Origin of the sequence: Pseudomonas plecoglossicida NBRC 103162 = DSM 15088, from assembly GCF_000730665.1 — a bacterium.
Taxonomy (GTDB): domain Bacteria; phylum Pseudomonadota; class Gammaproteobacteria; order Pseudomonadales; family Pseudomonadaceae; genus Aquipseudomonas; species Aquipseudomonas plecoglossicida.
The window spans coordinates 1-57,671 of the sequence record NZ_BBIV01000024.1 but is presented as its reverse complement, the minus strand read 5'-3'; the positions used below and the strand labels follow the sequence as shown (position 1 = coordinate 57,671).

Sequence of the window (57,671 nt, the reverse complement as noted above, 5' to 3'; positions counted from 1 at the left end):
TGTGTCCAACCTGAAGCTACAGAAGCTCGTGTATTACGCCCAAGGGTTTCACCTTGCGGTATACGGCACACCGTTGTTCGGGGAAGAAATCGAAGCGTGGACGCACGGCCCTGTTGTGCCTGATGTCTACCACCACTTCAAGCACCACGGTAGCGGCAGCATCCCCGTGCCTACGGACTTCGATCAGTCGGTGTTCTCGTTCGAGCAGCTCACTTTGCTGAATGAAGTGCAACAGATTTATGGCCAGTATTCTGCGTGGCGGCTGCGTGAAATGACTCACGAAGAGGCGCCGTGGAAGAACAACTACAAGCCGGGGGAGCATAACCTCCGCATTCCGAAAGACGAGATGGCGGCGTTCTTCAAGGACTATATCAAGTAGGGGTGTTCGAATGAGCCACCTCAAAGGTCGCGCCCCAAAGCAGAGTCAGTTACTCAAGCCGCGTGCAGAACCGACAGAGAACCCCGACCTCAAGCCGCCTATTTTCTCGTTCGAGTTTCTCCAGAATGGCTACTGTGTCAGCGACTGCACCAATGACGAGCGCGGGACAATGCTAGGCAAGCTGCGCACCATAAGCCAGTTGAGTTGGCAGGAGCTGAGACAAGCCCCTAGGCACGGGTTGGGTTATGAGACCATCGCCAGAAACGCCCTCAAAGCTCCGCTACCGCCAGTCGTGACCGAGGACGTGAACCTGATAGCGTTTCGGGCTATCGGAAAAGCGCCGATGGTCGGCTTCCGCTCTGGAAGGACGTTCCATGTCCTATGGGTGGATAGAGGCTTCACCGTCTACGATCACGGCTAGAAACAGCCTGTGTCACCATCGGTGCCCTTCAATCGACGCCGCTGGTGGTGACTGATGCCACCGGGGAGCACACTGCTGTCAATGTGCTAACCGCTGATTACAGCCCTTGCCACGCCCGGCCCCGGCATGCCCCTCCCGGCCTTGCCATGCCATACCTCGTCGAAAGCTAAACCCACGCCTACCTGACCCGTCGCAGTCGGTGCCACATATCTTTGAAGCCCACACGACCGTGCGGTGTGAACGCCCGCAGGAACAGCCACAGACTGACCAGCAGCCAGCCCGCTATGCTCGGCACCGCGTACAGCCCGAACTCTAGCCCAACCACGCGCAGCAGCATGTACAGGTGGCCCCACACCAGCGCCCCCAGCGCCAGCGACACGACTACTTCGACGAAATGCCGAACGTTGTACAGCACCCAGTTCCAGGCGAACGAAAGCGGCATCAGGATGCAGCAGGCCGCGAAGCCCCCCGCTGCCGCCAAAAGAAGGTTCGTCAGTGTAGCTTCGCATATCCAGGCGAACAGCGCCGCGAAGGCTGCCCAAAACACGGCGCCTGCCAGGGTGAATGCCGCCATCTGAACGACAGTGAAATCTTCTTGGCCGTTGTTCATGACTTTCTCCTCCACGCATCGAGCACGCCGATGCGGTCGAGATAGCGCAGGAAGTTGTGCGCCATGCCAAGGACTTGCGCCGGGGTTGGCGTGCCGTACAGCAGGTGAGCTCCCGTGTGCGCCGCGTGGCGCACGGTCTGGATGTGCTCGGGTGAGAGTTGGTCATCGACCTCGGCCAGCCATTTCAGGTCGATGACTTCCATGTCATCGGCCACCCTGGCTGCAATGGCCAGCGGACTGTCATTGGCGACCACTTCGATGGCGCCCTTGTCCTGGCGCTTGCGATAGGCGCGCAGTGCCGCCGCATTGAAGTCATGCACGGCCATGGTCGGCACCTCCCTGGACAAGCGCTACATTGGGGTAGCCTGGGGGCGTGACGCCCTGACCAATGTGCGCGTTGAACACCTTTGGCGACTGGGAATCCCAACAGCCGAAGTTGCGCCAGCACCATGCCTTGTCCGCCGCTCGTGTGGCCTTGGCATTGACCTGGCTGTACTCCAGCGCTCTGAATGCTTTGGCAAGGCTCACCGGGTCAAGTCGGAACCCTTTCGTCGCGGTCGGGTAGAGGGTGCCAAGCTGCTCGATGACCCCGGTGCAGCGACCAAGGTCGCGGTCAAAAGGCGCCTTGCCGTCCTGCACCAGTTCGTCGATGAAGGAGACAAGCGCGCTGCGCGCAGCATGTTGCATTTCGCGGCTGGCCTCAGTCTGTGGCACAGGTGCTTTGAAGTCCCAGTTGGCCGGGAACTGCCAGCGGGACAACACACCGGCCAGCAGCGCGGGACCAGGCCCTGCCATCCAGGCGCCCAGTTCCTTGTAGTAACCAGGTTCTTTCGGCTGGGCGCTGCAACGCAACACCAGCACGCGGCGGTCGCCTTCCATCAGTGGCAGCGCGTCTTCGTTGTTGGTGGTGACCACGTAGTGCGTGATGTTGCGGATATCCCGCGCAGCTTTGCCCTTGCCTTCGAACGATACCTGTTCCTCCGAAATCATGTTCTTGAAGCGTTCGTACCCGTCCGCCCTGTCAGACTTTGCCATTTCGTTCACGAACAGGATGCGCTTGTGCTCGGTCACATCGTCGAAAGACTTGTTGAGGCTGGCGCCGTTGCAACTGCCCACCATGGACCGCCCGAAGACTTCCTTGAGCAAATCCCAGAGCATCGACTTACCCACACCACCGAACTTGGAGTAGAGCACGATGGCACTCGGCAGCTTCACGTCGGGTGTCTGGTACAGCTGTGCCAACCAGTTCAGGAAGAACATGACGCCTTGCTGGTCGTTGTCGCTGATGTACATCAGGTGGCGTATGAAAATCTCGATGTCGTTGGATGTAGCGGTCGGGTGCGGGGTAACCATTTCTTCCTTGAGCACGAACCAGCGGTTGTACACTTCAAGGTCGCAGTCCGACTCCGGGGTACGGGTAGGCTCCATCACGATGCGCCGGACTACACGCCGGCTGTCGATATTGAAGTCCGGGTTGCCCCACAACTCGCCAGAGTTCAGGCGCTTCTCTTTAGGGTTGCCATCCTTGTCTTCAGTGTGCGACGTGACTTGCCCATAGTGCTCGGCACAGTAGTGCTTGAAGCCCTTTTCGCTCAGCTGGTCGCCGGAACGCTTGTGGTAGAACGGCTTGTCGCTGGCCGCGTACACCACGAAATCTTCGGAGATCAGTTCAAGCGTGTTGTGGTCCTCCGGGCACATCTTGGCCCGACCAGACGACCCGGCGTGTGCCTCAGCGATTTGCGGTTGGCTGCCGTGGCTGAAATCGACCTCCCGCTCAGGCACTACGGTTTGGTCGGTGCAATCATTGGTTGACATCTGTTGTACCCCCTAGCCCGGCTGCGTGTGCGCGTTGTCCGGGCTTTTTGTTGCGCGTTGTAGGAAGTCCGTGAGTGGGGGGTAGTTCGGCGCTGCGCTCTGACGGCACAGTCGCTATGGAGCGGATACAGTTCATGCTGGTGCTGTGGTGGCTTGCTTGCGGCGGGCTGCGCGGTCGGCTTTGCGCGACTCGATCCAGGCGTCGATCTCGCTTTTCAGGAAGGCGGTACGGGACACCTTGCCGCTGCCACGCATCTGGCCGATCACGATAGGGGCAGGGAAGTGCCCAGCCGCCACCCAGTGGTCCAGGGTGGCCCGACTGATACCCAGCGCCTCGCACAGTGGGGTAGGGTGCACCAGCGCGTCGGCTATCGGTGCAGGTACGTGGATTCTAGGGTTGCCCATCGTCGTTACTCCCGTAGGTGGTACTTTTGGGGGTTTACAGTTTGATGGTCTTAACTGAGTGCCCCGAGCTAGGCGGGGCGAGGTAGGCGAGGGTGCACTTGCAACGGAAGGAAAGCGGCAAGCCTACGCGAGCCCGGCGCAGCGGTCGAGCCACCGCCACCGTTTGGCCCGCGCACGTTGTAATACCGCGCCCCGACCGTCAGAATCGCGCCGATTGTGAACAAGGGGCTTGAGTTGAACGAACAGACATTGTCGATGCGCCTGGAGCGCGTGGCGGCCCATGTGCCGCAGGGCGCGCGGCTGGCCGATATCGGCTCGGACCACGGCTACCTGCCCGTTGCCCTGACGCTGCGCGGCGTCATCGAAGCGGGCGTGGCCGGCGAAGTGGCGCAGACGCCCTATGACTCGGCCCGGCGCAACGTGCGGCGCAACGGCCTGGAACAACGGGTCTGCGTACGCCTGGCCGACGGCCTGGAGGCGATCGAGTCGCAGGATCGCATCACGGCAGTCAGCCTGTGCGGCATGGGCGGGCTGACCATGTGCGAAATCCTCGAGCGCGGCAAGCAGCGCCTGAGCGGCAACGAGCGCCTGATCCTGCAGCCCAACGGCGACGAGCGCGCGTTGCGCGGCTGGCTGATGGCCAACGGGTATCGAATCGTCTGCGAAGAGCTGCTGCGGGAGAATCGTTTCGATTACGAGATCATCGTGGCCGAACCGGGTGACGGGGCGACCTACAGTGCTGAAGAGCTGTACTTCGGCCCGCTGCTGATGCGCGAGAAGAGCCCGGCATTCATCACCAAATGGCAGCGGATGCTGCGTCAGAAACAACAGACCCTGGCCAACTTCGAACGCGCCCGTGACGCGATCCCGCAGGAAAAGCGCAACGACTTCGCCCGCCAGGTCGGCTGGATCAACCAGCTGCTGGCCTGATCACAGCTGCGAGCAGTTGCCCATTTCCCGGTAATTGACCTCGCGGGTCTGGCCCTGGTGGTCGACATAGACCATGTGCGCGGTGCCCACCTGGCAGTCGGCGACGTTGCTGGCCGGGGTGATGGAAATGACCTTGGCCACATCCAGCGGCATGCCGTATTCGTAGTTTTCTGCGCTGACGGCCACCGGCTGGGTGCTAGCGCTGTCGGCCAGCGCGGCGAATGGGGCGAGCAGAGCGCTCACGGCGATCACGGCAGTCGAGCGTTTGGTGGTCATGACGGGCTCCTTTCAATGTTTTACCAATGATGTATTCATTGGTGATCCTCAATAAATGGGCTAACTCGTGATAGATTCCTGCCTGGAACGCACGAATAAGAACGCACAAGGAGCTCAGCCCCATGGACATGCTGCACGCCATGCGTACCTTCGCCCGGGTGGTGGAGTGCGGCAGTTTTGCCGCGGCCGCCAATGCCCTGGACATCTCGGCAGCGCAGGTATCGCGGATCGTCGCGGAACTCGAGAACCAGCTGCAGACTCGCCTGCTGCACCGCACCACGCGGCGCCTGCGCATGAGCGAGGCGGGCGAACTTTTTCTCGAACGTGCGCGGCAGATCATGCTGCTCACCGACGAGGCCATGGACGAGGCCCGCGGCGCCCACCTCACCCCGCGCGGGCGGCTACGCCTGCATTGCCCGCATGGCCTGGGCATGCTGCTGATGCCGCTGGTGGCCGGCTACAACAGCGTGTGCCCGGATGTGGTGATCGAACTGACCCTGTCCCAGCGCAACCCCGACCCCTTGGCCGAAGGCCACGACGTGGTGATCACCGTGGACGAGACCCTGCCGGACTCGCAGCTGATCGCCGTGCCGCTGGGCACCATCTTCAGCATCCCCTGCGCCGCGCCCAGCTACCTGCAGGCCCACGGCGTGCCCGAGCGCCCGGAAGACCTGCACGAGCATCGCTGCCTGCGCATGGCCTACCCGATGAACGAAGGTGACTGGGTGTTCCCGCAAGGGCTCGATCACTGCGTGATCGCCCCGCACGACAGTTTCCAGACCAATGTCGCCGACGCCATGCTGGTGGCCAGCGAGCTGGGCATGGGCATCGGGCTGTTGCCGTTCTATACGGCCAGCCAGTCCATCGTGCAGGGCCGACTGCGGCGCCTGTTGGCGCCGTACCGGCTAAGGGAAAGTGCCTTGTATGCGATCTATCCGTCGCGCCATTACCTGGATGCCAAGGTCAGGACCTGGATCGACTACCTGAAAGAGCAGCTGCCGGCGTTGTTCGCCGGGCACGAACGTATCGTCGACGATGCCCAGTACTGGCGCTGAGGCTCAGTGCCCGTAGCGCCCGACCAGGCTTTGCGCGCCCAGGGCATGGCCCTGCAACAGCTCCACCAGGCCGTTGCGGTCCAGCCCCTCGGGCAAGGTGCCGAGGGGAATGTCGGTGGCGATCAGGGTCAGTGCATAGTGGTGCGGGTTGTCCCCGGCGGGAGGGCAGGGGCCGCGGTAGGCGAGGGTGCCGCGTGAATTGCGCCCGACCATGAGCGTCTGGCTGGTCAGCCCGGCGGTGCCTTCTTTCAAGCCATCCAGCGCCGGGTCGATGTTGTAGGCGACCCAGTGCACCACCCCGACGCCCTTGCCACCGTCCGGGTCGAACAGGATCAGTGCCAGTGAGCGCGTGCCGGCGGGCAGGTTGTCCCAGCTCAATTGCGGGGTCTGCTCTTCACCCGCGCCGCAGGCCGGGTCGGTCCCGACCTGCTGCAGGGCGATGACGCCGTCATCGGTGAACGACGACGAACTGATCGACAGCGCACCGGCGCTGCCGCCGGCGGCCAGGGCAGTGCAGGGCAACAATGCGGCGAACAGCCAGGGCTTGAGGTTCATGGCGATTTCTCGGCGGGGCGATGCGCCGCAGTGTAGTCCAGTCAGCGGCTGTCCTGGTCTTCTGCGGTGCCGCCGCTGTGCCCGGCGCCGGAACCGGTGGCTTCGCCGGTGCTGTTGGAACCTCCCGCCGCGCCATCGGCGGCGTCGGAATTGCTGCCGGTGTCGCTGCTGTCGTTGGCCTTGCCGCTGCCGGGGCTGTTGACGCTGCTACCTTCACCGGCGGTCTTGCCGCCTTGCTCGTCGGTTTTCGGATAGGCGTCGGTGTTGGTGGTGGAAGTGTCCGAGGCGGCAAAGCTGCTGGCACTGCCAAGGCCCAGGGCCAGGGCGAGCAGAAGGGCAAGTGGGCGAATGCGGATCATGGCGAAGCTCCTGTGCGGATGATCTGTCATTCGTTTGGCTGGCGGGGGATGGCAGGGTGCCCGTCGGGCGACGGGCGGTCAGTCAGGGCCCTATCGCCGGCTTGCCGGCGATAGGGCTGCATAGCAGCCCCACCATCAATGCGCCCGCTGAGCCTCCACAGGCTCCAGCGGCGGATGCTCCTGCGCCGCATGCATCAGATCTTCGGTCACCCGCAACTCCGCCCCCGTCGGCGAGAACGTGGTCGAGGCAGTAAACGGCGCCGGATGCTCGGCCGCTGGCCGCTTGCCCCGGCGCCACAGGAAGAAGCACACCATTGCCAGGTTCACCACCGCAAACGCCCAGAACAACCCCGGCTCGCCAAACTGCGTCATCACCGGCGAAATGGCCAGCGGCGCCATGGCCGAACCCAGCGAGTTGATCAGCAGCAGGCCCTGGATCATCGGCACCAGCGCATCGGACGGCGCCCGGTCGGCAGCATGGCTGACCGCCACCGGATACAGCGCGAACACCCCGCCCCCGAGCAGGAACAGCATCGCCGGCAGCAGCGCCGAGTGCGAGGGCAGGAACACCGTGACCAGCGACAGCACCACGCACAGCGCGGCCAGGGCGATCAGCACGTCCTGGCGGTCTTTGCGGTCGGACCAGCGCCCCACCGGGTATTGCAGCAGCATGGCGCCAAGGATCACCCAGGCCATCATGCTGCCCACTTCACCTACATCCAGGCCGATACGCTGCAGGTACAGCGGCAGCAGGGCGTAGATCCCGGCGATGGCCACCCCCGAACCGAAGCAGCCGACCAGCCCCGAAGGCGCCACGCCAAGCAGCTGGCGCGGCTTGAGCGGTTCGACCTGGTCCAGCAGCGGCGAGACCCGTGGCAGGATCACGATCGGCAGCACCGACAGCGCGGCGAGCATGCCGGCCAGCATGAACGGCGCGCTGTCGCTCAGCTGCGCAGTCACGCCCAGGCCGGCCTGGGCGATCACCCCGGCACCATAGAAGGCGATCATGTACAGCGCCAGCAGCAGCCAGCTCTCGATCACCAGGAACACGCCGACCGCCGCCCAGCCGTTGATCAGGCGCAGGATCGACCACCAGGTGGTGTCGTAGAACAGCCCCTGCAGCAGGATGGTGGCGGCGATCAGCGAGGCGAAGCTGGTGTAGGCGCGGATGTGGCCGATGCGCAGGATCAGCCGGTCGTTGAACACCGCACCCAGGGTCAGGCCGAGGAAGTAGCTCGACGAGACGATACCGATGGTGGTGGCCGATTCGCCGGCAGCGCCCAGGCGCAGGGTGGTCAGGGAAGACATGAAGCCGTTGCCCAGGGCAATGATGAACAGCCCGAGCAGGGGTGCCAGCGCCATGGCCAGCAAACGCGGAGACATAAAAACCTCAAAGGGGGAGAACGCAGTTGCCGGCAGTGGCGGCACAGGGGAGTAGGACGCGCGATTCTAAGGTGTAGGAATGATTTCCCCAAGGGGCCTGGCCCTGCGGCATAATGACGCCTTTGCGCAGCTGATCCAGGGAAGGAAGGTTTATGTTCGCTTCGCTGTTCGCGGTGCTGGCACCGGTCTTCATCGTCGCCGGCATCGGCTATGCCTGGGCCCGATCGGTCCTGGACTACCCCACCCAGTTCGTCGCCCGGATGGTCATGAGCGTCGGCACACCCGCGCTGGTGCTGGCGACCCTGAACCGCACCCAACTCGATCCCACTGCTTTCACCAGCATGGCCCTGGCCTGCCTGCTCTGTACTTTGCTCATGGCCCTGGCGGGGTTGCTGGTGTGTCGCCTCAGCCGCCAGGACTGGCGGGTATTGCTGCCGGCGTTCATGTTCCCCAATACCGGCAACATGGGCCTGCCGATCAGCCTGTACGCCTTTGGCGAACAGGGCCTGGCATTGGCGATGGCGTTCTTCCTGGGACTTTCGATCGTGCAGTTCACGGTCGGCATGGCCATTTCCGGTACCACGGCGTCGTTCAAGGCGCTGGTCAGCAACCCCATCGTCATCAGCCTGGCCCTCGCTTTGCCGATGATCTTCTTCGATATCCACCTCCCACGCTGGGTGGCCAACACGGCAGAACTGCTGGGCGGGATGTGCATTCCCTTGATGCTGCTGACCCTGGGCGTGTCGCTGGCCAGCATCCGCCCACAGCACATCGCCAGTGGCCTGCTGCTGGGCGGTGTGCGGATCGTGCTGGGAGCAGGGGTGGGGTGGGCGGTGGGCGCCGCTCTGGACATGGAGCACTTGCAGCGGGCGGTGCTGATGGTGCAGTCGGCGATGCCGGTGGCGGTGTTCAACTACCTGATGGCGCTCAGGGCCAATCGATCGCCGGAGCAGGTGGCGAACCTGGTGATGTGTTCGACGATACTGTCGTTCGCCTGGTTGCCGCTGGTATTGGCCTGGTGGATGTGAGCCTGTCCGGGCCCTATCGCCTGGCGACCAGCCCTTCGTGCACCCAACCGTGCTGGGTCAGCACCATCACTTGTTTCTCCCTGGCCGGTGTGTCGCGGGTAGCCAGCGCCTTGTCCAGCTCACCGATGGTGGCCTTCACCTCGGCATTGCTCGCCCAGTCCGGCAACCCGGTGATGGTGTAGGCAAAGGTCACGTCGGAAACCGTCTGGCCCATCCGCTTGGCCGGCTCGCTGAACTGCTCGACCGCCGTCACTTCGGCCTTGCCGAAGCACAGGCCTCCGTGGGTCTGGCCATCGGACAGCTTCTGCGCATCGGCCTTGTAGTACTTGCGGCCCTCTTCGGTGAGGTCGTAGGCGTAGTAGATGTCCGTGCGTGCCTCTTGCCACAGCCGCTTCGGCACTTCGACGCGGGCGATTTCCTTTTCTCTGACGATGCCGACCCCGGCCAGGGCATGCAGCGCCTTGTTGTTGCCGGTAACGTCGAAGTCCTGGGTCCGGGTGGGGAAGTCGGTGACCACGAAACAGTGTGGATACTGGGTGTCGAGGTAGGACTGCGCGGCTTTCTGGAAACTGGCCTTGCTGACGTCCTGGGTTTCCGAGCAGCCGACGAGGCTGGCGAACAAAGCCAGCGGTACGATCTTCCTGTGCATGTTGAAGCGTCCTTGGGTTGCGCAGATAAAACAGTCGGCGGCATTAGAACCCACGGTTTAGAGAGGCGCAATCGTGGCAGGACGGCATCTCGACGGTGTTCACGTTTGGCTAGTCTTGGGAGTTGTGGTGCGGTTGAGATCGAGCGCCGCCCGCGCGGCGCATCGCGGGCAAGCCCGCTCCTACATTTGTTGCAACGTACCTATGCCTGATAGGCCATGGTTGTCAGCCATGGGACTGTGCAATTAGCGGGGTTACATGGTGAAAAGCTAATTCCTTGGAGCGAAGTACCCATGTGGCTACTCTGCCAAGGACATGTCAGTTCAAGGATGACCGCATGCCCGATCATAGAGGTTGTCTGCTCCGCCAAGGCAGATGTTCACAACCCGGCAGACTCTACCTGCTTACATCAGTCACCCACTGTCGTAGTCCCCTGTTCCGTGACTTTCACTTTGCCCGGTTGGTGACCAAGTCACTTCGACAAGCTGACCAGGACCGCGACTGTCTATCACTGGCATGGGTGATCATGCCTGACCATGTGCACTGGTTGATCGAATTGCAGGACGTCACCCTGGGCACGCTGATGTGTCGGTTCAAATCCAGATCCAGTCACGCCTTGCGTAAAGCAGGTGCAAGGGCCGTGCCCGTCTGGCAGGCGGGCTACCACGATCATGCGTTGCGCCGTGAGGAGGATGTATCGAGCGCCGCGAGATACATTATTGTCAACCCGGTAAGAGCGGAGCTGGTGAGCAAAGTTGGCGATTATCCGCACTGGGATGCGATCTGGGTGTAGGGGGGCCGGCTATTGGCGCCTGGAAGTCTCCGGCGCCCCCCCCAATTCGCGTCATGCCCACAAGGCTGACAACCATGGCCGACCAGGCATAGGCACGTTGCAACAAATGTAGGAGCGGGCTTGCCCGCGATGCGCCGCGCGGGCGGCGCTCGATCTCAACCGCGCAACCGCCCCACCGTCGAGCCCATCAACCGCCCACCACCATCGATGTGAACGGCGCCACATAAGCCTGCAACGTCACCAGGCACCCGACCAGGATCGCCAGGATGATCGAATGGAAGAACACATAGCGCAGGATCTCGCCCTCATGCCCATACCAGCGGGTAGCGGTGGAGGCCACCACGATCGACTGTGCATCGACCATCTTGCCCATCACCCCGCCGGAGCTGTTGGCCGCTGCCATCAGCACCGGGCTCAGCCCCAGTTGTTCCGCGGTTACCCGCTGCAGCCCGCCGAACAATACGTTGGACGCGGTATCCGAACCGGTCAGCGCCACCCCCAGCCAGCCGAGCAGGGTGCCGAACATCGGGTAGAAGATGCCGGTGGCCGCGAACGCCAGCCCCATGGTGGCGTCCAGCCCGGAATAGCGCGTAAGGAAGCCCAGCGCCAGCATGGCAACGATGGTGATCAGCGAGTAGCGCACCACCCACAGCGTGCGCAGGTACTGGCGCCCCAGCTCCAACGGCGAGTATCCCATCAGCAACCCGCCGAGGATCGCCGCCAGGAAGATGCCGCTGCCGGTGGCGGTGAACCAGGTGAACTTGTACTGAGCGTCTTCCTTCTTCGGCGCTGGCACCACCGGCGGCACTTTCTCGATCTGCTGGTGGATGGTGTCGAAGGTGAAGATCGGGGCGAACACCGGGTTGCCCTCCCGCAGCGGCTTGCCCTGTGGGTCGAGCATGGCCGCGCCGGTGGCCGGGTCGAGCGCCGGGCGGGTGTCGAACAGGTTCTTGAAGCTTGCCGTGCCCCAGGCGAACACGAACACGGTGAGGATGATCCACGGCATCCAGGCCTTGAGCACGCTGCGCTGGTCACGCTGGGCAAAGGCTGCGCTGCCGCCGGGGCTGTCGTCGGCCTCGACCTTGGAGTCGTCGACCCGGCCGGTGAGGGCCGCCGAAGTGTGCACCGTGGCCGGCTTCCAGACCCGCAGGAAACCGGTCAGGCAGGCCATGGAAATCAGCGCGGCGATCACGTCCACCAGCATTGGCCCATGGAAGTTCGACACCAGGTATTGCGGGACGGCGAAGGTGACCCCGGCCACCAGGATCGCCGGCCACACCTCGAGCATCTTGCGCCAGCCGGCGAAGGCCCAGATCAGCCAGAACGGCACGATCACCGAGAAGAACGGCAGCTGCCGGCCGACCATGGCCGACAGCTCCATTTCATCCAGCCCGGTGACCTTGGCCAAGGTAATGATCGGTGTGCCCAGCGCCCCGAAGGCCACCGGTGCGGTGTTGGCGATCAGCGCCAGGCCCGAGGCCGCCAGCGGCGAGAAGCCCAGGCCGATGAGGATAGCCCCGGTCACCGCCACCGGCGTACCGAAGCCCGCCGCACCCTCGAAGAAGGCGCCGAAGCAGAAAGCAATCAGCAGCAGTTGCAGGCGACGGTCATCGGTGATGCGCGCCAGGGAGTCCTGCAGCACCTTGAACGAGCCGTTCTCGGTGGTGAGCCGGTGCAGGAAGATGATGTTCAGCACGATCCAGCCGATCGGCAGCAAGCCGTTGGCCGCGCCGTACAGCGCCGCGGAGCCGGCCATGCCGGCCGGCATGCCGAAGGCGAAGATCGAGATCAGCAGCGCTGCGCCCAGGGCGAGCAGGGCGGCGATGTGGGCTTTTATATGAAAGAACGCCAGGGCTGCGAGCATCACCACCACCGGCACGGCGGCCATGAGGGTGGAGAGCACGGGGCTTGAGAACGGATCGTAGATTTGCTGCCAGACCATTTGCCACCTCGTTTGTTGTTGTGTGAGGTTTCGCGTTTTTTGGGCAGGTTGGCATGCAGGGATGCCAGGGGGAGTATAGGAAAGGTTTTTGCCTGCAGTTGATGTTGTGAGGCCTAAGCAGTCATCAGGAGCGCTGTTCGCGCGTGCCCAGCACATCGCGGATGTTGTCCACTACATTGCTGTCCTTGATCACATCGCTCAGCCAGCCTTCCAGCGGCATGTTGCCCCACTTGATGGCGCGTTCGATCAGGTACGGCACCGGGCTCTGCGGTTCGCTCTGCTTGAAGAATTGGGCAATGCCCGCGAGCATCGTGAAGGCTTCGTCGCGGTTCAGCGGGGTAGTGCGCATCACTGCAGGGGCTGCAGCCTGGGCGGGACTGTTCATCGCTTCTCCTGGCTCGGCGTCAGCGCTGGCGGGCGCTACGGGTACGGGCCGCGCCACGGCGAGCGGGTGCAGTTCGACGCCGCGGTCCTTCAGCAGTTTTTCTGCCAGCTGCCCCGCCCGCGACAGCATGTCGGCAAGGCTGGCAAAGCTTGGCGCCTCGGCGCCGAACAGGCGGTCGGCGGTGGCCTGCAAACGCTCGCAGGCCTGCAGGCTCTGGGCAATCTGCAGGGCCTTGGCGCGCAGGTGCTCGGTGTCGCTGAGCACCACCGAGCGCTGGAAGATCTCGGCGTTGATCTTGCCTTCGGCCAGCGCCGTCTGCATCGCCTTGGGGTTCTGCAAGGCGAGGTTTTCTACATGGCGTGATTCGTCGTAACGCAGCACGCCGAAATGCTGCCCCTGGGTAACGGGCAAGCCACCGGTGATGTCGGTGAGGGTGGTCTTCAGCCAGGCCAGGCGTGCGGCACGTTCGTCCAGGCCGTCTTCGAGCGAGGGGTAGGCGCTGTCCCAGAAACTTTCGAGGATGCGCTCGGCCAGGCTCAGGCCAAAGGTGATGCCCTGGAAGTGATCGCGCTGGGCCAGGCCTTCACTCAGCCAGGCGACCAGCATCAGGTCCTTGCTCTGTTCGGCAAGCCCCTGGGCGGACAGCTGGATGACCTTTTCCCAGTCGGCGGTCTTCAGGTCGGTCTGCCAGTCGCCCTGGGTCAGGTAGTCAGGGTCTGCCCGGCGCGCCTCCTTGATCTGGTCGAACAAGGCGGAGAAGCTCAAGTCTTCGCCGCTGCCACCGTCGATCGGCGCGGCCAGCTCGGCCAGCGAAAGGTCATTGAGGATTTCAGACATAGGACACTCTGATCAGGGAAGAAGAACACCGCGCCGGGTAGCCCGGCACGGTGTGGGATGCGGGCCGCATGCGCGACCCACTGCTGCTTAGGCGAACACTTTGTTCGCGGTGCGGTCCCAGCCGCCGACGATGTTGCCGCCAGCCTGGCCGTCGGTACGGTTCTGCTGGGTGTAGGTGGTCTTGATGCGAGCGAAGTTGAAGCTGATTTCTTCGATCGGCAGGTCGCTGACCGCCTTGTCTTCACCGCCCTGGTTGCCACCGGCGACGAAACGTACCGAGGACACCACCACTTCTTCCATGTCGATGGTCAGGTAGGTGACCTTGTCGCCACCGGCACGGTTGACGTTCAGCTTCAGCTTGGCGATGTGCTTGCCGGTGCAGCAGTGCTCGAACAGTTTGGCCGAAGCCTTGTCGACGGCTTTGCGGATCTTGAAGTCGGTCAGCGCCACGCGCTCGGAAGAAGCACCGCCCGAGGAGCTGGCAGTGGCCGAAGTGGCCTGGGTGGCGCCGTACTCGTAGCCCAGCACTTCGATCCAGTCCTTGTGCTTGTCGTCCAGTACTTCGCCTGGGATGCCGTCGATTTGGATATACGCGTCAAATGCCATTGTGAAACTCTCCATTAACATCAGTAGTAGGGCGCTCATGCGTCCCTTGCTGTTGACCTCGCTGACCAGGTCAGCCGAGGTAGCTTGCCGCCCGCCGAGCTTCCTCCAGTGAGGCTCGGCTGGCCGGTTCTTGCAGGCGCGGCCTCAGTTGAGCCCGCGCACTTCGATTTCTACCCGCCGGTTGGGCTCCAGGCACTTGATCAGCTGCGCTCGTGGTTGCTGCATGTCGCAGTTGACCAGCGGCTTGCGGCTACCTTCGCCCTGGGCGCTGACCAGCTCCGCGGGCACGCCCTTGCCGACCAGGTAGGTGCGGATGGTCTGCGCCCGCTGCCGGGAAACCTGCAGGTTGCCCTGGGCATCGCCCAGCTGGTCGGCGTGGCCGGAAATCACGATCTTGCCGATATTCGGGGTGTTCAACAGTTTGCTGGCGATGGCGCTCAGCTGGTTCTGGCCTTCGCTCTTGAGGCTCTGGAAGTCGGCGCGGGCGAAGGCGAACAGGGTGTCCGACTCCAGCGTGATGGTCTCGATCGAGCGCAGCGACTGGGTCAGCAGGCTGTTGATGTAGTTGCGCGAACTGGACATCAGGAAGGCGTTGTCGAGGATGCGCGGTACATCCGGTTCGCGGATCTGATCGGCGTAGAACACGATCTGCCGGCTGGCATAGGCGTAGTCCTGGTTGGCCGCGCTGTCGGCGGCGGCGGTGGCCATGGTCTTGCCGGTGTGGCGGGCGATGGCCGGGTACCAGTAATCGGGCATGTGCGCCTTGAGGAACGCCGGGTCGGCCTTCTCGCGCTGGGCGGGCGAGAGCATCACGTAGGTGTCCAGGGCCGCCTTGCCGAAGTCGGCGATCGACTGGGCGCGGTTGTCGTGGGGCAGGGCCTCGGCCTCGACGCTGTCCACGCCGCTGACCGGCTGCAGCACCGGGCTGTTGCGCTGGTAGACCTTGAGCGTGGTCAGCAGGTACAGGGTGCGGGTGAGGTTGTCCGCAGTGGGCTTGAGCATCACGTTCTGCAGGGTCGCGAAGTAGCGCGCGCGCAGCACCGGCTCGACCTTGTGGCCCTGGTACAGGCCCAGGCGCATGCCCAGCGGCACGGCCTGGTCGTGGTGTTGCTGGTAGTAGTGCCCGGCCCAGAAACGCAAGCGGTCGAGGCTCTGCCAGGCGGCGTACTGCCCAGGGTTGGCCTGGTCCTCACGCCTGGCCTGGGCCAGTTCGTCGGCGATGCTGCCCAGCGTTGCCCGGTTGTTCAGGTACGACCAGCCCCACAGGCTGCACAGCAGCAGCCCCGCCAGGCTGGCGGCGCCGACCCAGGCGGCCTTGCGCTGGCGCTCGCGGCGGTTGCTGGTGTACAGCGCCACCAGGTGCTGGTCAGGGATGATCACCTTGCGGAACAGGCTGTTGATGAACAGCGGCGCGGGCTGGCTGCCGGCAGCGGCAGCGCCGTGGTCGTGCTGCAGGGCGAAGCGTTCGGCCACCTGCTGGCCGTGGCTGCCCCACGGGGTCTCTTCGGCCTCCAGGGCGGCAGTGAAGTAGAAGCCGCGCAGCAGCTCGGCAGATTGGTACGGGTTGGCCTGCAGCAGGCTGTCGACAAAGGCTTGCAGGCGCGGCTTGAGCGCAGCCAGCTCAAGCGGGAAGCGGTAGGCGGCATCGTTCTGCCGGGTCAGCTGGATGTCCTGCTGCACCAGCTGCTGGCCTGCCACCTGTTGCCAGTAACCGCACAGCTCGTCCATCGCCTTGCCGAAACGCTGGCCCCAGTCGGCCTGCTCATAGTGCTTGTGCGAGAAGGTCTTGCCCATCACCTCGCCACGCGCCGCGTCGTCCAACTGGCGGTAGAACGGGGTGAAGCCGGGGATCAGGTCGCACTTGGTGAACACCAGGTAGATCGGCAGGCGCACTTCCAGCAAGGCGCAGCTTTCCTGGATGCGCTCGCGCAGGCGCTTGGCCACCCGCACCTGGTCCTCGGTTGAACCGTGCAGGATGTCGGCGATGCTGACGCTGACGATCAGGCCATTGAGTGGCCGGCGCTGGCGGTGCTGGCGCAGCAGCTGCAGGAAGCCGCGCCACTTGCCGGCCTCTTCGGGGCTGTTCATGTAGCGCCCGGCGGTGTCCAGCAGAACCGCATCGGCGCTGAAGAACCAGTCGCAGTTGCGCGTGCCGCCCAGCCCCGCGACGCGCATGCCTTCACGCTCGGCGTAGGGGAAGTTGAGCCCCGACTGCAGGATCATGGTGCTCTTGCCCGCCGCCGGCTGGCCGATCACCAGGTACCAGGGCAGGGCGTACAGCGCATCCTTGGCCGCGGTGCCGCGCGGGGCATTGCCGTGCAGGCGCTCGATGCCCTGCAGCAGGCGCTCGCGCAGCAGGCTGACCTCCTCGCGGTCGGCGGGCGTGGCATTGAGGACCGCCTGGTCGGCGTCATCGCGCAGCAGGGCTTCGAGGTTGTGATGCTGGCCGGCGCCGCGGTACAGCAACAGTACGTAGCCTGCCGACAGCAACAGGAACACGCCGATACCCGCCAGCAGGCTGTGCAGCGAGGCGAAGCCCAAAGCACGGCCGATGCCCCAGACCAGGAAGATCGCCAGGAAGAAGGCCACCCCCAGCAGGTAGGGTTGGTAGCGCAGGCAGTAGTACTTGATCTTGTTCATACAGGCGTCGCATCCAACGCATCGACGAAGCGGTCGATGACGTGTTCAAGGGGTCGGTCGAAATCGTGCCCGTGTGCGCCGGGCGCCATCGGGCCGAGCAGGCCCAGGTGCTGGCGCGCATCGGCCGTGGCGCTGAGCAGGCGGTAGGCGGTGTTGCTGTGGCGCGAGGTGAAGCCGTACAGCCGCGGGTGCATGAAGTCGTCCGCCAGCAGGCTCACTGCCGGGCCGCCACGGCGGCCACTCATGCGCGTCAGCCAGGTCTGCCACAGGTCGGCCGTGGGGTTCTTCAGGCCGCGTTCGGCCGGCAGCGGCAGCTCGATGCCGCCTTCGAAGTCGCTGTGCAGCAACGGCCAGGCAGCCTGCAGCCGCGACAACGCGGTGGCGCCGTCGAAGGTCGGCCAGGAGCCCTGCAACGCCCGGGCGACATCGGCAAAACTGAAGTCATGCAGGAACTTGGCATGCACCCGACGGAACAGGTCCAGGTCCTGGCCCTGCAGGGGGCGCAAGGCCTTGATGCGCTCGAACACGGTCGCGCAGTCCGCACCCTGTACCGCCTGGTGCAGCAATGGCTTGATCTGCGCGCTGAACAGCTCGCCGAGGGTGAACGGGTTGGGCAGCGCCTCGCCTTCCTGGCCCTTGAGCAGCTGGAAGATGAAGAACGGGTAGCGCCGGTCGCTGGCATCGCGCGAGCTCAGCAGGCCACCGAGCAGCCAGTTGCCATTGCGCGCCCGGTAGCTGAAGAAGCACATCGGCAGGGCGTCGAACAGCGCCTGCCAGTCTTCGCGGTGGCGCATCGCCGCCAGCGAAGCCTGCAGCCAGGCATCGAACTCGCAGACCTCTTCAGCCGCACCATGCAGGCTGACGAAGTCCGCGCTCGACGGCAGCTTGCCGAAGCAGCCGATCATTGCGCGCCCCTGTCGTTGAGCGCGCTCAGCGCCTTGACGTCACCCAGGTCGGTCAGCTTGACGCCACCGAAGTTGCGCACCACCAGGCTGACCCGGCCGCTGGCGGTGTTCCAACTGAAGCGCTGCTGGATGCCGTCCAGGTCGTCGACCCGGGCGCTTTCGTTCATGCGCAGCAGGCCCCAGCGGCCCGGGAAGTCGAACACCGTGACCCGCGCGCCACTGAGGGTGACCACGTCCAGGCGCGCGCCCGGGGCGTTGCTGCTGCCCGGCCAGGCGAAGCGGCTCCAGCTGCTGCGGCCGTTGCGGTAGTGTTGCTCTTGGCCGTCGAGGGTGAAGACGATGTCGGTGAAGCTGGTCGACGGTTCGAGCATGATCTCGAAACCGTTCTCGCGGTCCGACAGGCTGGCGATCACCTGGCCCACCGAGCTTGCCCTGTCGATGCTGTTGAGCATGCCGGGGTTGACCAGCGCCGGTCCCTTGCTGTTGCCAAGGCCCAGGCCTTCGCCACCGGACAGGTTGCCGATCTCGTTGCGCTTGAAGGTCGGCAGCAGGCCGCTGTCGGGGTCGACGAAGCGCTGCAGGTCCTTGACCGAAGCTTCGTTGCGGCTGCCGCTGGCGATCGGGTAGCGGTGGGCCATGACCTGCTGCCAGGGCTTGGCGATCTGCTGGGCCCAGGCCTTGGCGATCTGCTGGCCGGCCGGGTCGCGCAGGGTTTCCCAGGCGTACTGGATGGGCAGGCTGAACAGCCCCTGCAGCGAGCGCGACAGGCCGTCCTGGCTGGTGTCGACGCTGGTTTCCACGTAGTTGCGCACGGTGGTCACTTCGCTCGGCTGGCCTTCCAGGGTTTCGGCGATCAGCTGCTTGCTGCCCTTGCCGACGTCCTGGGAGCGCTGGATGTTGTTCATGCGCACCTTGAGCTTGCGCAGCGCGGCCAGGTAGCGGTCCATGATGGTGCTGTCGGCGCCTTCGGCATTGCTTTCGGCGAACACCCGCGCCACCGGTTCGAAGCGCTTGGCCAGGCTGCCATCGTCGACCGCCGGCAGGCTGGGCGCCACGGCATCGGGCAGGGCGTCCTTGGCGTCGAGCAGGCCGGAGACCTTGCTCCAGAAGCCATCCACCCGGGCGTTGCCGGTGGCCGGCAGTTCATGCTTGACCGGCAGGTCCCACTGGGTGTTGTCGTTGACCGCGGCCAGCAGGTTCTTCACCGGCGAGTTCTGCACATCGCTGTGCAGCCCCAGCTGTTCGGTGGCCGAGGCCAGGTCGGCGAAGTGACGCACGCCGACGCTGCTGACCATCTTGTACCAGGCCTGGGTGTAGTCGCGCTTGTAGCGGGTCATGAACTCGCGCACGAAGTTGGCCTTTTGCACGATGGCATCGCCGCCTTCGCCGTCGAGCACCCAGTCCGATTCGTTCTGCAGGTTGCCCGACACCAGCTTGATCAGCTCGGGCTTGACGAAGGTCTCCCAGCCCTGGCGGGTGTAGATCGCCGGCACCCCGGCAGAGCCGTAGAGCAGTGCACGGCCGGGTTGCGGCACCAGGTCGTTGAGGCTCAGGGCCGGGAACTGGCGGCTCGACTCCAGCTGCAGGCGCAGGTATTCACGGTCGACCAGCGAGCTGGAGATCATGAACGACTTGAGGTTCTGCCGGGTTTCGCCGATCAGTTGTTCGTTACGTGGCAGCGAAGGGGCCTGGCCCTGTTCCAGCAGTTGCACGTACAGCGGCGCGTTCTCGGCGATGACGCCCTCGTCGGCCGGGGTGCCCTCGGTGGCGGCGTTGGCCCAGGCCTGAGGCAGGCTGGCGGCGACGAAGGCCGGTTCCGGGTGGGCCTGGGGCTCGGTCAGCAGCAGGTACAGCTTGAGGGTGTTGTAGGCGTCGATGATCGAGGCGACCTGCTGTTCGTCCAGGCGCCCGAGCATTTCTTCCGACAATGACAGGCCACCAGTGGTGGCCGACAGTTCGGCGGCATCGCTGGCGGTGGCCAGGTTGACCTTGGCGGCATAGGCGCCGGCGCGGGTGTTGGCCAGCGCGGCCTGGGCCTTGGCGGCAACCCGAGGTGCCAGTGGCTTGCCGTTGCGTTTCTTCGGTGCCGGTGCCGGGGTGAATTCCAGCGCCTGATTGATGCCGTTGGCGAAGGTATTGAAGGCACGCATCTGCACCTGCAGGTTACGTGCGATGGGCTCCAGGGCCTGGCTGCGCAGTTGCGCCAGGTAAGCGCTGCGCGCCACCTGGTGCACCGCCTCGCCGTGGTACAGGCCGGCACTCAGGCGCAGCGGCACGCCTTGCAGGCGATGGCCCTCGGCGGTCGCCATCTGCTCGCGCAGCACTTCCAGGCCTTTTCCCGCGGCCAGCAACTGCTCGCGGTCGGCCGACTGCTCGATCTCGGCCAGTTGCCCGCGCAGGCTGTCCAGCCACTGGCGGTTGTTGGCGAACGACAGTGCCTGCCAGCCGATGAACGCCACCCCGGCGGCAGCGGCCATCCCCAGCAGCAGCGGGCTGAACGCCGCCTGGCGGCCCAGGCGCGACTGGTACAGGGTGAGGTCGCGGTCCGGGAAGATCACCCGGCGGAAGGTGTCGGTAATGAAGAAGCTGCGGTTGCCTGCCGGTTTCTCGCCGGTGTGGGGCGCCTCGTCCTGGGCGACCTGCAGGGCGAAGCTGTCGGCGATGGTGTCTTCGTACACCGGGGCCAGCTGCTGGTCGGTCTGCAGGGCGCTGGTGAAGTACAGGCCGCGCAACAGCAGCGGCGCGCTGCCGTGCTGGCTGCGGATGAAATGTTCGAGGAACTGCTCGAGCACGCCTTCGAGTTCGGCGAAATACTGCGGGAAGCTGATCAGGGTGCTGTCGGCCGCTGCGCCCAGGCTGACCCTCTGCGCATCGACATGCTGGCGGATGTGGGCCTGCAGGTTCTTCAGGCGCGTTTCGAGTACAGCGTGCAGGCCCAGGTTGCGGATCTCGTTCAGGCCGAAGGTCGTTCCCAGCGGCTGCTGGCGCTGGTGCAGGTCAAGGCCCTCGAAGGTCTGGCTGAAGCCCGGCAACTGGTCGGTCTTGCTCAGCATCAGGTAGATCGGCGGGTTGGCGTCCAGGCATTCGGCGTATTCCTGGACCCGTGCCACCAGTTGGGCGGCCAAGGCTTCGCGCGCCTCGCTGTTGGAGGTCAGCAGTTCCGGCAGGCTGACCACCAGCACCAGGCCATTGATCGCCGCCTTGCCGCGCTGCTTGCGCAGCATGCGCAGGAACGCCGCGAACTCGCTGGCCGACTGGTCGTCGCGCAGGTAGCGGCCGGCGGTGTCGATCATCACCGCGTCGGGGCTGAAGTACCAGTCGCAGTGCTGGGTGCCGCTTTCGCTGTCATTGGCGGTGGCGATGCTGGCCGACAGGCCCGAATGGGTGAGCAGCGAGGTCTTGCCGGCCGCCGACATGCCGAGCACCAGGTACCAGGGCAGGTCCGACAGCGCGGCCTTGCCGCCACCGCCGGCGGAGCGGTCGGTGCGCAGCATGGCGATGGCGTGCTTGAGGCGTTCGCGCAGCACGTGCTGGTCGCGGAATTCGCCGGTGGCGTTCCACGAGCGGTCGACCTCGATCTGCAGCAGGTTCTCCAGGTTGTGTTCGGCACGGATACGCTGGTACTGGCGCAGCACGATCACCAGCAGGAAGCAGGCGCTGACGATCGCCAGCGCTTCGGGTACATGGTGGCGCAGCCACGGCACCATCGGTGCCACCAGCCAGCAGATCAACAGGGTCGCCAGCCACAGCAGCGGCAGCAGCACCCAGAAATTCTTCAACAGACGCAGTAATGTTTTCATGTCTTCCTGACTCGGCTACCTGAAGGGTGTTCAGGCACTGAACAGCTGGCGGATGTGTTCGGAAAGGGCGGCGACGTCCTTGTCCAGCAACCAGTCGAGCGTCAGGTACACGCCGACACAGACCAGTGCGATCAACCCCAGGTACACCCACAGCGGCACTTCGTGGCGCAGCATCTGCGACACCTGGTCGGGCAGGGCCCAGTCCGGCGACAGGGCCTTGGGCGGCTTGCGGTAGCGGGCGATGTCCTGGCCCAGGGTGTTGGCTAGGTAGCGCAGCTGGTCCTTCTGGCCGAGGCTGAACTTGCCTTCGAAGCCCAGGGCCAGGCACAGGTGGTAGACCTCCAGTACGTCGAGGTTCTGCTTCACGTCGCCGCGCAGCGCCTCGACCTTCTCGAAGAAACCTTCACCGGCCAGGTGCACGCCGAAGTAGCGGAACTGCAACGGTTGCAGCTCGAAGTGCTGGCGCAGGGCGTTGTTCTTGGCGCGCAGCACGCTTTCGTCGAGGAAGGCGCACAGCGCGTACTGGGTGTCCTTGACCTGCTCGACGCTGTAGTTGGCCGACCGCGCATCGCGCTCCAGGTTGGCGAAGAAGCGCTCGACGCTGCTCTCGAAGGCCGGCACCGAGGTCACCTCGCGGCCCTTGCGCACGATCAGCGCCATGCTGATGAAGTCCTGGACCAGGTCCTTGAGGGTCGGTTTTTCACTGGCGGCCGCGACGGCGCCCTGTTGCAGTACGGCTTCGGTCATTTGAGCACCGCCATCAGTTCAAGCTTGAGGTTGGTAAAGGCGCTGGGCGCGTAGAAACAGATGGTCTGGGCGTTCATCATTCGCTCGTACACATGGCCATGGGGCTCGATGGCGAAGTACTGGTTGTCCAGGCGCACCGGGATCGCGTTGGGCAGGCGCGCGGCATGGTTGAGGGTGACGCCGGGCATGGCGCTGTTGACCACCACCTCGATGTCTTCCGGCGAGCCGACCTTGACGGCCCGCGGCACCAGCTCCAGCAGGCTGGCACCGGGCATGTCGGCGTGCACCGAGACATAGAAGTCGGCCTCGGCCAGGCGCACATCGTGCAGCTGGCCTTGCCAGTACGACGGTTTGGTCTGGGTCAGCTTGATGACGATGCACTGGTTGGGCACCACGTTGTCGAGCATCACCCGGATCATCTCGTCGAGCTTCACCAGCGACGCCGCCGGGTCGTGGTGGTCGTATTCGGGAATGTCGCTGAGCTGGGTGTCCAGGGTGAAGGTCAGCAGCCCGCCGGCCAGGTCGGCAAGGAACAGGTACAGGCGCTCCGGGTGCAGGCGCGGGTGGGCCAGCAGGTGAGCCAGCTGCGGGTGGGCGCGGTTGACCGTGTTCAGCAGCCAGAACAGGGTGACGTCGCTGGAGCCGAACTCGGCGATCTGGTCGGCACGCTCGCGGCGCCGGCCGGACAACGCCTTGCTCTTGGCCTGCAGCGCGCCGAGCAGGCGCTTGGCGATGCCCGCCAGGGTCTCGTGGCAGCCCAGGTGCAGGGTAGGGTGGACGAAGTGCGGGTCGAGGTTGAAGCCGCCCATGCTGTTGCGCGTCAGCTTGGCCAGCGGGCAGTGGCTGTAGCCATCGAGGTTGTCGCCATCGACCAGCAGCACCACGTTCAGGCGCAGGCTGGTGATTTCGTTCTCCAGCTCACCTTCGTTGAGGTCGGGCAGGGTATCGAACTGCTTGCGAAAACGCCGTGCGGACTTGTGTTCCTGGCCATCCTCGACGTAGTTCAGGCCAAACGGCTCGGGCAGTTTGAGCGCGGCGTAGACCTTCAGGTCGTTGGCCTTGAGCAGGTCCTTGAGGTCGCGCGCGGCCGGCAGCGGGTCATGCTGCGGCGCGTCGTACAGGCTGCCGTCGGGAAACACCAGCTTCAGGCGCTTGAGCTGCAGCGAACCGTTGGCCAGGGCGTCTTCGTCCACTTGCAGCGCCTGCACGCCCCAATGGAAGGGGGTTGCGCGCAGGGTCGCCTCGGCCAGCTGGTGCTGGTGGAACTCATCCTGGTACTGGAAGTGCTGGGGCAGCAGGAACATGCCTTCCGACCACATCACCCGGCTCTGCTTGCTCATTTGACGCTATCCACTAGTGAATTGAAGGTTGAATCCATGGCCTTGCCGACCGACTGCCCGGCAGCGTCGGCGGCCTTGTCGACCACCGCGTCCTGCACCTTGTCGCCCAGGGTTGGCGCGCCGGCCGGCTGCGATTGCTGCTGCCTGGCCGCCGCCAGCTGGTCGGCGGTGGGCGGCTTGTTCAGCACGTCCATGCCGCGCACGGCGGTGATGTCGGTGTTGTCGACGAGAATCCGCAGGCCATCGGAGGAGAACCAGATGCCGTCCTTGCGCAGCGAGTCGGCATCGAAGGCGACCTTCCAGCGGGCATCCTGCTCATCGCGGAAGAACGCCGCCACGCCGACGTAGCGGGTGCTTTGCGCCAGTGGCCATTGGTCGATCTGGCCGATGCCCGGCAGCAAGGTGAGCTCGCGGGCGTCGATCAGGGTGTTGCCCAGGGCTTTTTCCGGCGCCTCCCAGAGGGTGTCGGCGTCGCTGGCGGCGAAGCGCTCGAGGTCGGTCAGCTGGTACACCCGCATCACCACCGACAGCGGCTTGCCGTCGGCGCCAGGGTTGAGCTGGTTGCCGCCATCGGCGGTGAGGATCACCTTCTCGCTGTCGGCCAGCATGTCGGCCGCCCAGCTGTCTTCCATGCGCTTGCCGATGCGGTCGCTGACGCCGCAGCCGGCCAGTGCCAGCAGCAGGGCTGCGGCGGTCAGGCGCTTGAAGGCGGGGTGTGGGGTGTACATCACGGTAAGACCTCCGGGTTCAGGCCAGGCGATAGGCGAAATCGCCATCGCTGCCCAGTTCGATCGTCAGGCGCTCGATCGGCGCGTCCTGCGCCATGCGTTCGAGCACGTGCTGGGCCAGCTCCGGCATCAAGGTGCGGGACAGGATGTTGTCGATGTTGCGCGCGCCGCTGTCGACTTCGGTGCAGCGTGCGGCGATGGCCTTGACCAGGGCATCGTCGTAGCCGAGCTCGGCCTGGTGGTTGCGGGCGAAGCGCTTGGCGATGCGCGCAAGCTTCAGGCCGACGATGCGTTCGAGCACCTGGTCCTGCACCGGGTAGAACGGCACGATGCTCAGGCGGCCGAGGAAGGCCGGCTTGAACACCCGGTTGAGCTCATCGCGCAGATCCTCGACGAGGGCTTCAGGCGCGGGCAGCACCTGCGCGTTGAGGCAGGTCTGCATGATCCGCTCGGTGCCGGTGTTGGAGGTGAGGATGATCACCGTGTTGCGGAAGTTGATCTCGCGGCCTTCGCCGTCGTCGAGCACGCCCTTGTCGAACACCTGGAAGAACAGTTCGAGCACGTCGGGGTGGGCCTTTTCCACCTCGTCCAGCAGCACCACGCTGTACGGCTTACGGCGCACTGCCTCGGTCAGCACGCCGCCTTCGCCGTAGCCGACGTAGCCGGGTGGCGAGCCCTTGAGGCTGGAGACGGTATGGGCTTCCTGGTATTCGGACATGTTGATGGTGATCAGGTTGCGCTCGCCACCGTACAGGGTGTCGGCCAGGGCCAGCGCGGTTTCGGTCTTGCCGACGCCGCTGGGGCCGAGCAGCAGGAACACGCCGATGGGCTTGTTCGGGTCTTCCATGCGCGCGCGGGAAATCTTGATGCGCTTGCCGATCTCGTGCAGAGCATGGTCCTGGCCGAGCACGCGCTCGCCGAGCAGGGCCGGCAGGCGCTGCACGGTGTCGATCTCGTCACGCAGCATCTTGCCCAGCGGGATGCCGGTCCAGCCGGCGATGACCTGGGCGATGGCGCCGGCATCGACCAGCGCGTGTACCAAGGGCTGGTCGCCTTGCACCTGGGCAAGCTCGGCGCGCAGGGCATTGAGCCGCTCGGCATCGGCGTCGTTGGCGGCATCCAGCGCCTTGAGCTGTTCGACCAGGGCCAGCTCTTGCTGCCACTGCTCGGTCAGTTGGCGTTGCTGTTGCTGCTCGGCTTGCAGCGCCGTCTGCAGCTCGCCCAGGCGACGGCCATGGTCGTGGCCCTTGCCGGCCTCGTGGTCAAGCACGGCGATTTCCGCCTGCAGATTGTCGATGTGCCGGCGGCAGTCTTCCAGCGCGCCGGGTTGCGACGACTGGGCCAGGGCGATGCGCGCGCAGGCGGTGTCGAGCACGCTGACCGCCTTGTCCGGCAGCTGGCGGCCGGTGATGTAGCGGTTGGACAGGCGCACGGCCTGCACCAGCGCTTCGTCCATCACCGCCACCTTGTGGTGTTCGCGCATCTTGCCGAGCAGGCCGCGCAGCATGTGGATGGCCTTGTCTTCGTCGGGTTCCTCGACCTTGACCACCTGGAAGCGGCGGGCGAGGGCGGCGTCCTTCTCGAAGTACTTCTTGTATTCGGCCCAGGTGGTGGCGGCGATGGTACGCAGCTCGCCGCGGGCCAGGGCCGGCTTGAGCAGGTTGGCGGCATCGTTCTGCCCGGCCTGGCCGCCGGAGCCGATCAGGGTATGGGCTTCGTCGATGAACAGGATAATCGGGTGCAGGCTGCGCTTGACCTCTTCGATCACCGCCTTGAGGCGGTTCTCGAACTCGCCCTTGACCCCGGCACCGGCCTGCAGCAGGCCCAGGTCCAGGGTGTGCAGCGCCACGTCCTTGAGCACTGTTGGCACGTCGCCCTGGGCGATGCGCAGGGCCAGGCCTTCGACCACGGCGGTCTTGCCGACGCCGGCCTCGCCGGTGAGGATCGGGTTGTTCTGCCGGCGGCGGGTGAGAATGTCGACCATCTGCCGCACCTCGAACTCACGGCCCAGCACCGGGTCGATGCGGCCTTCACGGGCGCTCTGGGTGAGGTTGACGGTGTACTGGTCCAGCGCCGGGGTCTTGCCGCCGACCTTGCCGGCCGCTGCCGGTGCCGCCGCCGGGCTGGCCAGCGGGGTGGCGAGCTTCGACTCGGCGCTGCCTTCGACCAGCGCGCTGAGGTTCAGGCGCAGGTCGTCGACGTTGATCTTCTCCAGCTCCGGCGCCGAGGCGATCACCACGCGGCGCAGCTCGGCATCGTCCAGCAGGGCCTGCAGCAGGTGCGCGCTGCGCACCTGGCCGACGCCGTACTCGATCGAGGCCAGCACCCAGGCCTGCTCGATCATGCGGGTGATGTGCGGCGACAGTGCCGGGGTGCGGGTGTTGCCTTTCTTGAAGGTACCCAGGGCGGTGACCAGCTGCGCCTGCAGGCGCTCGGCGACCACGTCGTAGTGGCGCAGGATCGGCGGCAGGTCGCAGTCGCTGTTGTCCAGCAGCTGCAGCAGCAGGTGCTCGACCTCGACGTCGTAGTGGTGCTCCGACAGGCACAGGGCCGCCGCGCTTTCGGTGGCCGTGCGGCTGGTTTGGTTGAGCTTGGCGAACAGAGACTTCAGGTTCACAAGGCGACCCCATCGTAAGGAATGTGGAAGACGGCGCAACGCGAAGGTTCTGCGTCGCGACCAGGGCGTTTGAGCCAGCCCAGCCAGCCCAGGGCGACGTTGCCGCTGCGGCCCAGCTGGGCACGCGGCACCGCTTCGCGCTTGAGGCGAGGGGCGATTTCGAAGTCGAGTTCGGCACCTATATAGAAGCGCACCAGCTCGACCAGCTTGCGGTAGTCCTCGGTGCCCGGCTGGAAACGCTGGTAGTCGGCCAGCGCCAACGGGCCCAGTTCGATGCGGATGCTCGACTGGTAGTCCCACACCCGGTTGCCGGCCACGGCGCTGTGGCCGAGCTGGGCGTTCTTGCGCCCCAGCTGGGTGCACTGCTCGGGCTGCAGGTTGAGCCAGCGGCCAGCGAACTGCCTGACCTGGATCGGCAGGCCGAAATAGAAGCCGAGCATGCGTTCGAGGTTCAGCGCGTTGCGCGGCTTCTGGCTGAGCAGGCCGGCGAAGTAGCTGAACAGTTCGCGGCGCAGCACCGGTTGTGGCTGTTCGAACTTCAGCGCCTGGGCACGCGGCCCCAGGCCCACCAGGTTGAGCAGGTAGCCGTCGAAGCCCGAGGTGCCGTTGCGCTCGTGCTCGATATGGAACTTGTACTTCTGCCACGCTTCGTAGAACAGCGTGGTCATGCGGTGCGAGAAGATGTCGAGAAACGCGTGGGCGGCATCGTCGCGGTATTGCACGTGGCGTTCCAGCAACAGCTCGGTATAAGGGCGCGGCAGCACGCCGGACGGCCCGACCAGCCCCATGAAGGTGACCTGCACTTCCGACAGCGGCAGCCCGGCCGGTGACACCTTGCCTTCGCGCTCGAAGTGCAGGTCGCTGACTTCGCTGGCGGGGAACGCCAGCGACAGCTGGGTGCGAAAACGCAGCGGGTCTTCGTGCGGCCGCGTTGCCAGGTCCATGCGGCCGGTGCGGCTGTAGTGCAGGCGAAGCAGACGCACCAATTGGAAGAATTCGAATCGGTGCGGCTCGGCTCTGGCCTGATCGATCAGACCAGGGGCTGATCGCCAGTACGTGCTGGCCATTGGACGACTCTCTTTTCTCGTTGTTGGGTGCGCAGGGTCAGTTGGGTGAAGCTGTTCATCGAGCAGTACTGGCCGAAGAAGTGGTCCAGCACCATGCCGAACAGGTACACGCCGCTGCCGGTGAACTGGCTTTCGTCGAAGGTCAGGGTGATGCCCACGCCGCGCACGAAGTTCGGCCGCGGGTGGCCGATCCGGGCGACCGTCGGCTCGCTGCTGATGGCCTTGATGCCGTTGATCTGTTTGCGGATGGCCGAGACGTTGCGGTAGTTGTACAGCGACAGCAGTTCCAGCAGCACTTCGCGGCCCTGGCTGACCAGCGACAGGTGGTTGAGCGACAGGTGCGCGATCAACCGCCAGATCAGGCCCTTGCCCAGCGGCACGCGCACCGTGGCGGTGGGCTTGCGCAGGCAGCGGATGTCCTTGATCACCGAGTTGGCCGGGATGTTGAAGTCGCCATGCTCGCCACCGAACGGCAGCATCAGCGGGATGTCGCGGTTGCTGCAGGTCAGGGTGATGCTCAGGGTGTCGCTGTTGCCGTCGATCAGCTCAAGGTCGCGGTCGACCACGCGGATGCTCATGGCGGTGGCGTCGCCCTGGTTGCGCCGGCGGGCGATCCAGAAGCTGTTGTGCGGGTCCTGCTCGCCACGCGGCTCGAAGAACGGCTGGCAGGTGCCGACCTGGTCGATGCCGCCGAGCTTGCGCACCCGGCGCACGCGGTCGATCGACACCACTTCGGCGGCGTTGTGCAGGCGGATGTCCGGAGTCACCGGGTATTCGTGCTGGGTGTGGGTGAGCTTGATCGGCTCGGCCTGCTGGCGGAACAGGTTGATGATCGGCGTGCAGTTGAGCTTGAAGTTGTTGCGCCCGATGTTCTGGGTCAGCCGCGCCAGGCGCTCGCTGAGGTCGTAGTCGTTGAAGTAGAAGTTGATCTCCACTTGCTCGATGGTCTTGCCCTGCAGGATGCGGGCAAACCCCGAGAGGTCGAAGAACATGAACTTGTCGGGGAAGGTGAAGTACTCGTGCAGCAGGCGATAGCCCAGGAACGAGCGCTCGGAGTAGTCCACCAGGCCTTCGTCGCGGGCATAGCCCACGGCCTTCAGGGCATCGCGTGGCAAGGCAACTTCACGCGGGCGGCCTTCGTCCAGGAAACTCAGGGTGGCCTTGGCCAGGTTGTTGAACAGCAGTTCGTACAGCTGCAGCATCAGCGTCGCTTCGCCATCGAGGAAGAAGCGCAGCCGGTCCATCTGCATTTGCCCGAACTTCACGTCGCCGGTGGCTTGCAGGCGAATGCGCAGGCGCGCCACCAGGTCGGCGCTGTGGCCGTTGAAGGCCGAGCGTTCCATTTCGGCGAACGAGGCCTGTTGCACGGCGATCGGCCACAGCTCCACCGGGTAGCAGGTGCGGAACTTGCACACCACGCCCTCGACGGCATTGGCCACCATCTCGGTGTGCCGGGCCACGCGGTAGGCCTCGGTGACTTTCTCCTGCTTGCCCAGGCTCAGCTCGGCGATCGACATCGACGGGGTAGGGCGCAGGTAGTGCGGGTACAGCACCTCGAGGAACGACTCGACGATTTCCGGGAACTCGTCGTCCAGCTTTTTATGCACCCGCGCCGACAGGAACGAGAACGCCTCGATCAGGCGCTCGGTGTGCGGGTCCTCGCAGTTGTCGCCCTCGATCAGCAGGCGCGAGGCGATTTTCGGGTACTGCGCAGCGAACTCCTGGCCGAGGAAGCGCAGGTGCGACAGTTCCTTTTCGTAGTAGGGCAGCAGTTCGTCGAGCATCAGTTGAGGTTCTGCACTTTGTATTCCTGGGTGTTGACCTGCAGCACGGCGTCGAACGACACCTGGCGGCTGATGTCCTGCAGACGCAGCACGGCGTCTACCCGGAAGGTCAACATGCGGTGGCCGTTCTGCTGGGCCAGCAGTTGTACGCGGACCCGGCGAAAACGCCGGTCGCCGGTGCTGATCGCCCGCTCCAGCTGCTGCTGGATGAGCCGGCGATCCTGCGGGTCGAGCACGCTGCGGCTGATGAAGTCGGGCATGCCGTATTCAAGGATGGAGCCACCGAGCTGGCTGAAGCCGCCGAGTTCGTCGGCGATCAGGGACTGGCGGGTATTCACCAGTACCTCCAGGTCGCGGACGATGCTCGCCTTGTATTCGGCCAGCGAACAGGTGCGCTGCACGGCAGGCTCGGCCGACTGGTACGGACGGTCGTCCAGCAGTCGGTCGAGCAGCGAAGGCAGCAGGCGGGCCTGGTTACTCATGTGTCATCCCTGTACACACGTGGCCGGTCAGCCGCGGGCGCCTTGCGGCAGTTCGGCGACCAGGCGCAGCGAGGCGGTCAGTTCGTCGAGCTGGTAGTGCGGGCGCAGGTAGGTCACGGCCTTGTACACGCCAGGCTTGCCAGGCACTTCGAACACCTCGGCGCGGGCTTCGCGCAGCGGGAACTTGGCCTTGGCCTCCTGGCTGGCGGTGTCGTCGAGCAGCACGTAGCTGGCCAGCCACTGGTTGAGGAAGCGCTCGACGTCCATGCGCGAGGCGAAGCTGCCGATCTTGTCGCGCATGATCGCCTTCATGTAGTGGGCGATGCGCGAGGTGGCGAAGATGTACTGCAGCTGCGCCGACAGGCGTGCATTGGCGTTGGCGATGTCGGTGTTGTACTGCTTTTGCTTCTGCGCCGACTGGGTGCCGAAGAACGCCGCGTAGTCGGTGCCCTTGCAGTGCACCAGGGGGATGAAGCCCAGGTCCGACAGCTCTTTTTCGCGGCGGTCGGTGATGGCGATTTCGGTCGGGCACTTGAGGGCGATTTCGCCGTCGTCGGTCTTGAAGGTGTGGGTCGGCAGGCCTTCGACCAGGCCACCGCCTTCCACGCCACGGATCGCCACGCACCAGCCATAGCGCGAGAACGCGTCGGTGACACGGGTGCCCAGGGCGTAGGCGGCGTTCATCCACAGGTACTTGTTGTGGTCGCGGCCATCGACGCTTTCGACGAAGTTGAACTCCTCCACCGGCGTGGTATCCGGGCCGTAGGGCAGGCGGCCGAGCACGTGGGGCAGGGTCAGGCCGACATAGCGCGAGTCTTCCGAGGCGCGGAACGACTTCCACTTGGCGTATTCGACGGTGTCGAAGATCTTCGCCAGGTCACGCGGGCCGGACATGTCGGTGAACGAGTCCCAGCCGAACAGCTCGGGCGAGGCTGCCGAGATGAACGGCGCGTGGGCCGCGGCGGCCACGTGCGAGATCTCTTCGAGCAGGTACATGTCTTCGGGGTTGCGGTTGAACTCGTAGTCACCGATCAGCATGCCGAACGGCGCGCCACCGAAGGTGCCGTACTCTTCTTCGTAGACCTTCTTGAACAGCGCGCTCTGGTCGAATTCGCTGGCGGCCTTGAGGTCGCGCACCAGGTCCTTCTTCGAGGCGTTGAGCAGGTGGATCTTCAGCGTGGTGCTGGTCTCGGTCTGGTCGACCTGGTACTTCAGGCCGCGCCAGGAGGCTTCCAGCTGCTGGAACTCACGGGCGTGCATGATCTCGTTCATCTGCTCGGAGAGCATCGTGTCGATTTCGGCGATGCGCGCGTCGAGCACGGCGATCAGGTCCTTGCTCGGCGTCATCTCGCCTTCGAGCACCTGGTTGACCAGCTCGCCGATCAGGTCGCGGGTGCGGCTGCGCTCGGTGTCGGAGCGGGCCACGCGGCTCTGCGAGATGATGCTGTCGAGCAGCGAGGCCTGCGGGGCGAAGTTTTCCACCTCGACCAGGTCGCTGTCCTGCTGGGGGAGTGCTTGCTTGTCGGTCATCGTCTGGCTCCTGCTTACTCGTTGCCGTCGGTGGCGGGGACGGCGGCCTCGCGACCGAATTCCTTGCCCAGGGTTTTGAGCTTCTCGGTGTTCTGCAGCACGTCCATCAGCAGCTCTTCGAGCTTGTCGTTGCCGCCCATCTTGTTGCGCAGGTCAGCCAGCTTGTTGCGCACTTCCAGCAGCTTGCGCAGCGGCTCGACCTGCTTGACCACGTTCTGCGGCTCGAAGTCTTCCATGCTGTTGAAGTTCAGCTCGACGCCCAGCTGGGTGCCGTTCTTGGCCAGGGTGTTGTCGACGCGGTAGGTCAGGCGCGGCTTGATGCCCTTGAGCACGCCGTTGAAGTTGTCGCGGTCGATGAACACGAACTTGCGGTCCTTGAGCTTGGGCAAGGGCTCCAGCGGGTTGCCGGAGAAGTCGCCCAGCACGCCGACGACGAAGGGCAACTCCTTCTTCTCGATGGCATCGCCGATGTCCACGTCGTAGGTGATGTGGACCCGTGGCGCGCGAACGCGGTCGAGTTTGTGCTGGGTGCTTTCCTTCTTCGCCATCGTGATCTCCAGTGCGAGCGATTCGCTGCGAAACATGGCGCGGCCCGTTGACGGGCGACGCGCGTTACAGTCCTTCGATCGTCAGCAGCAGGCGCTGACGAATTTCGTCGTTCATTTCCAGGATGTTTTCGCGGCCCACCAGCTCTTCGAAGCTGGTGTTGCCGGCGATCTGCGTGCTGCTGCGGATGACCGCGTCGTCGGGCAGTTCCGAACGCACCGGCGCGCCGATGATGCAGAACGGCAAGTCGCCCAGGCCCTTGAGGCGCTCGAAGCTCAGGCCGAAGCGCAGGCCCTCGAACAGCCGGCCAAGGCCGGGCGACTTGCTCAGGCAGTAGAACAGCACCAGGTAGTGCACCACGAAGCGGTACAGCTCGGCGCTGCTGCGATTGGGGTCGTTGATCACGGCGCGAAAGCGCGCCAGCTCGAAGCCCTGGAAGCCGACCACCCAGCGCACCGGGCTGGTGATGCGGATGACCTGGCCGCTCTGGGCCAGGACCTTGTCGTATTCGAGCGGGAACAGTTCGGGGGTGGTGCTGATGAGGTTGAGCGGCACGTCCAGCTCGCTCACCAGCTGGAAGGGGGCGGCGGAGCCAATGCGCTCGTAGAGTTCGATGAGCGACTGGAAGTGGCCCTGGGTTTCGCGCCCGCTGCTGCGTTGCGCGCCCTGCAGGTATTCGCCGAACAGCGTTTGCGGACGGATCAGCGGGGCCACGGTGGCGAGGTAATCCGACGCCTGCGCCTTGAGCGCATCGGATATTGCCCGCGTCTGGCCGCGCAGCCTGATCAGTGCTTCGACGTCAAACGTCTGTGTCATCGGTACATCGTCCATGAAGCTTGGTGTTCGTCCCGTAACGCCGTTGGCGCGGACCTGAAACTCGGTGCTGGCACATGAATATCGTGTTGCCAGCAATGCCGTGTAGGGCAGCTCGCTTTAGGAGAAGTTCCAGCGAGGGGGGCGATTTTTTCCCTGTTTTGTGAACGGGTGCAATGGTGTCGCATTGCCATCGACGTGCGGTTGAGGGCGCGCAAAATCGGGGGTGACCCTTGCTGGCAAGGGCTCTGGGGCGGGAAAAAAGACCGAGAAAATGAGTTGGAAATTATTTTCAGAAAGGAGAAGTGGGTCTCGTTTTGCAGCGGCTTACAGGGCTTGGCAAAAGGCCATGCAATGATGGCAATGCGACGGAATACGGCGTGTTGAACGGGCTATGGCCAGGGCTGCGCCCTGGATCGCGGATGAATTCGCTCCTACCAAGGCCCCACAAATTTTGTAGGAGCGGATTTATCCGCGATGAACTCACCGCGGTGACGAATCCCTTCGCTGTACAGCCCTGATCACTAATCGAACCCATGCCACCCTGGTTCGCGTCATTGCCAGGATATTGCCGGGGTGCGCAGAATAGACGCATGGACGACAACCCCCCCATGCAAGGAGCCCGCATGATCGACCTCAGAAGCCCGGACGCCGCGCTGAGCGAATACGCGCAGCGCTACCACCACCTGCTCCCCGAAGTCTCGCCGCAGCTGCTGCGCGCATGGACTACATGCTCAAGCCCGACGCCCCCCGGCTGCCACGGGTAAAACCCGTCTGGCTGGACGACAGGCCCTGCACGCTTTCACCGGACCAGGCCCTCGACCGTGCACAAGGTGCTCTGCTGGGCCTGGCAATTGGCGATGCCGTGGGCACCACCCTGGAGTTCCAGCGCCGCGACGCGGGCCATGTTGACGACATGGTCGGCGGTGGGCCTTTCCGCCTGGCCCCTGGCGAATGGACCGACGACACCAGCATGGCGCTGTGCCTGGCGGATACCTACGCCACCCAAGGCAAATTCGATTTCGCGGGCTTCGCCGACGCCTTGGTGCGCTGGTACCGCCGGGGCGAGAACAGCGTCAACGGCCGCTGCTTCGACATCGGCAATGTCACCCGCAACGCCCTCGAAAGCTGGGAAACCCAGGGGCTTGCAGGGCCGATCAACCTTGAGCCCTCCGCCGCAGGCAACGGCTCATTGATCAGGCTTGCGCCAACGGCCATTTTCCGCCGCCATTCGCTCTCGGCAACCTGGCGCGAAAGCGCGACGCAGAGCAGGGTCACCCATGCCACCCAGGAGGTGCTGGACTGCTGCAACCTGTTCGGCGCCCAGTTGCATCTCGCGCTCAACTGCGCCGACAAGCACGAAGCGTTGGCGCCGAAGGTGCGGCCACTGCTGCCTCGGGCCAGGATCATCAATGCCGGCGAATACAAGCTCAAGTCACGTGAGCAGATTCGCTCTTCCGGCTATGTGGTCGACACGCTCGAGGCCGCCCTCTGGGCCGTGTGGCACACCGATAACTTCAGGGGTGCGATTCTGCTGGCCGCGAACCTTGCCGACGACGCCGACAGCGTGGCGGCCACGGCGGGGCAACTGGCGGGGGCGTTGTATGGGGTATCGGGAATGCCGCCGGAGTGGGTGGCCAGGGTGGCCTGGGCGCAGCATATTCGAGAGTTGGCGACGCGGCTGTTCGAGGCATCGCCTCAAGCTGACGAGATGGACGAGCTGACTTACGACAGTGACTGATGGCCTGTTTCGTGAGCGAATGAAAGTTGACTGGGAAATAGAGTTTCATGATCACGACTGAGCGTTTCTTCGGGGGGATTTGGTCCTTCTGGTTTTTGCTGGTGATGTTTTCAGCATTCACACTGGGGGTGGCGCCAAAAATTGTCTTCGTGCCGATGGCCGTGGTGACGGTGATGGTGTTCTGCTGGTGTGTGAAATGCGCCTACCGTTCGGAACGCTTCGCTGATTACGCGTCGTTGTGTATCTGCTTCAGCTTGAGTGCCGGGCCGTTGATTGCCTTCATTCTTGCGTTGGCCATGACCTACAAGAAGGCCAGGATGGGCGGCGTGCAAGCCTTGGCGCTCAGCTCGCTGCCCCTGGTGCTGACCGCTCTTGCCTGTGCCTGGGCGCACGGGCGTAGAAGCAAAACCAGCGCTTGGGTGTTGCGCGGTGATCGTGTGGAAGTCTACGGGCAAGCAGAAAACGTGAACCCGTGGCTACTGGGCGGGCTGAGTGCAGGGTTGAGCAGCGTGCTGTTTCCGATGATCAAGGCCTATGACAAATCGGGGGCCTTCTTGTTGAGTGTGCTGACGCTCATTTCGTTGTATCTGGTTTTTTATCACCGCCACAACATCGCGGCTTTGCGGGCGTTGAAAGAGCGTGAGCGACGGGAGAAGCGCCATTACACGTTTTCGGATATCGAATATGTGCGGGGGTTGCGCGAGGCTTCGTGGCTGGCTCGGGTATTTGCGCGTGCAACCAAGCGATGAAAGCTGATTGAATCAAGTTCAAATCATGGATAGGGGCAGGGTGAGAGCAGCGAGCAACCTGAATTTGATGGGGCAGGGTGACTCATTGCTCGCTCAAACCCTTTTGAACGTGTCCCACAGCATTTGTCGGATGCTGTCGAGCTGAACGTTTGCTGTCACTCGCTCATCGGCAGTACCCGCATCGACATAGACATCAGAAAATCCCGATTTGGAGACTGCCAGCGTTCTATAGATCGAAGCTGCATCCTCCCACGCTGTTGCGGTTTGCTTCGACATGTCATGAAGAATGCTGATGATCGAGTTTATCCCTTCATCATACTGATAGCAGCGTTCGCTGTGATAGATGCACTTGAGCGCTTGCAATTGCTTGATGATTTCTGAGCTTGTCATGACTCCCTCACAAGAATTGATCTGGGTGTACGTGCTTTGGCAGGGTAGGGCTAAAGGCGAAGAAGTCTGATAGGTTCAGCGTCCATCGGCTTGAATGCATACGGCCTTGCCGTCAATGACTTTACATGGCCAATGGTCGTTAATGTAGTGGTCTGGTTTGAAGTACACGAGACGAAGCCACTGTGGAGAACGCTCGTGAAACGCATGGGGTTGATGTTAGTCATTGTTGAAGTTACGACTGTGACAGTCCCTGACAAGTTTTGATGCATAGGCAAAAGATGGCGCAATGCCATCTCATTCATAATGGCTAATACAAAAGTCAATTGATGGCAATATAATGTCATCGAGTGCTATTCATAGTTGACAGCGTCGCGCATTCCGGTGTTTCCTGCGCCCTCCACACTCTGCCGACAAATCCATTTGTGACCTGGTTGGCATTTTCAGGTTTTGTTGGGAACCTTTCGCTGCCGCATAGGTCGCAGCGCTTGATTCGTGGGCCCAACTGCGCAAGTCGCGCAAACAGGACTTTGACAAGGATTTCAGTGAGCATGGAGCTTTCTCCCCCAGCAGGCAACTGCGCTGCCGCCATTCGTCTTCACGCCCACGCACCCCAGCGATCAGCACGGAGGGCGGCGTGAACAGAGTCTATCCCTGTACCGCAGCCGATCCCATGGGCACCGGCGGGCAAGATGGCCTGCTCGGGCAGGGCGACTTGCCGTGGCCCAGCGTCGTCGCTGCCCGCACCTACGGCCGGCTCGACATCGGCGGTATCTACTCTGCCGATGACATGAGCGCCGCGGAATTTCTCATCGCCGAATTGAAATCGCCCGACAACGAATTGACTGCGGACGAGGCTGAGGAATATGCGCTGCAACTGCACACCCTGATCAGCAAGATTGAATCATCGGCCAAGGTAACCAAGGACCAGGTGCTGGCCCTCAAGGGAAAAGCCGAGGCGATCCCGATCGTCGGCCAGTTGTTGTTCGGTACGGCAAACTTGCCCGGAACAATTGCCAACGTGGGCGCCTTGATTCATGCCGCATCGATGTCCACGAAAGTTGAAAACCTACTGGGCATGACCGGTGACACCCGAAAGAAACTGAAGAAATGGGCGGCTTCGCGTGGGAAACCCAATAGTATCTCTGCCTCCCGCGCTTTGAAAGGGCGCCTGAAGTTGGTTCGGGTTGGCGGGAATCTGTACTTTGAGGTTCCCGCGAATACCAAGGCCAGTATATACAGGCTTTCCGGGGCTGTAGGGGGAAGTCATGCTCATATTCCGGCATTCAATACGGCCAAAGCTTTGCGCGCTACTGCCTATGTAGATGGTGCCGCGTACGGCAGCAGAGGGATTGGTTTAGCGCTGACCGGCAAAGTATCGGGCGGGGTGCTGGCGTTCGTGCCCCAAGCCGCCGTGGACTGGAATAACTCGACGGATGTTGCAGATTTCATAAAAAAATCTGCCTATAGCCAGCCTACCAACGGTCTGGCATTTGCGGCGGGTGTCGCCATCGGCATGGCTTCAGCACCGGCTGTTGTCGTTATTACGGTTTCAATTTTCGCGGGTTTAGCAATTCAACTTGCCATGAGTGACGATGGGTTGGGTTGGGGAACTGATCTCGGTAATTTCCTGACGGGCAAAGATTAACCTTATGTTTACTACCGAACGTTTTATTGCAAAAATTTGGGCCGCATGGATGTTGATTGTCATGCTTTCGGTGTTCATTGGTGGGGCAGTTCCAAAGATACTGGCCATTCCGGCAATTGTCGCTGTGATCGCGATGACGGTGTGGTGCATCGAGTGTGCCTATCGCACCGTGCGGTTTGTGAATTACGCCAACTTGCGCTTGTTTTTCAACTTGTCGTTTGCGCCGCTTTTCGCAACGATGGTAACGCTTATCATCGCTCACAAGAAAATGAAATTAGACGTACTTCCTTCTGTTGCTCTGGGCGTCGCGCCAATCGTGCTGGCACTGTTGGCCTACGCGTTGGCCTATTACTGGCGCAGCAAGAGCAGCGTGCTGCAGTTTCAGGGAAACCGCGTCGAATCCCGCGAGCCGCCGCAAAAGGTCCAATGGTGGCAGGCCGGTTTGTCTGCCGGCTTGAGCAGCTTGGCCTACCCATTGATGAAAACCAATGATGTACCCATGACCGGTCTGATCTACGGCTTTGTTTTCATTTCCTTGTTCATGATCTTCTACAACCGGGACAAGATCTCGGCGCTCAGGGAACTGAAGGCGCGGGAAGTGCGCGAGAACCGGCGTTACACCTTCATGGATATCGAAAGCATTCAGGACATGCGTGCCGCATCCTGGCTGGGCAGGCTGTTCGCCGTACGGGCGCGCTGATGTTCGCAACTGACAGGGAGTAGTTTATGTTGACCGACGTTCTTTCCATGCTCGCGCCCCAGAACAGGCGCCTGTTCAAGCTCAATATCCTGTCGCAGAGTGCCAACGACGAGTTTCTGCTCGAGCACTTCTCGGGCAGCGAAGCCTTGTCCAAGCTCTACGAGTTCGACCTGGCGCTGCTCAGCCACCAGAGCGACGTAAAGCTGAAATCCCTGATCGGCAGCCCGGCCACCGTTGAAATCGAATTGGCCGACGGTTCCTACCGCCACGTCAACGGTTACATCAACCGCTTCAGTACCCAGGGCAGCGATGGCGGCTATGTGCGCTACGCCGCCGTGCTGGGGCCATGGCTGTGGATGCTGACCTGCCGCTTCGACACGCGGATCTTCCAGGAAAAAACGGTACAGGATGTCATCAGCGAAGTGTTCGCCGGTTTCGGCTCGCTGGCCAAGTACGAATTCCGCCTGAGCAAACCGCTCAAGTCGCACAGCTACATCACCCAGTACCGCGAAAGCGACTTCAATTTCGTCCAGCGCCTGCTGGAGAACGAAGGGCTGTTCTATTACTTCGAGCACACCGCTGACTCACACCTGATGGTCATCACCGATGACTCCAGCACCCTGGTGCCATTGCCCGAACAACCGCAGATCCGCTTCCACTCCGCGTCGGTGACCGAAACCGCCGACTCGATCACCCAGTGGCAGGCATCCAGGCAGCTGCAGTCCGGGAAGATCGCCGTTCGCACCTTCGACTATCGCCAGCCGCGCAACTTCCTTCCGGTGACCATGCAAAGCCTCAACGATCAGGGCGACGTGGACCAGTTCGAGGTCTACGACTTCCCGGGGCAATACACCCACGGCACCTACGAAGACGGCGAAGCCATGGTGCGCAACCGTATCGAAGCGCTCGAACTGATGGGCAAGACCTTCTACGGTGACAGCAACTGCCGGGCCATGAAACCCGGCTACACCTTCGAACTGACCCAGCACTACGCCCACGACATGGGCGATGCCGAGAACCGTCAGTTCCTGCTGCTGAGCGTGGAGCACCGCGGCAGCAACAACTACATGACGGGCGACCAGGCCGGTTACCTGAACCGCTTCGTCTGCGTGCGCAAGAAGATCGCCTACCGCCCGCAGTTGAGCACCCGCAAGCCCTTGATCAACGGCCCGCAGACCGCCATCGTCGTCGGCCCGCCCGGTGAAGAGATCTTCACCGACGAGCTGGGCCGCGTGAAGCTGCAGTTCCACTGGGACCGCCAGGGCCAGTTCAACGACCACAGCTCCTGCTGGGTCCGCGTCGCCCAGTCCGGCGCCAGCGGCGGCTTCGGCAGCATCCAGATCCCTCGTGTCGGCGACGAAGTGGTGGTGGTGTTCCTCGACGGCAACCCCGACCGCCCGCTGATCATGGGCAGCCTGTACAACAGCACCAACAACCCGCCGTGGGCGTTGCCGGCGAACAAGACCCAGAGCGGCTTCCTGACCCGGTCGATGAAGGGCGACGGCGGTAAGGCCAACTTCTTCCGCTTCGAGGACAAGGCCGGCGCCGAGCAGATCATCATGCATGCCGAGCGCAACATGGATACCGAGATCGAGCTGGATGAGACCCATGATGTGGGGAGCAACCGGACGATTACCGTCGGTGGCGCGCATACGGAAACGATCAAGAAAGATACCGTCGTCAACGTCAAGGAAGGCTCTTACACCTTGCAGGTGGACAATCAGTTCATCCAGGTGTCAGCCAAGCAGCACATCATCCTTCAGGTGGGTGACAGCAGCATCACCCTGACCCCGGAAGGCGTCGAGATCAAGGGCAAGGTCATCGTCACCACCAGCACCGACACCACGCAAATCACCGGCGCCGCTGTGCGGATCAACGACTGAGGCCAGCATGGTGTACAAACCTTCGATCTACGACCGCATCTCCGCCAAGCGCGAAGCGCAAGAGGAGGCCGCACGCCTGGCCAAGTTGGCGGAAGCCGCCAAAGCGCTCGAGCCTGTACCGGAACCGGAACCGGTACCCGTCGCGCTGCAAGAGGTGGCCAGCGCGTTCACCTTTGCAGGATTCAACCTGCAGTTTCCGGCCGGTTTCCGTTTTCGCGACATCCAGACCACCCTCGAGCACGAAGGCGAGCCGGTCAACCTGCAGATTCGCCGCCGTGATGCGCGTGACGGGCAGCGCCTGGAGCAGCTGTTCGAGGCCGCGGTCGTCGCCTTGCGCGAATCGAACCCGCAACTGCGCGTGATTCGCCAGCGTGACTGCCACCTGGCAGGCAGCGCGGCCAAAGTCCTGGATTTTCATTTCAATGCCGGCCATGAACCGCGGCACGGCCGCTTGGTGGGCGCGCTGGTACCCGTCGAAGGCAGCAACGCGCTGCAATGGCTGGATATTTCCTGCGTGATCGACCCCTCCAGGCCGGTGCTGAGCCTATGGCTGGTGGAGTTCGACCTCATGCTTGATGGGCTGGCGCTGCGCTGACCCCAACGTTTTTTTGCTATCAGGAATTTTCATCGCATGGACTACGAGTTGCAGGAAGGCGGCATCGCACTGCCGCCAGGTTTCGAGGACCGCACGGTCAACATGTTCGTCTTGGGTGCCAGCGTGCCCGCGCCGTTGAGCATCACCATCTCTCGCGACACGCTGCTGCCGGACGAAACGCTGCAGGCGTATGTGGAACGGCAGATCAAGATGCTGACCTCCAAGCTGCGTGGCTACAGCCGCATGGGCAACAAGGCCGTCGCGCTCTCGACCACCGCGCCTATCCCCGGCATCCAGATCGACGCCTACTACCTCAACCAGGGCCGCCCGCTGTACCAGCGCCAGGCCGCCTTCATTGTCAGCCCCGGGCGTGCACTGATCTTCTCCACCACCGCCCAGGCCGACTTCAGCGCCCAGCAGAACCAGGACTGGGACAACCTGCTGGCCAGCTTTACCCCGCGCAACCCGGTCGTAGCCAACGCCGAGCCCGGCGAACAGGAGTAACCCCTCATGTTCGAAGCGGCCAGGTTCGGCGACGAGATATCGCACACCAGCGCACTGGGGGGCTTCCTGATCGGAGCGGCCTTGGGCATTGCGCTGGTGGCCACGGTGGCCATTGCCACCTTCACCTGCGGGTTCGGCGTGGCCTTGCTCGCGGGCCTTGCAGCAGGCATCGGAGGCAGCTTGCTGACCGCTGCCGGAGAGGCGATAGGCAGTCTGTTTTCATCCCCCTCAGGGACGATCACGACTGCCTCACCCAACGTCTTCATCAACAGCCGCAAGGCCGCCCGCGTCGAGAAGAGCATCGGCGCCTGCGACAAGCACCCGGGGCCGGTGCAGATCGCCGAAGGCTCGACCAACGTCTTCATCAACAGCGTCGCCGCGGCGCGCAAGGGCGACAAACTGACCTGCGGCGCGACCATTACCGGCGGCTCGGGCAACGTCACCATCGGTGGCGGCACCTACCGCTACCTGCCGGTGGACGATGAAATTCCTCAGTGGCTGCGTACCACCGTGGACGTGCTGATGGCCATCGCTGGCGCCGCAGGCGGTATCGCCCAGCTGATCAAGGCCGGCACCCAGGTCGGCATGAAAGCGGTCATGCCCTGCGCCCTGAAGTTCACCGCAGGCTTTGTCGCTGGCGAAGTCGCCAGCCGCTACGTGGTCGAACCGGTGGCGCGCAGGGCCATTGGCGGCCTGGTCGGCAACCCGGTCGACCTGACTACCGGCCGCAAAGTAATTCCCGATGAAATCGACTTCAGCCTGCCCGGCCTGATGCCCATCGAGTGGTCGCGCTTCTACGCCAGCGACCTCAGCGTGGACAGCGTGCTCGGCCGTGGCTGGGTGTTGCCGTGGGAACAAAGCCTGCGCCGCAACGGCAGCTTCATCTATCTCACCGACAACCAGGGCCGGGAAGTGCCGTTCGTGACCTTGCAGCCGGGTGAGCGGATCTACAACCCGCACGAGCAGGTGTACCTGGTGTGCACCGAGGGCGGCCATTACCTCCTGCAGACCCTCGACAACCTGTTCTTCTACTTCGGCGAAGTGCCGGACACCAACACTCACGTGCCGTTGCAACGCCTCGAGAACGCCCTCGGTCACTTCCTGCATTTCACCCGCACGCCGGACGGCACGCTGACCGACATCAGCGCCACCGGCGGCACTCGCGTGCACCTGCACTACGACAATCCGCTGGGTCGCCTGACCGACATCAAGCGGGTAGTGAACAATGAAGCGGTCGAAACGCTCACCCAGTATCGCTACGACGAACACGGCCAGCTCAGCGCGGTGATCAACCGCAACGGCGACACCGTACGCAGCTTCAGCTACGCCGAAGGCCTGATGGTCAGCCACAGCAACGCGCTGGGCCTGGGTTGCCACTACCGCTGGGAAACCCTCGACGGCCAGCCGCGCGTGGTCGAGCACTGGACCAGCGACGGCGAGCACTTTCAGTTCCGTTACGACTTGGATAACCGCACCAGCTGGGCCACCGATGTGCTCGGCCGCGAGCTGGAAGTGCTGTACAACGCCGACCACCGTGTGATCGCCAGCCGCGACTACGGCGGCGAGCGCTACGCCATCGAGCTGGACGACAACGGCAATATGGTCGGCCTGACATTGGCGGACGGTAATCGCCTGCAATTCAAGTACGACGAATACGCCCGTCTGCTCGAAGAAATCGACCCGCTGGGCCGCAAGATCGCCTACGAGTATCACCACCTGACCACCTTGGTGACCCAGGTCAGCTACCCGGACGGCAGCACCTGGCAGGCGCGCTACGACGACAAAGGCAACCTGCTGGCCGAAACCGATGCACTGGGTCACCTGACCGAGTACCTCAACAGCGACGATGGCCTGCCGCACACCATCATTGATGCCACCTACAAGTCCAAATACCTGTGGTGGAACACCCTGGCCCAGGTCGAGCGTTATCAGGACTGTTCGGGCAAAAGTACGTACTACCGCTATGACGATCGCCAGCACCTGGTGGCAGTGACCGATGCGCTTAACCAGACCACCACGCTGGAGCGCAAGCCCGACGGTGAAGTGCTGCGCATCCATCACCCCGATGGCACTTCGGAATCCTTCACCTACAACGTCTACGGCCAGGTCCTCAGCCACAGCGACGGCAAAGGCCAGACCACGCGTTTGCTGCGCACCGCCCGCGGGTTGCCGAGCAGTCGCCAGGATGCAAAAGGACAGCGCATTCGCTACGAGTACGACAAGGCCATCCGCCTGACCGCGTTGGTGAACGAGAACAACGCGACCTACAGCTTTGCCTACGACGCGTCGGACCGGCTGACGGAAGAAGTGCGGGTGGACAACCTGACGCGACGCTTCACCTATAACGTCGGTGGCCACCTCACGCGACTGGATGAAATCGGTTATGGCGAACGGGGAAAGCGCCCGGAGCGGCATACCCTATTTGAGCGCGACCCGATTGGCCGGTTGGTCGCCAAGCTCAACCGCGATGCCCGACAGGACTTCGTCTACGACGACGGTGACCGGTTGCTGAGCATCGAGCGGCAGCCGAGCGGTATCGGCAAGCAACTGGGCGTCACCGCAGAAAAGCTGGAGTACGCCTACGACTTGCTGGGCCGTCTGACCAAAGAAATCACCGCCGCTGGAACACTGGCCTATGAGTACGACCCGCTCAGCAACCTGACCACCCTGACCCTGCCGGATGGCCGCAAGGTCAATCACCTGTATTACGGCAGCGGCCACCTGCACCAGTTGAACCTGGACGGCCAGGTGATCAGCGACATGGAGCGCGATGACCTGCACCGCGAGGTGTACCGGACGCAGGGCAAGCTGACCAGTTGCTTCGGCTATGACGCGATGGGGCGCAAGGCGTGGCAGTTTGCGTCGACGTTACCCGCCGAGAAACTCTCCCAGGTGCACAACGCGGGTATCCACACATCGCTGCTGGTCGAGCATGCCTATAACCCGATTCATCGCCGTTACCAGTACGACCCGGCCGGTGAGCTGGTGCGGACCCTGGACAAGCTGCGCGGCGAAATCAAGTACGAGTACGAGGCCAACGGCCAATTGCGTAGCCGCGACACCGGTTCACTTATTGGCAGTGAAGAATTCCGCTATGACGCGGCGGCCAACCGCTTGGACTTCAACGCGCGGAAATTTGACAAGATCAAGGACAACCGCATCCAGCAGTGGCGGGATCAGGAGTACCGCTATGACCCGTGGGGCAACCTGATCGAGAAGCGCTCGGGGCATAGTAAGTTGCAGAACTTTAGCTATGACTGCGAGAACCGGCTGGTGCGGGCGGAGACGCTGGTCAATGGCAAGCTGGAGAGCACCGGGGAGTATCGGTACGACAGCCTAGGGCGACGGATTGCCAAGCAGGCTGAAATCAATGGAGCGGTTGAGCAGAAGCGCTTCCTTTGGCAAGGGCTGCGAATGCTGCGTGAAGAAACCCCGGGGCAGAGCATCGTGTACCTGTATGAGCCGGGTAGCTATGCACCGTTAGCGCGTGTGGATCAGGCTGAAGGTGAAGAGCAGAAGGTCTACTACTTCCATACCGACCAGATCGGTACGCCGCTGGAGCTGACGGACAGCCAGGGTGAAATTGTCTGGCAGGCGACATATCGCTCTTGGGGGTCGGTAGAGCATCTAGGTACTCGTCAAGTCGAACAGAATCTGCGATTCCAAGGCCAATATTTTGATGCGGAGACAGGCCTTCACTACAATACGTTCAGATACTTTGATCCAGAAGCTGGCAGGTTTATTACTCAAGATCCAATTGGGCTGGCTGGTGGGAGAAACCTATATAGTTATGCGCCAAATACAATTGGTTGGGTAGATCCGCTGGGTTGGTGTTCAAAAGCACTGGGAAAAAATCTGGAAAGTAGCGGAGTAACGCGGCCACAGAATACGGCGGCTCATCACGTTGTAGGTGATTCCGCCAAATTAGCCGCCCCTGCAAGGGCTGTTTTAACTAAGCATGGAATTGACGTAGATGGAGCGGCAAATGGCGTGTTCTTGCCGAATAGGTTTAATACCGATGCCAGCGTGCCAGGGATACTGCATAACGGTAAACATCCGAATAGCTATTTTGAATCTGTTAATGAAATCCTAGCTAATGCTGACGCTGCTGGTGGTAAAGACGCGGTGTTGAAAGCGATAGGGAATATAAGGCAGAAACTTTTGGATGCCCCTAGAAGCTCTAACTGGAAAGATATTTTTGGATGACTATGAAGTACTATTCTATAACCCAAGATAGTAAATTCAAGACGTTGATTGGACGGAGTGGTGACCTTTCCTTGCATGCTGCTGCACAGCAATATGCCTTTGGTAAAGCTTCTGGTTCTATATTTGAATGGCAATACGAACTTGAATTTAACTCGGATGACAAAAAAAAGAAGGATGGGTCGGATGTGTTCACATTTTTTAAGCCGGTGCTTATATTGACGTCTAGGGCTAGGGCTGTATTTGATTCCGTGGCTCCCGATTCTATTGAAGATATAAACATCCTATCCCCGAATTCTGATCACTCTGGTGTGCTAGTTCATACGGTTTTGGAAAGTGCGTTTAATAGAGGGCTGTCTGAATTCGATGAGTACCCCAATGGTTTGGTTGTTTATAAGGTTGCGTTGAATGCTCTTGCGGTGCAGGGTTGTGATGTGTTTCGGGTGGCTGAAAGTCCGCTTTCTGTTTTTGTGTCTGATAAATTTGTTGATGCGGCCAAGGACAGCGGATTGAAGGGGTTGGATTTCAAGGAAGTCAGAGCGGTTTAAAAGTATTTAAGAATAAAACCGCAATAATCTGTTCTTTAAAAGCTCAAGTTCAATCGACTGAGGCGCAGGCCTCAGTCGATTCAGTGAACTAATAGGCAGCGACACCGACGTACCACTGCAACGCATCGAGAACGCCCTCGGTCACTTCCTGCATTTCACCCGCACCCCGGACTATAAGTTGACCCACATCAGCGGCACCCGCGTGCACCTGCACTACGACAATCGTACGGCAGCGGCCTCCTGGGCCAGTTGAACGTGGATGGCCAGGTGATCAGCGACATGGAGCGCGATGATCTGCACCGTGAGGTGTACCGGACGCAGGGCAAGCTGACCAGTTGCTTCGGCTACGACGCCATGGGGCGCAAGGCGTGGCAGTTTGCGTCAACGTTACCTGCCGAGAAACTCTCTCAGGTGCACAACGCGGGTATCCACACCTCGCTGCTGGTCGAGCATGCCTACAACCCGATTCACCGCCGTTACCAGTACGACCCGGCCGGTGAGCTGGTACGTACCCTGGACAAGCTGCGGGGCGAGATCAAGTACCAGTACGAAGCCAACGGCCAGTTGCACAGCCGCGACACCGGCTCGCTGATTGGCAGTGAAGAGTTCCGGTATGACCCGGCAGCGAACCGGCTGGACTTCAATGCGCGGCAGTTCGACAAGGTCAAGGACAACCGGATCCAGCAGTGGCGGGATCAGGAGTACCGCTATGACCCGTGGGGCAACCTGATCGAGAAGCGCTCGGGGCACAGCAAGCTGCAGAGCTTTAGCTATGACTGCGAGAACCGGCTGGTGCGTGCCGAGACATTGGTCGATGGCAAGCTGGAGAGTACCGGGGAGTATCGGTACGACAGCCTCGGGCGCCGGGTGGCCAAACAGGCGGAAATCAACGGCGAGGTCGAGCAGAAGCGATTCCTCTGGCAAGGACTGCGGATGCTGCGGGAAGAGACGCCAGGGCAAAGCATCGTGTACCTGTACGAGCCGGGTAGCTATGCGCCGTTGGCGCGTGTGGATCAGGCTGAAGGTGAAGAGCAGCAGGTCTATTACTTCCATACCGATCAGATTGGTACACCACTTGAACTGACGAACAGTGAAGGTGCGATCATCTGGCAGGTGAGGTATCGCTCGTGGGGCGAGATAGAGGAATTAACGGTTAATGAAATTGAGCAAAACCTACGTTTTCAAGGGCAGTATCTAGATTTCGAAACTAATCTACATTACAACACATTCCGTTACTATGACCCAGAAGCTGGACGATTTGTAACTCAAGATCCCATAGGCTTAGAGGGAGGAATGAATTTTTATAGGTACGCGCCCAATCCTCTTGGTTGGGTAGATCCTCAGGGGTTAGCGAATTTATTTGAATTAGGAACTTATGGTGGTCTGAATGGGGACTTGCATGTAGGGGATAACCTACAGGCTCATGAGCTACTAAGGCATGAGTTTTTAGTGCAGCAAGAAGTGGCGATGAAATCTACCCGCCTTTCTGGAAATCCATCTATCGCACTTGATTTGGATCACCATACGCGAGGCCCTGCAAAAGATACACGCGGAATAGGCGGGGCGCATTGGCATGAGACACAGATTAGATCAAGCCAAGGGCTTGGTAAAAATGAATTTGCATCTAGCCTTAAGCGCGAGTTAGATATAACGTCAGGCGCCTTGCGAAAGTCCGGAGTTCCGGCCAGTAGAGTGAAAGCTCTTAAGAAGCAAGCTAAGAAATTTTATCGCAGCCTCAGCGGTTGCCAAGGAGTATAAGAGTGAGGATTCACAAAATAATACCGGCTTCAGATGGAAAATTGCCATTCATGTTTGGTGGCGATAGTGCGCATGTTTCAGAATGGCCAAAAAATCCTGAAGGCCAAGATCTTTTGTTACTGTTTACCATTGATTGTAAAGTCGCAAGGCAACGATTAAATAGAACAGATCTGCCCGCAGGAGGTTTCTTGCATGTCTTTTCTACGTATGATTCAAACGAATACTTCATTGACTCTATTACCGTTGACGAAGTGCAGCTACAGAAGGGGATGGCTTCTTATACCTACGTTGTGCACGCTGATGATGTGGAGCCAATTAAATCCCCGCGCCCGTCAATTCCTCTTCAACTTGCAGATTTTGAGGAAACTACGATTGATGATGACGAGCTGTCAGTATTATCTTTGATCGCTGATGAAGCGCCTGCTGGGGCATTGATACCCGTGCAGCTGTCCGTAGACTATAATTTCCTTTGCCAAATATATTCTTCGGATTTTCCTGCGCCATTTGAAGACGCGCTCTACATGACTGATGGGGTGGGTTACTTGTTAATTAATAAACAAATTGGGGGTGGGAAGAGCGATGGCTGCTTTTTTGTTCAGGTTGCATAAGGCCTAAATTTTTATCGCCTTGGCTCACGGTATTCTAATAAATGGTTGTTGGAAAGTAACCCTGTTCGTGGGTATATGTTTAAGGCGTAAATAGGTAGTAATGCTGGATTTGTAAATCGATATTTAGAACTTTGATTGCTAAAGGCTGGGGCTCTCTCAGCCTTTAAGCTCGCGTCAGAGTCGCGATATGTCACTTTGATACAGCGTCGACAGCGTGCTCGGCCGTGGCTGGGTGTTGCCGTGGGAACAAAGCCTGCGCCGCAACGGCAGCTTCATCTATCTCACCGACAACCAGGGCCGGGAAGTGCCGTTCGTGACCTTGCAGCCGGGTGAGCGGATCTACAACCCGCACGAGCAGGTGTACCTGGTGTGCACCGAGGGCGGCCATTACCTCCTGCAGACCCTCGACAATCTCTTCTTCTACTTCGGCGAAGTGCCGGACACCGACACCGACGTACCACTGCAACGCATCGAGAACGCCCTCGGTCACTTCCTGCATTTCACCCGCACGCCGGACGGCACGCTGACCGACATCAGCGCCACTGGCGGCACCCGTGTGCACCTGCACTACGACAATCCGCTGGGTCGCCTGACCGACATCAAGCGGGTAGTGAACAATGAAGCGGTCGAAACGCTCACCCAGTATCGCTACGACGAACACGGCCAGCTCAGCGCGGTGATCAACCGCAACGGCGATACCGTGCGCAGCTTCAGCTACGCCGAAGGCCTGATGGTCAGCCACAGCAACGCGCTGGGCCTGGGTTGCCACTACCGCTGGGAAACCCTCGACGGCCAGCCACGGGTGGTCGAGCACTGGACCAGCGACGGCGAGCACTTTCAGTTCCGTTACGACTTGGATAACCGCACCAGCTGGGCCACCGATGTCCTCGGCCGCGAGCTGGAAGTGCTGTACAACGCCGACCACCGTGTGATCGCCAGCCGCGACTACGGCGGCGAGCGCTACGCCATCGAGCTGGACGACAACGGCAATATGGTCGGCCTGACATTGGCGGACGGTAATCGCCTGCAATTTACGTACGACGAATACGCCCGTCTGCTCGAAGAATTCGACCCGCTGGGCCGCAAGATCGCCTACGAGTATCGGGGCACAGCAAGCTGCAGAGCTTTAGCTATGACTGCGAGAACCGACTGGTGCGTGCCGAGACATTGGTCGATGGCAAGCTGGAGAGTACCGGGGAGTATCGGTACGACAGCCTCGGGCGCCGGGTTGCCAAACAGGCGGAAATCAACGGCGAGATCGAGCAGAAGCGGTTCCTGTGGCAGGGGCTGCGGATGCTTCGTGAGGAGACGCCGGGGCAGAGCATCGTGTACCTGTACGAGCCGGGTAGCTATGCGCCGTTGGCGCGGGTTGATCAGGCAGAAGGGGAAGAACAGAAGCTCTACTACTTCCACACGGACCAGATTGGCACGCCGCTGGAGTTGACGGACAGTGATGGCGAAATCGTTTGGCAGGCGACGTATCGGTCTTGGGGATCGATTGAGCAGTTGGCTGTAACTAAGGTAGCGCAGAATTTTCGATATCAAGGGCAATACGCAGATGATGAAACGGGTCTGCACTACAATACGTTTAGGTACTACGATCCTGAAATAGGTCGTTTTAACAGCCAAGATCCCATTGGTATATTAGGTAGTTTTAATTTTTACGATTACGCTACCAATCCCATTGGCTGGATTGATCCATGGGGACTTTGTGCCGACAAGGACTGGGGCGCTTTCTACGCAAGCAGGACAGGTACTCGCCCGCCAGTTACAATGGAGAGGCCACATGCTCATCACATTGTATTCAAAGGCGAGTTTGCCCGTTCACCTATAATGCAAAAGGCGCTTGAACGCAGTAGGGCTATTCTCTCGAAGTATAAGATTGACCCCGTGCATGATACATCCGCGATGATGTGGGCTGAAAACCAAGGGCACACGATCGCGAATGCAAAAATGGTTGCCGCTAAACTGGAGGCTGCCGATAATGCGATCCTGGCACAGGATATGCCTTTTGGTAAGGCTGTTGCAGCCATGAAAGGCGAGTTGCAAAAAATTGGCGCAGAAGTTTTTGGTGGGTAAATCAGGAGGATGTAATGAATTGGCAGGAATTAGAGAGCGCAGCTTTAACCTCAGTTAAGAAGGCTTTGCAAGATTTGAACGAAGAACATCCAGATGAGATGTTCTATGCTTGTTCGCTTTACACGGATAGTAGTGCTATGACAATGGCGCTTGCGGTTAATTCTGTTGAGGCGCTTAACGCAAAACTAGAGAAGGAAGTTGAAGAGGAGCGCGAAGAACTCATGCCTTATTATAAGTGGGCTACTTCAGAATGGGAATACGAAGCATGGATGGGTGAGTATTTTAAGGATATTTGTAAGTCCTTGAGAGAGGCGAGTGAGCGTGACGATACTTCAAATTTTAAAGAAAGTCTAATCTCCCTAATGGTTAAGATTTTAAGTGCTCTTCGTAAGGAAGGGTTTTTCAGGTCCTTTAAGATTCAAGATCCAATGCTGTTCGTTAGTATTACGGATGATGATGGCGCAGAAAGCGTTGAAAATAGGACGTCTGAACTACTCAATTCGCCGGAGGAATATATTTGTTTTGTTAGAAGGTTCGACGGTTAAGCAATGTTTATCAACTGCGCTGTGAACTGATGGGGATGTTGTGGTTAGCGAGCCGTGGGCCTTTGAGCTTTAGAGGTTTAGGCTGAGTATTATCACTCAGCCTTTATCAATGGTAGTGAAACGCAGGCAGCTCTGGCAGGCAGTGTGGTTGCAAAGTGCGAGGATCTTTAAAAATGAGGCTATTAATCATGGGGGCTACTTTAGTTGCTTTAACTTTGAACAGTTCTTAACGATTAGCAACTCGTGATATTCGCCATGCACCGAGAATTAGCGATGCGGATTACAGCAATTACAAGTAGTCACTTATTGCCCGGCCTTTTCCCGCGCTGATCTTCTCCACCACCGCACAGGCCGATTTCAGCGCCCAGCAGAACCAGGACTGGGACAACCTGCTGGCCAGCTTTACCCCGCGCAACCCGGTCGTAGCCAACGCCGAGCCCGGCGAACAGGAGTAACCCCTCATGTTCGAAGCGGCCAGGTTCGGCGACGAGATATCGCACACCAGCGCACTCGGGGGCTTCCTGATCGATTACATCCTGCAGACCCTCGACAACCTGTTCTTCTACTTCGGCGAAGTGCCGGACACCAACACCCACGTGCCGTTGCAACGCCTCGAGAACACCCTCGGTCACTTCCTGCATTTCACCCGCACGCCGGACGGCACGCTGACCGACATCAGCGCCACTGGCGGCACACGCGTGCACCTGCATTACAACAATCCGCTGGGTCGCCTGACCGCCATCGAGCGGGTAGTGAACAATGAAGCGGTCGAAACGCTCACCCAGTATCGCTACGACGAACACGGCCAGCTCAGCGCGGTGATCAACCGCAACGGCGACACCGTGCGCAGCTTCAGCTAGGCCGAAGGCCTGATGGTCAGCCACAGCAACGCGCTGGGCCTGGGCTGCCACTACCGCTGGGAAACCCTCGGTGGCCAGCCGCGACTAGGGCGGCGAGCGCTACGCCATCGAGTTGGACGACAACGGCAACATGACCGGTCTGACGCTGCCGGACGGCAACCGCCTGCAGTTCCAGTACGACGACTCCGCCCGGCTGCTCGAAGAAGTACCTGAACGAGGACGTATCACGATACTGAGGGTCATCGAAGGCACGTGACGGGTGTACGACGATCCCACACCCGGAGAACGCCCGTACATGCACGGGCTGCGCCCGTGATCGTGGATAAATCAGCTCCTACAGGGGCCGTGAAATCCTCCCTTCTACAACCAGTTCCACTGCGTGGAACCACATTCCGTTGTGCTCCCGCCCTGACTCGCGCTTATCTGTCCCCAGCCACGACCTGCCTTCCCCGTCGTGATCTCAAGCGAACAACAAGAAACGGGCCCCACCCGCGCGAGGAGATTCCCCATGTCGCAACATCAGCACATCCTGGCCTGGCTCAACGACGTGGCCAGCGACCTGCACGCCATCCGCCACGATATCCATGCCCACCCCGAACTCGGTTTTGAAGAAAGCCGCACCTCGGCCTTGGTCGCGTCCTTGCTGGAGCAGTGGGGCTATGAAGTGCACACCGGCATCGGCAAGACCGGTGTGGTCGGTGTGCTGCGCAACGGCAGCAGCCCGCGCAAGCTGGGCCTGCGCGCCGACATGGACGCGCTGCCGATCATCGAGGCCACCGGCGCCGACTACAGCAGCCGCCACCAGGGCTGCATGCACGCCTGTGGCCACGACGGGCACACCACCATACTGCTGGGCGCGGCGCGCTACCTGGCGGCGACGCGGCAGTTCGATGGCACGCTGACGCTGATCTTCCAGCCGGCCGAGGAGGGCCAGGGCGGGGCGGAGGCGATGCTGGCCGATGGGCTGCTGGAGCGCTTCCCGTGCGATGCGCTGTTCGGCATGCACAACATGCCCGGGCTGCCGGCGGGGCACCTGGGCTTTCGCGTGGGGCCGATGATGGCGTCGCAGGACTTGCTCACGGTGACCATCGACGGGGTCGGCGGGCATGGCTCGATGCCGCACCTGACGGTCGACCCGCTGGTGGCGGCGGCCAGTGTGGTGATGGCGCTGCAGACGGTGGTGGCGCGCAACATCGATGCCCAGGAAGCGGCCGTGGTGACCGTGGGGGCGCTGCAGGCGGGGGAGGCGGCCAACGTGATTCCCCAGCAGGCGCTGCTGCGCCTTAGCCTGCGCGCGCTGGATGCCCAGGTGCGGGCGCAGACCCTGGAGCGGGTGCGGGCGATCATCACCCAGCAGGCCGAGAGCTTTGGCTGCACCAGCACCATCGAGCACCGCCCGGCGTACCCGGTGCTGGTCAACCATGCGGCAGAAACCGCCTTCGCCACCCAGGTCGGGGTCGAGCTGGTCGGTGCCGAGGCGGTGGATGGCAACACCCGCAAGCTGATGGGCAGCGAGGACTTCGCCTGGATGCTGCAGCGCTGCCCGGGCGCCTACCTGTTCATCGGCAACGGCGTGCAGCAGCCAATGGTGCACAACCCCGCCTACGACTTCAACGACGACATCCTGCTGACCGGCGCCGCCTACTGGGGCGCGCTGGCGGAGCGCTGGCTCAAGCCGGCCTGACCTTCCTGTATTGACGACTGCCGCTGGAACCCGGGCGTTGCGCCTGGGCGATCACTTGAACGTTGCTGGCCAACAGAAGATGGAGTGTTCCGCATGCAGATTTCCAATACAGCCGCGTCGCGTACCCGGCAAGTGGTCGCGGCGGTCATCGGCAATGCGCTGGAGTGGTATGACTTTATCGTGTACGGCTTCCTGGCGAGCATCATCGCCCGCCAGTTCTTCCCCTCCGACGACGAGTACGCCTCGCTGCTGATGGCCCTGGCCACCTTCGGCGTGGGCTTTTTCATGCGCCCGGTGGGCGGGGTGCTGCTGGGTATCTATTCCGACCGCAAGGGGCGCAAGGCGGCGATGCAACTGATCATCCGGCTGATGACGGTGTCCATCGCAATGATCGCCTTCGCCCCCAGCTACCTGGCCATCGGCATGGGCGCGCCGCTGCTGATCGTGGTCGCGCGCATGCTGCAGGGCTTCGCCACCGGCGGCGAATACGCCAGCGCCACGGCGTTCCTGGTGGAAAGCGCGCCGGCCAACCGCAAGGGGCTGTATGGCTCGTGGCAACTGGTGGGGCAGTGCCTGGCAGTGTTCTCCGGCGCGGCGATGGTCGCCTTGGTTACCCACCTGTGCTCGCCCGAGGCGCTGGACAGCTGGGGCTGGCGCATTCCGTTCGTGCTGGGGCTACTGATCGGGCCGGTGGGGGTGTGGATCCGCAAGCACATGGAGGAGCCGGAAGAGTTCCTCGAGGCGCGCAAGCAGGCCAAGGGCCAGGCGCCGGGGCTGCTGCAGGTGCTGCGCGAACACCGCCGCAGTCTGCTGGTGTCGATGGGCCTGGCCTGTGGCGCGACGGTGTCGTTCTACGTGGTGCTGGTGAACATGCCGACCTTCGCCCACAAGAACCTCGGCCTGCCGTTGGACCAAGTGCTGTTGGTGCAGATGCTCGCCGTGGGCCTGATGACCGTGGTCATTCCGCTGGCCGGGGCGCTTTCCGACCGGCTGGGCCGGCGGCCGGTGCTGATGGCCTTTACCCTGGCGTTCTTCGTGATGGTCTACCCGCTGTACGTGTGGGTGGCGGCGGCGCCTTCCATCGAGCGCCTGCTGGTGATGCAGCTGCTGCTGTGCACGGCCATCGGCGGCTTCTTCGGCCCGGCGCCGACCGCGCTGGCCGAGCAGTTCCCGGTCGAGGTGCGCTCCACCGGCGTGTCGGTGGCCTACAACGTGGCGGTGATGGTGTTCGGCGGTTTCGCCCCGCTGATCGTCACCTGGCTGAGCAAGGTGCTCGGCACCCCGGTGGCGCCGTCGTTCTACGTGCTGTTCGCCTGCCTGCTGACCCTGCTCGGCACCTACTGCCTGAAAGAGGCGCCACGCGCCGGCAAATCCGTTGCCTACAACCTTGGAGTGAAACCGTGAACGCGTTAGCCATCGACCCGATCGTCAGCCTCGACGCCGAGGCACTGTCCCAGGTGATCCATGCCCGCGAGTTTTCCTGCCGTGAAGTGATGCAGGCGTACCTGGCGCATATCGAGCGGTTCAACCCTCAGGTCAATGCGCTGGTGTCGTTGCGCGAGGCCGGGGCGGTGCTGGCCGAGGCCGACGTGCGCGACCGCGAACTGGCGCGTGGCCAGGCGCGTGGCTGGATGCACGGCATGCCCCAGGCGATCAAGGATCTGGCCGCCACGGCCGGGTTGCGCACCACACTGGGTTCGCCGCTGTTCGCCGAGCACGTGCCGAGCGAGGATGCGATCAGCGTGGCGCGGGTGCGGGCGAGCGGGGCGATCATCGTCGGCAAGAGCAATGTGCCGGAGTTCGGGCTGGGCTCGCAGAGCTACAACACGCTGTTCGGCACCACCACCAACGCCTACGACCATGGCCGCGTGGCCGGCGGCAGCAGCGGCGGTGCGGCGGCGGCGCTGGCCATGCGCCTGCTGCCGGTGGCCGACGGCAGCGACATGATGGGCTCGCTGCGCAACCCGGCGGCCTTCAACAACGTCTATGGCCTGCGACCTTCCCAGGGGCGCGTGCCGTTCGGGCCGACGCCGGAGCTGTTCGTCCAGCAACTGGCCACCGAGGGCCCGATGGGGCGCAGCGTGCAGGATGTGGCACGGCTGCTGTCGGTGCAGGCCGGGCATGACCCGCGGGTGCCGCTGTCGATCAATGCGGGCCCGGTCGATTTCGCCGCAGGCTTGTCGCGCAGCTTCAAGGGCGTGCGTGTGGGTTGGCTGGGCGACTATGACGGCTACCTGCCGATGGACGACGGGGTCATGGCGCTGTGCGAGGCGGCGCTGGCCGACTTCGCCGAACTGGGCTGCGAGGTCGAGGCCTGCCAGCCGGGCTTCGATCTGGCGCGCTTGTGGCAATGCTGGCTCACCCATCGTCACTTCCTGGTGCACGGCAACCTTGGCGCGGCCTACGCCGACCCGGCCAAACGGGCCTTGCTCAAGCCGGAGGCGCAATGGGAAGTGGAGGGTGGCCTGCGCCTGGGCGCGCACGACCTGTACCAGGCCTCGCTGGACCGTAGCGCCTGGTACCAGGCGCTGGGCAAATTGTTCGAGCGTTACGATTTCCTGCTGTTGCCAGCCGCGCAAGTGTTTCCTTTCGACGCAGCGCTGCCGTGGCCGCAGGCGGTCGGCGGGCGGGCGATGGACACCTACCACCGCTGGATGGAGGTGGTGATCGGGCCGACCCTGGCCGGCCTGCCGAGCATGAGCGTGCCGGTGGGCTTCAATGCGGCAGGCCTGCCCATGGGCCTGCAGATCATAGGCCCGGCCCAGGCCGACCAGGCCGTGCTGCAGCTGGCCTTTGCCCATGAACAGCTGACCCGCTGGGTATCGCGTTGCCCGCCCAGTGCGCTGCAAGCGCGCTGAAGCGCTGGCCAGGCCCGTATCTTGCTGGGCATGATGACCATCCACGCACGGACAGGGAGGTCGACTTCATGGGCACTCAAACGGGTACGGCAACGGACGGCGGTGGCGTGCGCTCGGTGGAGCGGGCGCTGGCCATCGTCGAGCTGCTGGGCGAGCACCAGGCGCTGGGGCTCGAAGAGCTGCATTACCTGACGGCGCTGCCCAAGGCCACGGTATCGCGCATGCTCGCCACCTTGCAGGAGCAAGGCTGGGTCTACCGTGGCCTGAGCGACCGGCGCTATCGCCTGTGCGCGCGGCGGTTGTTCGGCGACCGCCAGCAGCGCTTCAAGCGCCAGTTGGTGGAGCGCGCCGCGCCGCTGCTGTTGGAGCTGAGCGAGCGCACCGGCCTGGTGGTGGATTTGTCGTGCTTCGACGGCGAGCGGCTGGAGGTGATGGAGAGCGCCATCCCTCAGGTGCTGCGCAAGCGCTACCCGAACAACTGTCAGATCGTCGGGCACCACGCCAGCCTGTTCCACTCGGCCATGGGCCGGGCATGCCTGAAGGAGCTGGCCGCGGACGAGGTGCAGCGCCTGGCCGCGCATGAGCGGGTTGGGGACGAGGCGTTGTTGCGTGATATCGAGGCGGATGCGCACAAGGGCTTCGGGCAGCGCACCGAGGGGTTCTGGGAGTACCCGGTGCGCTTGCCGTTCCTGATCCGGGCGATTGCCTTGCCGGTCAGGGCGCAGGGGCGGTTGGCCGGGAGTATCGCCTTGCATTGGCCGCTGGACCAGGCGCCGGTCGAGCGGGTGTTGAGTTTGCATCTGAACAGCTTGGCGGATGCGGTGGGCGAGGTGCAGCAGGCGTTGGTGGGGTAGGGGCGCATGCCCTGGTTTTTGGGGTGGGGTCGAGATCGAGCG

General features: G+C 62.5%; 46 protein-coding genes and 5 pseudogenes (1 of these 51 running past the window's edge). 25 read left to right on the top strand and 26 right to left on the bottom strand.

Going from position 1 to position 57,671, the window contains the following annotated elements:
* Together PPL01S_RS15470 and PPL01S_RS15465 are read left to right on the top strand one after the other, a co-directional pair.
* Window positions 1-379 carry the 3' portion of a Panacea domain-containing protein gene (locus PPL01S_RS15470; protein ID WP_028625412.1) on the top strand. It extends 65 nt beyond the left edge of the window, so only the last 379 of its 444 coding nucleotides appear in the window; its start codon lies beyond the left edge, outside the window; it ends in the stop codon at window positions 377-379.
* A gap of 10 nt (window positions 380-389) precedes the next feature.
* On the top strand, window positions 390-800 hold the full coding sequence (locus tag PPL01S_RS15465) for a hypothetical protein (RefSeq protein WP_028625413.1): 411 nt from the start codon (window positions 390-392) through the stop codon (window positions 798-800).
* 178 nt (window positions 801-978) lie between these two features.
* Here the strand turns inward: PPL01S_RS15465 and PPL01S_RS15460 are convergent, their stop codons facing one another.
* From PPL01S_RS15460 to PPL01S_RS15445, 4 genes are all read right to left on the bottom strand, one after another.
* Window positions 979-1,410 (bottom strand): hypothetical protein, encoded by a 432-nt coding sequence (locus tag PPL01S_RS15460; RefSeq protein WP_028625414.1) that lies wholly within the window; start codon window positions 1,408-1,410, stop codon window positions 979-981.
* Entirely contained in the window at window positions 1,407-1,736 is a 330-nt protein-coding gene (locus tag PPL01S_RS15455) for a hypothetical protein (protein ID WP_028625415.1), read from the bottom strand. Before PPL01S_RS15455 ends, PPL01S_RS15460 begins: the two co-directional genes overlap by 4 nt.
* Window positions 1,723-3,225: a DUF5906 domain-containing protein gene (locus PPL01S_RS15450; RefSeq protein ID WP_028625416.1), complete on the bottom strand. Its 1,503-nt coding sequence runs from the start codon at window positions 3,223-3,225 to the stop codon at window positions 1,723-1,725. Before PPL01S_RS15450 ends, PPL01S_RS15455 begins: the two co-directional genes overlap by 14 nt.
* Window positions 3,226-3,357: 132 nt before the next feature.
* A complete protein-coding gene (locus PPL01S_RS15445) occupies window positions 3,358-3,630 on the bottom strand; it encodes a helix-turn-helix transcriptional regulator (protein WP_033743258.1) in 273 nt (90 codons plus the stop codon).
* A gap of 234 nt (window positions 3,631-3,864) precedes the next feature.
* Between PPL01S_RS15445 and PPL01S_RS15440 the strand changes: the two genes are divergently transcribed.
* On the top strand, window positions 3,865-4,560 hold the full coding sequence (locus PPL01S_RS15440; protein WP_016394674.1) for a tRNA (adenine(22)-N(1))-methyltransferase: 696 nt from the start codon (window positions 3,865-3,867) through the stop codon (window positions 4,558-4,560).
* Here PPL01S_RS15440 and PPL01S_RS15435 read toward each other — a convergent pair whose 3' ends face one another.
* Window positions 4,561-4,836, bottom strand: coding sequence for a DUF2790 domain-containing protein (locus PPL01S_RS15435; protein WP_016394673.1), 276 nt, complete (start codon window positions 4,834-4,836; stop codon window positions 4,561-4,563).
* A 122-nt stretch (window positions 4,837-4,958) separates the two neighbouring features.
* On the opposite strand from PPL01S_RS15435, the gene PPL01S_RS15430 reads away from it, so the two are divergent.
* A complete protein-coding gene (locus PPL01S_RS15430) occupies window positions 4,959-5,891 on the top strand; it encodes a LysR family transcriptional regulator (RefSeq protein ID WP_028625417.1) in 933 nt (310 codons plus the stop codon).
* Window positions 5,892-5,894: 3 nt separating this feature from the next.
* Here the strand turns inward: PPL01S_RS15430 and PPL01S_RS15425 are convergent, their stop codons facing one another.
* The 3 genes from PPL01S_RS15425 to PPL01S_RS15415 form a co-directional block, all read right to left on the bottom strand.
* Complete coding sequence (locus PPL01S_RS15425; protein WP_028625418.1) at window positions 5,895-6,446, bottom strand: YbhB/YbcL family Raf kinase inhibitor-like protein; 552 nt, start codon at window positions 6,444-6,446, stop codon at window positions 5,895-5,897.
* 41 nt (window positions 6,447-6,487) lie between these two features.
* Window positions 6,488-6,805, bottom strand: a complete 318-nt coding sequence (locus PPL01S_RS15420; protein ID WP_016394670.1) for a hypothetical protein — start codon at window positions 6,803-6,805, stop codon at window positions 6,488-6,490.
* Window positions 6,806-6,940: 135 nt separating this feature from the next.
* Window positions 6,941-8,188, bottom strand: coding sequence for an MFS transporter (locus PPL01S_RS15415; protein WP_028625419.1), 1,248 nt, complete (start codon window positions 8,186-8,188; stop codon window positions 6,941-6,943).
* Window positions 8,189-8,340: 152 nt separating this feature from the next.
* Between PPL01S_RS15415 and PPL01S_RS15410 the strand changes: the two genes are divergently transcribed.
* Window positions 8,341-9,216 carry an AEC family transporter gene (locus PPL01S_RS15410; RefSeq protein ID WP_016394668.1) on the top strand — a complete coding sequence of 292 codons (876 nt, stop codon included), beginning with the start codon at window positions 8,341-8,343 and terminating at the stop codon, window positions 9,214-9,216.
* 13 nt (window positions 9,217-9,229) lie between these two features.
* Here the strand turns inward: PPL01S_RS15410 and PPL01S_RS15405 are convergent, their stop codons facing one another.
* The gene (locus PPL01S_RS15405; RefSeq protein WP_016394667.1) at window positions 9,230-9,865 is read right to left on the bottom strand and encodes an SEN1982 family lipoprotein; all 636 of its coding nucleotides are present in this window, start codon (window positions 9,863-9,865) and stop codon (window positions 9,230-9,232) included.
* A 335-nt stretch (window positions 9,866-10,200) separates the two neighbouring features.
* On the opposite strand from PPL01S_RS15405, the gene PPL01S_RS15400 reads away from it, so the two are divergent.
* Window positions 10,201-10,656, top strand: a complete 456-nt coding sequence (locus PPL01S_RS15400; RefSeq protein ID WP_028625420.1) for an REP-associated tyrosine transposase — start codon at window positions 10,201-10,203, stop codon at window positions 10,654-10,656.
* A 187-nt stretch (window positions 10,657-10,843) separates the two neighbouring features.
* On the opposite strand, the gene PPL01S_RS15395 is transcribed toward PPL01S_RS15400, so the two are convergent.
* The 16 genes from PPL01S_RS15395 to PPL01S_RS15320 form a co-directional block, all read right to left on the bottom strand.
* Window positions 10,844-12,598 (bottom strand): L-lactate permease, encoded by a 1,755-nt coding sequence (locus PPL01S_RS15395; protein ID WP_016394665.1) that lies wholly within the window; start codon window positions 12,596-12,598, stop codon window positions 10,844-10,846.
* Between the two features lie 124 nt (window positions 12,599-12,722).
* A complete protein-coding gene (tssA, locus tag PPL01S_RS15390) occupies window positions 12,723-13,820 on the bottom strand; it encodes a type VI secretion system protein TssA (protein ID WP_028625421.1) in 1,098 nt (365 codons plus the stop codon).
* Window positions 13,821-13,907: 87 nt separating this feature from the next.
* Window positions 13,908-14,426, bottom strand: a complete 519-nt coding sequence (locus PPL01S_RS15385) for an Hcp family type VI secretion system effector (protein WP_008100157.1) — start codon at window positions 14,424-14,426, stop codon at window positions 13,908-13,910.
* A 144-nt stretch (window positions 14,427-14,570) separates the two neighbouring features.
* Entirely contained in the window at window positions 14,571-17,066 is a 2,496-nt protein-coding gene (gene tssM / locus PPL01S_RS15380; RefSeq protein WP_028625422.1) for a type VI secretion system membrane subunit TssM, read from the bottom strand.
* A complete protein-coding gene (gene tagF, locus PPL01S_RS15375; RefSeq protein ID WP_028625423.1) occupies window positions 17,063-17,971 on the bottom strand; it encodes a type VI secretion system-associated protein TagF in 909 nt (302 codons plus the stop codon). The genes tssM and tagF overlap by 4 nt, the downstream gene beginning before the upstream one ends.
* Entirely contained in the window at window positions 17,968-21,771 is a 3,804-nt protein-coding gene (locus tag PPL01S_RS15370; RefSeq protein ID WP_016394661.1) for a type VI secretion protein IcmF/TssM N-terminal domain-containing protein, read from the bottom strand. Before PPL01S_RS15370 ends, tagF begins: the two co-directional genes overlap by 4 nt.
* Window positions 21,772-21,801: 30 nt before the next feature.
* Window positions 21,802-22,518: a type IVB secretion system protein IcmH/DotU gene (gene icmH, locus PPL01S_RS15365; RefSeq protein WP_016394660.1), complete on the bottom strand. Its 717-nt coding sequence runs from the start codon at window positions 22,516-22,518 to the stop codon at window positions 21,802-21,804.
* Window positions 22,515-23,858 carry a type VI secretion system baseplate subunit TssK gene (tssK, locus tag PPL01S_RS15360; protein WP_028625424.1) on the bottom strand — a complete coding sequence of 448 codons (1,344 nt, stop codon included), beginning with the start codon at window positions 23,856-23,858 and terminating at the stop codon, window positions 22,515-22,517. The genes icmH and tssK overlap by 4 nt, the downstream gene beginning before the upstream one ends.
* Window positions 23,855-24,586, bottom strand: a complete 732-nt coding sequence (tssJ, locus tag PPL01S_RS15355) for a type VI secretion system lipoprotein TssJ (RefSeq protein ID WP_016394658.1) — start codon at window positions 24,584-24,586, stop codon at window positions 23,855-23,857. Before tssJ ends, tssK begins: the two co-directional genes overlap by 4 nt.
* Before the next feature lie 19 nt (window positions 24,587-24,605).
* Window positions 24,606-27,203: a type VI secretion system ATPase TssH gene (tssH, locus tag PPL01S_RS15350; protein ID WP_016394657.1), complete on the bottom strand. Its 2,598-nt coding sequence runs from the start codon at window positions 27,201-27,203 to the stop codon at window positions 24,606-24,608.
* The gene (gene tssG, locus PPL01S_RS15345) at window positions 27,200-28,270 is read right to left on the bottom strand and encodes a type VI secretion system baseplate subunit TssG (RefSeq protein WP_016394656.1); all 1,071 of its coding nucleotides are present in this window, start codon (window positions 28,268-28,270) and stop codon (window positions 27,200-27,202) included. Before tssG ends, tssH begins: the two co-directional genes overlap by 4 nt.
* Window positions 28,234-30,054 carry a type VI secretion system baseplate subunit TssF gene (gene tssF / locus PPL01S_RS15340; protein WP_028625425.1) on the bottom strand — a complete coding sequence of 607 codons (1,821 nt, stop codon included), beginning with the start codon at window positions 30,052-30,054 and terminating at the stop codon, window positions 28,234-28,236. Before tssF ends, tssG begins: the two co-directional genes overlap by 37 nt.
* Entirely contained in the window at window positions 30,054-30,536 is a 483-nt protein-coding gene (gene tssE / locus PPL01S_RS15335; protein ID WP_028625426.1) for a type VI secretion system baseplate subunit TssE, read from the bottom strand. The genes tssF and tssE overlap by 1 nt, the downstream gene beginning before the upstream one ends.
* A 27-nt stretch (window positions 30,537-30,563) precedes the next feature.
* Window positions 30,564-32,066 carry a type VI secretion system contractile sheath large subunit gene (gene tssC / locus PPL01S_RS15330; protein WP_016394653.1) on the bottom strand — a complete coding sequence of 501 codons (1,503 nt, stop codon included), beginning with the start codon at window positions 32,064-32,066 and terminating at the stop codon, window positions 30,564-30,566.
* Between the two features lie 14 nt (window positions 32,067-32,080).
* The gene (gene tssB / locus PPL01S_RS15325) at window positions 32,081-32,614 is read right to left on the bottom strand and encodes a type VI secretion system contractile sheath small subunit (protein ID WP_016394652.1); all 534 of its coding nucleotides are present in this window, start codon (window positions 32,612-32,614) and stop codon (window positions 32,081-32,083) included.
* A gap of 64 nt (window positions 32,615-32,678) precedes the next feature.
* Window positions 32,679-33,428: a hypothetical protein gene (locus tag PPL01S_RS15320; RefSeq protein ID WP_016394651.1), complete on the bottom strand. Its 750-nt coding sequence runs from the start codon at window positions 33,426-33,428 to the stop codon at window positions 32,679-32,681.
* A 623-nt stretch (window positions 33,429-34,051) separates the two neighbouring features.
* On the opposite strand from PPL01S_RS15320, the pseudogene tri1 reads away from it, so the two are divergent.
* Together tri1 and PPL01S_RS15310 are read left to right on the top strand one after the other, a co-directional pair.
* A pseudogene (gene tri1, locus PPL01S_RS15315) lies at window positions 34,052-35,166 on the top strand (ADP-ribosylarginine hydrolase Tri1).
* Window positions 35,167-35,213: 47 nt separating this feature from the next.
* Window positions 35,214-35,915, top strand: coding sequence for a hypothetical protein (locus tag PPL01S_RS15310; RefSeq protein ID WP_016394650.1), 702 nt, complete (start codon window positions 35,214-35,216; stop codon window positions 35,913-35,915).
* A gap of 93 nt (window positions 35,916-36,008) precedes the next feature.
* On the opposite strand, the gene PPL01S_RS15305 is transcribed toward PPL01S_RS15310, so the two are convergent.
* A complete protein-coding gene (locus PPL01S_RS15305) occupies window positions 36,009-36,305 on the bottom strand; it encodes a hypothetical protein (protein ID WP_028625427.1) in 297 nt (98 codons plus the stop codon).
* A gap of 670 nt (window positions 36,306-36,975) precedes the next feature.
* Here PPL01S_RS15305 and PPL01S_RS15300 point away from each other — a divergent pair.
* The 17 genes and pseudogenes from PPL01S_RS15300 (at window position 36,976) to PPL01S_RS15225 (ending at window position 57,629) form a co-directional block, all read left to right on the top strand.
* Window positions 36,976-37,950 (top strand): hypothetical protein, encoded by a 975-nt coding sequence (locus PPL01S_RS15300; RefSeq protein ID WP_042156180.1) that lies wholly within the window; start codon window positions 36,976-36,978, stop codon window positions 37,948-37,950.
* 4 nt (window positions 37,951-37,954) lie between these two features.
* Window positions 37,955-38,650 (top strand): hypothetical protein, encoded by a 696-nt coding sequence (locus tag PPL01S_RS15295; RefSeq protein ID WP_028625429.1) that lies wholly within the window; start codon window positions 37,955-37,957, stop codon window positions 38,648-38,650.
* A 26-nt stretch (window positions 38,651-38,676) separates the two neighbouring features.
* Window positions 38,677-40,533, top strand: a complete 1,857-nt coding sequence (locus PPL01S_RS15290) for a type VI secretion system Vgr family protein (protein WP_028625430.1) — start codon at window positions 38,677-38,679, stop codon at window positions 40,531-40,533.
* Window positions 40,534-40,543: 10 nt separating this feature from the next.
* The gene (locus PPL01S_RS15285; RefSeq protein WP_028625431.1) at window positions 40,544-41,128 is read left to right on the top strand and encodes a hypothetical protein; all 585 of its coding nucleotides are present in this window, start codon (window positions 40,544-40,546) and stop codon (window positions 41,126-41,128) included.
* Between the two features lie 36 nt (window positions 41,129-41,164).
* Entirely contained in the window at window positions 41,165-41,632 is a 468-nt protein-coding gene (locus PPL01S_RS15280; protein ID WP_042156179.1) for a DcrB-related protein, read from the top strand.
* A 6-nt stretch (window positions 41,633-41,638) separates the two neighbouring features.
* Window positions 41,639-45,838, top strand: coding sequence for an RHS repeat-associated core domain-containing protein (locus tag PPL01S_RS15275; protein WP_042156176.1), 4,200 nt, complete (start codon window positions 41,639-41,641; stop codon window positions 45,836-45,838).
* Complete coding sequence (locus tag PPL01S_RS15270) at window positions 45,835-46,383, top strand: imm11 family protein (protein WP_028626252.1); 549 nt, start codon at window positions 45,835-45,837, stop codon at window positions 46,381-46,383. The genes PPL01S_RS15275 and PPL01S_RS15270 overlap by 4 nt, the downstream gene beginning before the upstream one ends.
* A gap of 225 nt (window positions 46,384-46,608) precedes the next feature.
* Window positions 46,609-48,141, top strand: a pseudogene (locus PPL01S_RS15265) (RHS repeat domain-containing protein); the annotation flags it as partial.
* A 2-nt stretch (window positions 48,142-48,143) separates the two neighbouring features.
* Window positions 48,144-48,749 carry a DUF1963 domain-containing protein gene (locus PPL01S_RS15260; RefSeq protein ID WP_156042691.1) on the top strand — a complete coding sequence of 202 codons (606 nt, stop codon included), beginning with the start codon at window positions 48,144-48,146 and terminating at the stop codon, window positions 48,747-48,749.
* 202 nt (window positions 48,750-48,951) lie between these two features.
* Window positions 48,952-50,456, top strand: a pseudogene (locus tag PPL01S_RS24705) (RHS repeat domain-containing protein); the annotation flags it as partial.
* Between the two features lie 386 nt (window positions 50,457-50,842).
* The gene (locus tag PPL01S_RS15250; protein ID WP_028626261.1) at window positions 50,843-51,373 is read left to right on the top strand and encodes a DUF4303 domain-containing protein; all 531 of its coding nucleotides are present in this window, start codon (window positions 50,843-50,845) and stop codon (window positions 51,371-51,373) included.
* A gap of 461 nt (window positions 51,374-51,834) precedes the next feature.
* Window positions 51,835-51,894, top strand: a pseudogene (locus PPL01S_RS26125) (hypothetical protein); the annotation flags it as partial.
* 9 nt (window positions 51,895-51,903) lie between these two features.
* Window positions 51,904-52,462: pseudogene (locus PPL01S_RS24700) on the top strand (type IV secretion protein Rhs); the annotation flags it as partial.
* Between the two features lie 279 nt (window positions 52,463-52,741).
* Complete coding sequence (locus PPL01S_RS15240) at window positions 52,742-53,917, top strand: M20 aminoacylase family protein (RefSeq protein ID WP_028626199.1); 1,176 nt, start codon at window positions 52,742-52,744, stop codon at window positions 53,915-53,917.
* 93 nt (window positions 53,918-54,010) lie between these two features.
* On the top strand, window positions 54,011-55,321 hold the full coding sequence (locus PPL01S_RS15235) for a citrate-proton symporter (protein WP_028626198.1): 1,311 nt from the start codon (window positions 54,011-54,013) through the stop codon (window positions 55,319-55,321).
* Entirely contained in the window at window positions 55,318-56,775 is a 1,458-nt protein-coding gene (locus tag PPL01S_RS15230) for an amidase (protein ID WP_028626197.1), read from the top strand. Before PPL01S_RS15235 ends, PPL01S_RS15230 begins: the two co-directional genes overlap by 4 nt.
* A gap of 68 nt (window positions 56,776-56,843) precedes the next feature.
* Entirely contained in the window at window positions 56,844-57,629 is a 786-nt protein-coding gene (locus PPL01S_RS15225) for an IclR family transcriptional regulator (protein WP_028626196.1), read from the top strand.
* The last annotated feature ends 42 nt before the right edge of the window (window positions 57,630-57,671 follow it).

What these genes read in the sequence shown, in the direction of transcription:
- tssE (WP_028625426.1), bottom strand. Translation starts at nt 30,536, where the DNA reads ATGAGTAACCAGGCCCGCCTGCTGCCTTCGCTGCTCGACCGACTGCTG.
- tssB (WP_016394652.1), bottom strand. Translation starts at nt 32,614, where the DNA reads ATGGCGAAGAAGGAAAGCACCCAGCACAAACTCGACCGCGTTCGCGCG.
- PPL01S_RS15240 (WP_028626199.1), top strand. Translation starts at nt 52,742, where the DNA reads ATGTCGCAACATCAGCACATCCTGGCCTGGCTCAACGACGTGGCCAGC.
- tagF (WP_028625423.1), bottom strand. Translation starts at nt 17,971, where the DNA reads ATGATCGGCTGCTTCGGCAAGCTGCCGTCGAGCGCGGACTTCGTCAGC.
- PPL01S_RS15280 (WP_042156179.1), top strand. Translation starts at nt 41,165, where the DNA reads ATGGACTACGAGTTGCAGGAAGGCGGCATCGCACTGCCGCCAGGTTTC.
- PPL01S_RS15430 (WP_028625417.1), top strand. Translation starts at nt 4,959, where the DNA reads ATGGACATGCTGCACGCCATGCGTACCTTCGCCCGGGTGGTGGAGTGC.
- PPL01S_RS15420 (WP_016394670.1), bottom strand. Translation starts at nt 6,805, where the DNA reads ATGATCCGCATTCGCCCACTTGCCCTTCTGCTCGCCCTGGCCCTGGGC.
- tssK (WP_028625424.1), bottom strand. Translation starts at nt 23,858, where the DNA reads ATGAGCAAGCAGAGCCGGGTGATGTGGTCGGAAGGCATGTTCCTGCTG.
- PPL01S_RS15465 (WP_028625413.1), top strand. Translation starts at nt 390, where the DNA reads ATGAGCCACCTCAAAGGTCGCGCCCCAAAGCAGAGTCAGTTACTCAAG.
- PPL01S_RS15460 (WP_028625414.1), bottom strand. Translation starts at nt 1,410, where the DNA reads ATGAACAACGGCCAAGAAGATTTCACTGTCGTTCAGATGGCGGCATTC.
- PPL01S_RS15410 (WP_016394668.1), top strand. Translation starts at nt 8,341, where the DNA reads ATGTTCGCTTCGCTGTTCGCGGTGCTGGCACCGGTCTTCATCGTCGCC.
- PPL01S_RS15275 (WP_042156176.1), top strand. Translation starts at nt 41,639, where the DNA reads ATGTTCGAAGCGGCCAGGTTCGGCGACGAGATATCGCACACCAGCGCA.
- PPL01S_RS15235 (WP_028626198.1), top strand. Translation starts at nt 54,011, where the DNA reads ATGCAGATTTCCAATACAGCCGCGTCGCGTACCCGGCAAGTGGTCGCG.
- PPL01S_RS15300 (WP_042156180.1), top strand. Translation starts at nt 36,976, where the DNA reads ATGGGCACCGGCGGGCAAGATGGCCTGCTCGGGCAGGGCGACTTGCCG.
- PPL01S_RS15295 (WP_028625429.1), top strand. Translation starts at nt 37,955, where the DNA reads ATGTTTACTACCGAACGTTTTATTGCAAAAATTTGGGCCGCATGGATG.
- PPL01S_RS15405 (WP_016394667.1), bottom strand. Translation starts at nt 9,865, where the DNA reads ATGCACAGGAAGATCGTACCGCTGGCTTTGTTCGCCAGCCTCGTCGGC.
- PPL01S_RS15415 (WP_028625419.1), bottom strand. Translation starts at nt 8,188, where the DNA reads ATGTCTCCGCGTTTGCTGGCCATGGCGCTGGCACCCCTGCTCGGGCTG.
- PPL01S_RS15370 (WP_016394661.1), bottom strand. Translation starts at nt 21,771, where the DNA reads ATGAAAACATTACTGCGTCTGTTGAAGAATTTCTGGGTGCTGCTGCCG.
- icmH (WP_016394660.1), bottom strand. Translation starts at nt 22,518, where the DNA reads ATGACCGAAGCCGTACTGCAACAGGGCGCCGTCGCGGCCGCCAGTGAA.
- PPL01S_RS15320 (WP_016394651.1), bottom strand. Translation starts at nt 33,428, where the DNA reads ATGACACAGACGTTTGACGTCGAAGCACTGATCAGGCTGCGCGGCCAG.
- PPL01S_RS15450 (WP_028625416.1), bottom strand. Translation starts at nt 3,225, where the DNA reads ATGTCAACCAATGATTGCACCGACCAAACCGTAGTGCCTGAGCGGGAG.
- PPL01S_RS15270 (WP_028626252.1), top strand. Translation starts at nt 45,835, where the DNA reads ATGACTATGAAGTACTATTCTATAACCCAAGATAGTAAATTCAAGACG.
- tssJ (WP_016394658.1), bottom strand. Translation starts at nt 24,586, where the DNA reads ATGTACACCCCACACCCCGCCTTCAAGCGCCTGACCGCCGCAGCCCTG.
- PPL01S_RS15290 (WP_028625430.1), top strand. Translation starts at nt 38,677, where the DNA reads ATGTTGACCGACGTTCTTTCCATGCTCGCGCCCCAGAACAGGCGCCTG.
- PPL01S_RS15395 (WP_016394665.1), bottom strand. Translation starts at nt 12,598, where the DNA reads ATGGTCTGGCAGCAAATCTACGATCCGTTCTCAAGCCCCGTGCTCTCC.
- tssF (WP_028625425.1), bottom strand. Translation starts at nt 30,054, where the DNA reads ATGCTCGACGAACTGCTGCCCTACTACGAAAAGGAACTGTCGCACCTG.
- tssC (WP_016394653.1), bottom strand. Translation starts at nt 32,066, where the DNA reads ATGACCGACAAGCAAGCACTCCCCCAGCAGGACAGCGACCTGGTCGAG.
- PPL01S_RS15225 (WP_028626196.1), top strand. Translation starts at nt 56,844, where the DNA reads ATGGGCACTCAAACGGGTACGGCAACGGACGGCGGTGGCGTGCGCTCG.
- tssG (WP_016394656.1), bottom strand. Translation starts at nt 28,270, where the DNA reads ATGGCCAGCACGTACTGGCGATCAGCCCCTGGTCTGATCGATCAGGCC.
- PPL01S_RS15435 (WP_016394673.1), bottom strand. Translation starts at nt 4,836, where the DNA reads ATGACCACCAAACGCTCGACTGCCGTGATCGCCGTGAGCGCTCTGCTC.
- PPL01S_RS15455 (WP_028625415.1), bottom strand. Translation starts at nt 1,736, where the DNA reads ATGGCCGTGCATGACTTCAATGCGGCGGCACTGCGCGCCTATCGCAAG.
- PPL01S_RS15385 (WP_008100157.1), bottom strand. Translation starts at nt 14,426, where the DNA reads ATGGCATTTGACGCGTATATCCAAATCGACGGCATCCCAGGCGAAGTA.
- PPL01S_RS15305 (WP_028625427.1), bottom strand. Translation starts at nt 36,305, where the DNA reads ATGACAAGCTCAGAAATCATCAAGCAATTGCAAGCGCTCAAGTGCATC.
- PPL01S_RS15445 (WP_033743258.1), bottom strand. Translation starts at nt 3,630, where the DNA reads ATGGGCAACCCTAGAATCCACGTACCTGCACCGATAGCCGACGCGCTG.
- PPL01S_RS15250 (WP_028626261.1), top strand. Translation starts at nt 50,843, where the DNA reads ATGAATTGGCAGGAATTAGAGAGCGCAGCTTTAACCTCAGTTAAGAAG.
- tssM (WP_028625422.1), bottom strand. Translation starts at nt 17,066, where the DNA reads ATGAACAAGATCAAGTACTACTGCCTGCGCTACCAACCCTACCTGCTG.
- PPL01S_RS15400 (WP_028625420.1), top strand. Translation starts at nt 10,201, where the DNA reads ATGCCCGATCATAGAGGTTGTCTGCTCCGCCAAGGCAGATGTTCACAA.
- PPL01S_RS15310 (WP_016394650.1), top strand. Translation starts at nt 35,214, where the DNA reads ATGATCACGACTGAGCGTTTCTTCGGGGGGATTTGGTCCTTCTGGTTT.
- PPL01S_RS15425 (WP_028625418.1), bottom strand. Translation starts at nt 6,446, where the DNA reads ATGAACCTCAAGCCCTGGCTGTTCGCCGCATTGTTGCCCTGCACTGCC.
- tssA (WP_028625421.1), bottom strand. Translation starts at nt 13,820, where the DNA reads ATGTCTGAAATCCTCAATGACCTTTCGCTGGCCGAGCTGGCCGCGCCG.